Source organism: Kribbella sp. NPDC056951 (assembly GCF_042674205.1).
Classification (GTDB): domain Bacteria; phylum Actinomycetota; class Actinomycetes; order Propionibacteriales; family Kribbellaceae; genus Kribbella; species Kribbella yunnanensis.
Genome location: NZ_JBHUQZ010000003.1, coordinates 1,003,597 through 1,061,267, shown reverse-complemented (window position 1 = coordinate 1,061,267; position 57,671 = coordinate 1,003,597). Strand labels below are relative to the sequence as shown.

Genomic DNA, 57,671 nt, shown 5'->3' with positions numbered 1-57,671 from the left:
CCTTGCCCGGCAAGTAGCCGATCGTCGGGATCGGGCGGTCCGGGCAGAAGACCGGGGCGACATTCGGCGCGGCGATGACCTGACCGCTGACTCGCACCTTGCTGCCGTCGCGGACCAGGAGGTCGTCGTTCGAACCGGTCGGCTCGTTCCGGTTGGCGAAGGACTGGACGGCCTCGGGCGTCGCGGGTGCTGGCGGCCCGCTCTGCGGCGTCGCCGGGGTGCCGTTGGGGAGCAGGCTCAGCGTCACCGCAGCCACCGCCACCACACTGGCCGCAGCCAACACCGGCACCCACCGCTGCGGTCGCCGGCTCGCACCGGTGATCCGCTCCAGATCCGGCTCCGGCGCCGACGGTTCATCGGCCCGCCACTGCGCACCGGCTCGCGTCAGCAGGTCGTCGATCTCGTCGATCGGTTTCATTCCCTGACCTCCAGCAACGTGCGCAAGCGAGCCCGCGCATCGGACAACGTGGACTTCACGGTGCCCTCGGAACACCCCATCACCGCGGCCGTGTCGGCCACCGACAGATCCGCGAAGTAAAAACAGTCGACCGCCAGCCGCTGCCGCGGCGGCAACTCCCCCAACGCCTGCCCGACATCGATCCGGCCCTCCACATCAGGCCGCACCCCCGGCACATCCTGCTCCTCCAGCACCCCCGCCGGCCGAACCCGCCGAGCCGCCTTCCGCGCCTGATCCGCCGTGATCGCCAGCAACCACGCCGAAGCGGTACCACGGCTCCCGTCGTACTGCCCCCGCTTGACCCAAGCCCGCGCCAACGCCTCCTGCACGATGTCGTCCCGGTCCGCCCCCACCCCCAACCGCCCCGCCAACCGAGCCATCGCCCCCACATGCGGCCGCACCCACGCAACAAAGCCAGGCCCATCCCCCGGCGGCCCCATCACCACCACGGCCTCACCCGTCATCGTCGGCATACCTGTTCTACCCCTCGAATCCCACTCAGGTTGGGTCCCAACCCACATTTTTCAACGACCCCACCACCCCCAAGTCACCCCCACCCCACCTTCGTAACCACCCCGAGTTATCCACAGATCCCCAAACCCACCCCACAGCCCCCCAAATCCTCCCTACCGTCGAAGGACGAGCCAATCGACCCCAGGGGGAGCGATGTCAGCCGGTCTGCGGGAGTTGCCGGAGCCAACCGACCTGCACGCCTGGGCAAGTGCGGCCCATGGACAGCTCGACTGGGGCGACCGGATTCCGGCCAAGGCCGAGATCGCGGCACAGTACGGCGAGGGCGCGACGGCCGAGAGCCTGCGCCTGCTCACCGCAGCAGCGCGTGCCGAATCCCGGATCACTGCCGCCGTCCTGACCGCGATCGGCTCGGAAGCAACGCCGTACCACCTCGCGAACCGGATGAAGTCTCCGCAATCCCTCGCCCGGAAGCTGGTCAGGTACCAAGACCTGTACAAGCGAACCGGTGGGCAGCCTGAGGACGTCCTTCGCTACACGGCCGCCGTGGAACACCCCGACGACCTCACCGCCGCCGCCGTCCGAACCATCGATCGCCTGACGGGTCAGCAGGCCGAGATGGAGGCTGCTCATCACTCCTATGTCGACGGGAGTCGCTACAAAGGCCTGCACACCTCCCTCCGCAGCTATGAGCAGCGCTACGAACTCCAGGTGCACTCGGCGGAGTCCATCCGAGTCAAAGAGCAGACCACCTCGCTGTACGAGATCGAGCGGGATCTCGACCAGCCGCGCGATGTGCGTGGTGCCGCCCGACGAGAGTGCATCGAACTGTCGCACGCGATGACTCAGCCCGCTGGAATCGACGAACTCACCGAGTTGGGCGGGATTCCGGTGCGCGCCATTAGCTACGGTAAGCAGGCCGCCAGGGCCAAGGGCTCCCAGTCCGCGGGTCAGTCACCGGCCAAAGACCAAGCGCAGTACCGGCAACCGAACCAGCAGCGACAGGATGGGATCACCCGATGACTCGATTGTTCTACATCAAGAACGGCGACGACGTGCTGTGGGTGGCCGCGTTGGTGGATGAGGACGTGTGGACCTACGTGGGCAACACGGGGAAGTTTCATCGCAACGACGGTGCCCGGCACGACTACTTCTTCTTGAACGAGTTGCAGTACGTCGACATCGGAATCGCCGAGGCACAGCGGGCGATCCGGGATGGGGTCGGACAGCTGGACGAGGTTGAGCTCGCGGATTCGCTGGAGCGATGGCGGGCGGACGAGAGCGCCATGCACCCCGAGGTTGTCTTTGCTTCGATGATCGCCGATCTCAGCTGAGGTCAGGGGTGGGGGTGTAGAGCTGGGTGATGATGGATTCGATGGTGGGTTCGGCGATGGTTAGGTCGGCTAGGGGGTAGGTGGCGGCTAGATGGGCTACCAGGGGGGCGGCGCTGGTGGTGGGGGGAAAAGTGAGGTGCTGGCGGGGGCCGTCGACTTTGGTGACGGTGGCGCCTGGGACGGTGATGGGTGGGAGGGAGGTGGCCAGGTCTACTACCAGGGTTCTGGGGGCGGACTGGCTGGCTCGGAGGGTGGGGAGGGTGCCGTCGAAGATCTGGCGGCCGTGGTCGATGACCATGACTCGGGTGCAGAGGGCTTCGATGTCGTCGAGGTCGTGGGTGGTGAGGATGACGGTGGTACGGCGTTCTGCGTTGACCTGGGCGAGGAATTCGCGGAGCCGGGCCTTGCTGATGACGTCCAGGCCGATGGTGGGTTCGTCCAGGTAGACGATTTCGGGGTCGTGGAGCAGAGCGGCGGCGATGTCGCCGCGCATGCGTTGGCCTAGGGACAGTTGACGGACGGGGACGTCTAGTAGGTCGCCGAGGTCGAGGAGTTCGACGAAGGTGGCGAGGTTTTCGCGGTGGCGGGCGATCGGGACGCCGTACATCTTCTGGAGGACGGCGAAGGAGTCCTTGAGGGGTAGGTCCCACCACAACGTGGTGCGTTGGCCGAAGACGACGCCGATGCGTTTGGCCAGTTTGAGGCGGTGGCGGGACGGGTCGACGCCGGCGACGCGGATGGTGCCGCCGCTGGGGACGAGGATGCCGGTGAGCATCTTGATGGTGGTCGACTTGCCGGCGCCGTTCGGGCCGATGTAGCCGACGACCTCGCCGGGTTCGACGGTGAAGGAGAGGCCGTCGACGGCGCGGACCTCGCGTCTGGTGCGGCGGAATCCTGTCCGTGACGTGACCGTGAAGGCTCGGGACACGTCGGTGAGTTCGATGACTGGCATGTTCAGCTCCCTGTACTGCGATAGCGACGAAGACCTGCGCGCCAGCCGAGGGCCGCGAGAGCGACCATGACCGCGGCGGCGAGCGGGGACAGCAGGCCGATCCAGGAGGGCAACCCCAGTGGGGGTTGCTTGTCCAGCACGAAGAGCACCGGATAGAAGTTCACGAACGCCAGCGGTACGACGAACGTGACCGCCCGGACGACGTCCTTTCCGAAGGCGGACAACGGGTACTGCGTCAACGTGCGACCGCCGTACGTGAAGGAGTTGGAGAGTTCGGCGGAATCGATCGCCACGAACTGGAATGCCGCTCCGAGCACGAAGAACGAGCCGAAGATCAGTGCGCCGGAGATCGTACTGACGACCATCATGGTGCCTTTGGCAACGGTCCAGTCGACGTCGAGCTGGGTCAGCGCGATCACCAGCACGGCCAACGCCTGCAGCACCCGGCCGACCTTGTCGAGGCGGAACTCGTCCGCGGCTGTCTGGATGACGGCCGGTACCGGCCGGACCAGGTAGGCGTCGAGCGAACCGCTCCGGATCCGCCGGCCGACTCGCTCAATCGAACCGGTGACGAGGTCGGCGATCCCCATCGTCAATGAGGACGTTGCGTACAGCAACGCCATCTCGGCCAGCGAGAACCCGCCGAACGCGTTGATATGACTGAACATCAGCAGTACGGCGAGGAAGTCGGTGATCGTGATCAGGATCCCGGTCACCATCAGCAGCGCGAACGACGCCGGGTAGGCGAGCGTGGATCGGATCCACATCCCGGCGAGCATCCAGTACTGGCCGGGGGCCTGCAGGATTCGCTCAACCACCTTGGATCACCACCTTGCGCATCGCCAGTTGGGTCACCAGTTGCCCGATCAGGAGCAGCACCAGGATCCAGCCGATCTGGAAGAGCAGCGCGCCGCCGATACCGCTCGGGTTGCGGCCGAGCCAGATGTCGATCGGCACCTGCAGTGTCGCCGCCCACGGTGTCGCCCGGACCACCTCACCGAACCAGCCCGGGAACACGACCAATGGCAGAACCGCGCCGGAGAAGAACAGCGACACGAGCATCGCGGCGGCCTCGGTTCCGCGGGAGTCGATGATCCAGAACCCCGAGAGCGCGACCAGGTACCGGATGCCGAAGCTGACCAGGATCGCGAACAACAGCCCGATCACCACGGCCAGCCAGGCCTCCGCCCGGGAGGGAAACTTCAGGTCGAACACCAGCGCCCCGACCAGCAACGGGATCCCGCCACGCACGATCAGCTGGAACATCGCCCGGCCGAGATCCATCGAAAGCCACCACAGCAACAGGTGCGTCGGCCGGTACAGGTCGACCGCGATCTCGCCGCTGCGAACCCGCTCGCCGAGTTCAACCGTCGTACTGGCACCGAACAGTCCGATCGGCAACAGCAGCCCCTGCTGTAACCAGACGAACGTCAGCGCATCGTTGACGTCGTACCCGCCGAGCCCCGGCCGCTCGTGCCACAACGTCAGATAGACACCGCACAGGATGAACCCGAACACCGAATTGGTGAACGCACCGGAGACAGTCGCGATCCGGTACGTCGCAAAGCGCCGGAACGACCGCACTGCGATCGCCCAATAGACGCCCACGGCAACCTCCTCTCACACATCGAGGTGGTGTCCGAGGGCCCAGCAGCACGCAGAACTACCCCGAATCCATCAGGACCCGGGGGTTCGGACACCACTGTGGCAGGCATGGGTGACCCACGCCGTTCTGTCAAAGGAAAGGTGCCGACCGTACGACGCCCGCCGCGCAGCCGTCAACCGGGTTTGCGTCGGGAAGGACACGTAGTAGTCCCGCCGGAATCGTTTCCGACCGCCTCCACACGGCGTGTCGGGCCACTACTACGTGTCGTTGCCGACAGTGACCGGCCGGCCGGAGACCCCTCAGACTCCGGCCGGCCGGGGGATCATTCGGACTCGAGGACGCGAGCCAGGAGGGTGGCGAACGGCTCGGGGTGGGTCAGGTAGCCGGCGTGGCCGCCGGGGAAGGTGACGACGGGCCAGCCGAGGTCTTCGGCGATCTGCTGGATCGGGCGGCCCGGGAGGTACTCCATCGAGTCGGCTCCGGCGGCGGGGACCACGCTCGCGGCGGCCGCCTTCAGGGCTTCCAGGTCGGGCTGGTAGCGGGTGAACGGCAGCAGTTTGTGCTGGTAGAAGTTGGCCGCGTTGCCCTGGAAGCGCACGAACATCTCCAGGATCTCGGGCAGCATGTCCTCCGGCGCGGGCGGCTCGTCCTGGTCAGCACCGAGACCACGGCTGAACAGAACCTCGGCCGCGTCGACTCCATCGGTTTGATAGGTGTCGTAGACCTGCTCGAAGAACGCTCGGTGGTCGGCGGCGTCCGGCAGTACTTCGACGGCCGGGGGTTCATGCGCGACCAGGAGCCGAACCCGGTCGGGGTGGCGGCTGATCAGTTCGAGGCCGGTGATCGCGCCCGAACTGCTTCCGAACACGTACGCCGGTTCGCTCCCGCCGACCGCGTCGATGACGGCCAGCGCATCCTCGGCCGACTGGTCGACTCGCTCGTCGGACGGAGCACCGTCGTACGGGCTGCGTGAGCAACCGCGCGGGTCGTACGCGACCACCGTGTAGTCCGCGGCGAGCCGGCCGACGATCCCGTCGAAGATCCCGGCATCGGTCCCGCCACCGGCGATCAGCAGCAGCACCGGCCCCGATCCCGTCACCTCGTAGTGCAACGTCGCACCCGGCACAGCCAGCTTGTTCACCGTCTTGGTACCCATCGCAGGCAACCCCTCTCACTCGTTGCCTCACCCTCCCCCGCCCCGCTGGCACGCCACGCACACCGCGCTGGCATCCCCCGGCCGACAGGACGTATACGCCCACTGAACGCCCCCGGCCGCCCTACCGCAGCGTGACGACGAGACCCAGCACCCGTATACGTCCTGTCCGACGGAAGATCGGGGGCGGGTGAGACCGCACAGACCAGGCGAGGGCGGGGAGGTGTTGCCGCGCGGGCGGATTGTCGCTGGCGCGGGAGGGGGTGTTGCTGGCGCGGGCGGGGAGTTGTTGCCGCGCGGGCGGGTAGGCGTTGCCGACCCGGGCGGGGATGTCGCTGACGCGGGCGGGGAGTTGTTGCCGCGCGGGCGGGTAGGCGTTGCCGACCCGGGCGGGGATGTCGCTGACGCGGGCAGGTAGGCGTCGCCGACCCGGGCGGAGTGTCGCTAGCGCGGGCGGGGGTGTTGCTGGCGCCGGCGGGGTGCTGGCGCGGGCGGGGAGTTGTTGCCGCGCGGGCGGGTAGGCGTTGCCGACCCGGGCGGGGAGGTGTTGCTGCGGGCGGGGTGTTGGGGCGGGTGGGGGGAGAGGTGGTGGTGGGCGTGGGTGGGTTAGTCGAGGGCTTCGGTGGGTGGGAGGTCTTCTAGGCCGGCCCAGGGGTCTCGGGGCGGGGCTACTCGGCGGCCTTGGGGGCAGATGCGGGCGAAGTCGCACCAGCCGCAGAGGGCGGAGGGTTCGGGTGGGAAGGCTTCGTCGGCCTCGGCCGGGGTGAGGCCTTCGGCCCAGCGGGATTCGGCGGCGGCTGCGTCGTCGACGATCGATTCGGCGCGGCGTTGGTGGCGGGCCAGGGAGTCGTCGTCGTGGTCGGCGGCGGCGACCGTGTTCGTGGGGAGGTGATGGAGCTCGACGCGGGTGCAGGGGCGGTGCAGGACGCGGCGGGCGCCGAGCACGTAGAGGGCCATGGCGAGGGATGAGCGTGCATCGGTCGAGGTGAGTGGTCGGCGGCCGGTCTTGTAGTCGACGATCACCAGCTCGGTGCCGTCACCGGAACGCGCCGGTCGCTCGTCGATCCGGTCGATCCGACCGCGCAACGACGCGCGCGGCGTGGTGAAGGCGACTGTGCGTTCCACCCCGCGTGGTTCGTAGTACGGGTCGGATTCCCGCAGGTACCCGAGGACCATCTCGGTCGCCCGCTCCCGCCAGTCCAGCGACTGAACCTCGTCCCGGAAACCCTCGTCCCGCCAACCGGCCCGGATCCGGGCGACGACCTCGTCCGGTGTACGGCGGGAGGCCGGCCAGCGACCGAAGAAGTCCGCGAGCACCTCGTGGACGATGCCGCCGACCGTGTTGTGCGCCCACGCCGGACCCTTCGGTGGCCGCGGCCGCTCCAGGTACGTGTAACGGTACTTGCGTTTGCAGTCCGCGAACGTCATCAGCTTGGTCGGGGTCGCGACGAACAGTCGCGTCGGCATATCCGGAAGCACGTCACCCAGCCTTGATGAAGTCACTCACCGCGTCCGCCACCAGCTGGACGGCGATCGCACTCAGCAGCAGACCGGCGATCCGGGTCACCAGCAGTACGCCGTTCTCCCCCAGGATCCGCATGATGATGCCCGAGAACCGCAGGGTCAGCCACATGATCAGGTGGATCGCGATGATGCCGACCGAGATCGCAACGACATCCGGCAGTCGACCGTCCGCACGCTGCACGAACACCATGGTGGCGACGATCGCACCGGGCCCGGCCAGCAACGGCGTACCCAATGGGACGAAGGCGATGTTCACGTTCTTGGTCTGGACCGGGTCCTCGGCGGTATCGGTCAGCAGCTGCAACGCGATCAGCAGAAGCAGCAGACCGCCCGCACATTGCAGCGCAGGCAGCGTGATGCCGAGATGGGACAGGATCTGCTGACCGAACGCCGCGAACACGACAATCACGCCGAACGCGACCAGCACCGCCTGCCAGGCCGCTCGCTTGCGAACCGCGCGCGACTGCCCAGCGGTCAGCGAGATGAAGACCGGCACCGTGCCCGGCGGGTCCATGATCACGAACAGCGTGACGATGACCGAGCTGAGCAGACCGAGGTTGATGATGTCGTTCACGGCAGGTACGCCTCTGGAGCCTGTACGCCGACTGCCGCCGCCGCATTCGCCTTCGCAACCTCGAGCAGCCGCTCGAACTGTTCAGGCTCGGTCGTGTTCACACCGAGATCGTGGTCGATCTTGCCGGCCCCGTGATGGTCGCTCGAGCCGGTCCGGATGATGCCGAGGTCGTCGGCGATCCGGGTCAGCGCGGCCCGCGATTGCGGTGAGTGGTCCTGGTGGTCGACCTCGATCCCGGCCAGCCCGTGGTTGTCGACGAGCTGCGCGATCATGTCCTCGGTCATCACCTTGTAGCTGGACCGGCCCCACGGATGCGCGATCACCGGTACGCCGCCGGCCGCGCGGACGAGGTCGATCGCGTGCCCGGGCTCGATCGCGTAGTGCGACACGTGACCGGCCCGGCCGTCGGCGAGGAACCGGTCGAAGGCCTCGGTCCGGTTCGCGACGGTGCCGTTGGCAACGAGTGCGTCGGCGACATGCGGCCGCCCGACCGACGGCGTACCGGTCGCTTGGGCGAGCACCTCGTCGACGGTCAGCGCGACGCCGATGCTGTTGAGCCGGGCAACGATCGCCGGGATCCGGTCGGTGCGGCCGTCGCGGACCGTCCGGAGTTCGTCGGCCAGCTGCGCCGACGACGGATCCAGCAGGTACCCGAGCAGGTGCACGCTGATCCCGTTGAGCTTGCAGGAGATCTCGATCCCCGGCACGAACCCGATCCCGAGCCGCTCCGCCGCCCGCCGCCCCTCCACCCAGCCGTCGGCGGTGTCGTGGTCGGTGAGCGCGATCACGTCGAGCCCGGCCTGCCGGGCGTGACTGATCAGGTCGTCCACCGGGTCGGTGCCGTCCGAGCGGTTCGAGTGGGTGTGCAGATCGATGCGCACGAGCGGTCGGGATCCCTTCGTCGTACCTGATATGGACAAGTTCCACTGCAGATGCTATCCGTGATCACCCCCGGAACTCGCCGGTTGTCCTACCCTGGGCCATGGAATCGCAGCGCATCGACTGTGTGGGAGCACTCGTGTACGACGAGCAACACCGCCTGCTCGTGGTCCGCCGCGCCAACGAACCCGGCCGCGGCCTGTGGGCCCCACCCGGCGGACGCGTCGAACCGGGCGAGGACGACCCCACCGCCGTGGCCCGCGAAGTCGCCGAGGAAACCGGTCTCACGGTCGAGGTCGGTCGCCTGATCGGCGAGGTCGAACGCGAAGCCCCACAAGGCAATCTCTACGTCATCCGCGACTACGAGGCCACCCCCGTCGCCGGCACCCTCACCCCCGGCGACGACGCCGACGACGCCCGCTTCGTCACCCGCCCCGAACTCCTCGCCCTCCCCACCACCACCCTGCTGATTTCCACGTTGGACCAGTGGAACGCCCTCCCCAGCTGAAACCTGTGGCACCCGGTACGACGACTGCGTGACACTGCCTTGATGGACCTGGCGCAGGCGATCGAGGACAACACGGCCGAGCTACTGATGGCGATGGGCGCAGCCGGCGGTGGTTCTCAGCGCGACGATGCATCAGCCCGGTGGACGATCGGCGGCTCACCACTCGACTACCACAACGCGGTCGTCGCGGCTGCCGGTGATCTCGAGCAGGTCGTCGCCGAATCAGCAGCCGAGTTGCGAAGGTACGGCGTACCGGGCACCTGGCATGTCGGCCCGTCTCTGCGTTCACCCGAACTCACCAACCACCTCACGGCGGCTGGCTTCGCCCCCGATGGCAGCGAGCCCGGAATGGCCCTCCGCCTAGCCGACCTCCGCACCCCAACCGCCGTACCGGGCCTTGCTCTTGAGCGCGTCACCGACGATGCCGCTCTAGCGACCTGGGCTCACACACTCGCCCAAGGCTTTGGCGAAGGCGAGAAGGAAGCCCGCTGGGTCTCATCCATCTACCGCACCCTCGGCTACGCAGACCCCTGGCGCCACTACATCGCCACCCGCAACGGCACCCCCGTCGGCACCATCACCATCTACCTCACCGCCGCCGTAGCCGGCGTCTACTTCGTCATGACCGTCCCCGAAGCCCGCCGCCAAGGCATCGGCGCCGCCCTGACCCACGAAGCCCTAACCCAAGCCAACACCCAGTACGCCGTACTCACCTCCTCCAACGCCGGCCGATCCGTCTACGCCTCACTAGGCTTCCAAGACCACTGCACCGTCGACCTCTACACGCTCAGCCCACAAGCGGGGGCTTGAGCAAGAACCGGTGGGCGACCACAGGTCATTTCTTGTTCAAGCCCACCGTGGGGTCTCCACACCCCCGACAGCGGTCACGGGGTGGCGGTGGCCATCGGCGCAGCAGCGGTTTCGGGGGTGGCGGGGCGCTCGCGGAGGAGGAGGGTGGCGTCTAGGAGCATGACGGCGGCGGTTAGGGCGTGGACGAGGAGGGCGGTGGCTAGGGAGCCGCCGTGGGTGGTGACGATGATCGCGTCGGCGATGGGGACGATCGCGATGACGGCCAGGATGACGCCGGTGGGGCGGCGCTGGCCCAGGGCGAAGAGGGCGAGGACGACGAGGCCGAGGGCGATGTCGCGGATGCCTTTGACGGGGAAGAAGCCACCGGCGGCGGCGGTGATACCGAAGCCTGCGGCGGCGCCGGCTCCGTCGAACAGGAAGCGGGTGCCGAAGGTGAGCGGGAAGATGCCGATCAGGACGGTCAGGACGGTGGTGAAGCGGCGCATCGGATTCTCCAGTTTCTAGCAGTGCTAATTTTCCTAGCGACGCTAACATCGCGAGCGCTAGATTGTCTAGCAGTGCTAGCGTGAGCACATGCCTAGTCAGGATCGTCGGGAACGGGCCCTTGCGGAGCGGGGTGCGTTGATCGTGCGCGCGGCTCGTGAGCTTGCTGAGGCCGAGGGGTGGGATGCGGTCACCACGCGGCGGCTGGCGGAGGCGGTCGAGTACAGCCAGCCGGTGCTCTACAGCCACTTCAAGAACATGCAGGCGATCGTGACCGCCGTGGCACTCGACGGCATTGCTGAGTTGGCCGTCGTACTGCGGGATGGTCGCGAGGCGGGTGGGTTGCACGGGCTCGCCGAGGCTTATCTCGGGTACGCCGAGGCGCACCCCGCGGTCTACGCGGCGGTGTTCACGCGGCGGACGGATCTGGCGTTCGGGACGGCCGATAGCCCGGAGGTCCTGCGAATCACGTTCGGTGAGCTATACGCCGGAGTCGAGCCCTACGCGACCGGGGACGTGGAAACGCTCACCGAGGTGTTCTGGAGTGCGTTGCACGGTCAGGCGACTCTCAACCACGACCGGCGATTGCGGCCGGCGCAGCGCACCGACCGCGTCGAGCAGCTCGTCAGGCTCGTAACCGGTTAGCTGTTCCAGTGCAGGATGGCGGGGGAACCGCGGTCCCAGCCGAGGGTTGAGACGGTGGCGGTGTCGAGGACGAAGTGGCGGCCTTCAGTGGCGTCGAGTTCGAGCCAACGGGCGGCGAGGGCTCTTAGCGCGTGGGAGTGACCGAAGATCAGGGTGTCGCCGTCGGTGGCGGCAATGCGGGCCACGACGCGGTCCAGGCGGGTTGAGACGTCCTTGGCAGTTTCGCCGTTGGGCACAGGGTGAGCCCAGACTGTCCAGCCGGGGACGGTTTTGCGGATCTCGGCGGTGGTGATGCCTTCGTAGTCGCCGTAGTTCCATTCGGCCAGGTCGTCGTCGATCTCGGCGTCGGGGAATCCGGCCAGTTCGGCGGTACGGCGGGCTCGTTGGCGCGGTGAAGTCAGGACGAGATCGAAGGTCTCGTCGGCCAGCCGGTCCCGGAGTGAGGTGGCGATGCGCTCACCCTCGGGAGTCAGTGGCAGGTCGGTGACAGAGGTGTGGCGGCCGTTCTTACTCCACTCGGTCTCGCCGTGGCGTACCAGGAAGAGCCGGTCCTTACGTTCCGCAGTGGTCACGGATTCATCCTGCCAGACCCGCCCTCAGCCCTTGACCGTTTGAACGATCCACGGCAGGGTAACCAAAGTGTAAGCGCTTCCACTGGAGGTTCCATGGCGACCGGCAGGCCCGCGACGATCTACGATGTCGCGGCTCTCGCGAAGCTGTCGATCGCGACCGTTTCGCGTGTCCTGCAAGGGACTGGGCCGGTTTCGGAGAAGGCGCGGGCTCGTGTCGGGCAGGCGGCGGCTGAGCTGAACTACGTGCCGTTGCGGGCCGCGCGCAGTCTTGCGGTGCAACGACATGAGGCGCATGGACTCGTGCTGCCGGATCTCAGCGGTCCGTTCTACGGCGACCTCCTGATGGGGTACGAGCGATGGGCCGGTGAGCACGGTCAGAGCGTCGTACTCACGGTGACGCACGGGAACGCGGATCCGCGCCGTACGGTGCGTGATCTGGCCGGGCGGGTCGACGGGATCGTTGTCCACGGCAACGCTCTGGACCTGGGCACGATCCAGGAGCTGCGCAAGGCCGGCGTACCGCTGGTGCTGGTCGCGCATCCGCCGGTCACGGGGTGCGACAGCGTTCGCACCGAGAGCCTGTCGAGTGCCGAGAAACTGACCGGGAGATTGCTGGACGCCGGGCGGAAGAACCTCGTGTTCGTTGGTGATCCGGCCAGCTCGTACGACGTTTCCGAGCGGTACGCCGGGTTTGCGAAGGCACACGAGTCGCGGGGCGAGGTGGCGCCGGAGCCGATCCGCGTCGAGCTGACCGAGGTCGCGGGACGCGGTGTCGCCGAAGACATGCTGCAGGGGGATCGACCCGGTGGGCTGGTGTGTGCGAACGACGAGTTGGGGTTGGCGGTGCTGACCACCTTGCGAGGCGGCGGGATCGACGTACCGAAGGACGTTGTGGTGACTGGGTGGGATGACGTGATGGCGGCTCGGTATGTGTCGCCGGGGTTGAGCACGGTACGGCAGCCGATGGCCGAGTTGGGGCAGTTGGCGGCGCAGCGGTTGCACGAGCGGGTGACTGGGGAGCGGACTCGCGCACGGAACGACGTACTCGCCACGGAGCTTGTCCTGCGGGACAGCTGTGGCACCTCGGGGGCAGAAGAGCAGTAATGCGGTAACCGAGTGAGGAGACAACCATGTTCACCCACAGCACCCGCCGCCGACTGGTGATCGGCTGCGCACTAGCGTTGACGCTGGCCGCCTGCGGCCGGTCGACCGATACGCCGGCGACGGGCGGTCAGGCGACCACGACCGTCAGCGACGGGCCCGCGACCGGAGACCTGACCATCTGGGCGATGGGTACCGAAGGCGAGAACCTGCCCAAGCTGATGGAACAGTTCCAGCAGGCCAATCCGGGTGCGAAGGTCACCGTCACCCCGATCCCCTGGGATGCCGCGCACAACAAGTTCACCACCGCGATCACCGCGCAGAGCCTGCCGGACGCCGCGATGGTCGGCAGCACCTGGATGGGTGAGTTCGCCGATCTCGGCGCTCTCGACCCGACCCCGCAAGGCTTCGACAACTCGTCATTCTTCCCGGGTGCGCTCGACACGACCAAGGTCAAGGACGTCCAGTACGGCGTTCCCTGGTACGTCGAGACGCGGCTCGTGTACTACCGCAAGGATCTGGCGAAGAAGGCCGGAATCACCACGCCGCCGACCGATTGGGCCGGACTGAAGGCGATGGCGAAGGCCATGAAGGACAAGGCCGGATCCAAGTGCGGGATCAACCTGCAGCCGGGTGGGACCGGGTCGTGGCAGACGGTGATGCCGTTCGCGTGGTCGGCCGGAGCCGAGATCACCTCCGACGACCAGAAGACGTTCACGTTGGATACGCCGCCGATGCAGGAGGGCTTGCAGTACTTCCAGAGCTTCTTCACCGACAAGGTCGCGTGCACCGACCTGCCGCCGAACCAGACCGAGGCGCAGTTCGTCAACGGTACGGCGCCGATGTTCATCTCCGGACCGTGGATGGCGGGCTCGGTGGCGAAGGCCGGCGGCGAGGCGATGAAGCCGAACATCGGCGTGTTCCAGCTGCCGAAGAACAAGACCGCGACGTCGTTCGTCGGCGGCTCGAACTTCGTCGTCTTCAAGAACTCGAAGAACAAGGACAGCGCCTGGAAGCTGGTCAAGTGGCTGTCCGAGGAGAAGACGCAGGCGGCCTGGTACAAGCTGTCCACCGATCTGCCGGCCGTGAAGAGCGCCTGGCAGGACCCGAGTATCGCGAACGACCCGCTGCTCCCGGTCTTCGGCAAGCAGATGGAAGACGCCAAGGCGCCGCCGTCGATCGTGAACTGGGAGCAGGTCGCCGCCGCCTTCGACACCGAGATCGAAAAAATGGTCAAGGCCAACCAATCCCCCGCCGACACCGCCAAAGCCATCCAGACGAAGGCCAGTCAGATCGGCACCGGCGGTAGCTGATGGCAACGATCACCGAGCCCCGGGCGGTACGACGTACGCCGCCGCCCGAGGGCCGTCGGCGCGGACCGAGCCGGGAGACGCTCGCCGCCTGGATCCTCGTGTTGCCGTTCGTGGTGCTGTTCCTGGCGTTCACTGCGGGACCGGTGCTCGGGTCGCTCGGGATGAGTTTCACCGATATCAAGCAGCGGGATCTGCGGACGCCGTTCTCCGTCGAAAGCGTCGGGTTCGGCAACTACCTGAAGGCGTTGCAGGACGAGACGTTCCGTAAGGCGGCGTTCAACACGGCGTACTTCGTGGTGATCGGGGTGCCGTTGACCCTGGTGGTCGCGCTCGGCGCCGCCGTACTGCTGGATCGTGGGGTGAAGCGGTTCCAGGCGCTGTTCAAGGTCGGCTACTACCTGCCGGTGGTGACGTCGATCGTCGCGATCGCGGTGATCTGGCGGTTCGTACTGGCTCCTGATGCCGGTTTGCTGAACACCGTGCTCGGCTGGTTCGGCATCGACGGGCCGAACTGGCTGGCCTCGAAGACCTGGGCGATGCCGTCGCTGATCGCCATGGCGGTATGGCGCAACTTCGGGTCGGCGATGATCATCTTCCTGGCCGGGTTGCAGGGCATCCCGCAGTCGGTCGAGGAGGCCGGCCAGCTCGACGGTGCGGGCTCGTGGCAACGATTCCGGTACCTGATCGTTCCGTTGCTCAGGCCAACGATCCTGTTCACCAGTGTGACCACGGGGATCGGTTACCTGCAGTTCTTCGAAGAGCCGTTCGTGATGACCCAGGGTGGTCCGCTGAACAGCACGGTATCGGTGTCGATGTACACGTACCAGCAGTTCGGCTTCGGCAACTACGGTCTCGCGACGTCCATGGCTTACCTGTTGTTCGTGGTCATCGCGGTGATCACGTTCATCCAGTTCCGGCTGCTGAGGGAGAAGTGATGCGCCGTACCTGGTGGATCTATCTGATCGGAACCCTCGGCCTGATCGCGGTCGCGGCACCGTTCCTGTGGATGGTGCTCGGGAGCTTCAAGACGCAGGGCGAACTGCTCCGCGTCCCGCCGACCTGGCTGCCCTCGGACGCGACGACGGAGAACTACGAAGCCCTGTTCAGCAAGGCGCACTTCCCGCGGTACTTCCTGAACTCAGGTCTGGTCGCGCTGATCGTGACCGCGGGCAACCTGACCTTCTGCTCGATGATCGGCTACGCACTGGCCAAGCTTCAGTTCCGAGGCCGCAACGCGTTGTTCGTCGTGGTGATGGCGACGCTGATGATCCCGGGCATGGTCACGTTCGTCCCGCTGTTCGTCCTCGTCACCAACGCCGGGCTGGCCAACAGCTACCCCGGCCTGATCCTGCCGTTCCTGGTCTCGCCGTTCGGCGTGTTCCTGATGCGGCAGTTCTTCCTCGGACTCCCCGACGACCTGATCGACGCCGGCCGCGTCGACGGCAGCAGCGAGCTGGGCATCTTCGCCCGGATCATGCTCCCGCTGACCAGGCCCGCGCTCGCCACCCTCGGCATCCTCACCTTCCTCGGCTCCTGGAACAACTTCCTGTGGCCGCTGGTGATCGCCCAGACCGAGGACAAGTACACCCTTCCCGTTGCCCTGGCGCTGTACTCGACCGGCCAGAACGCGCAGAACTTCGGCCTGCTGATGGCCGGCGCGGTCGTGGTCGTCGTCCCGGTGCTGGTGATCTTCCTGGCCTTCCAGCGCCACGTCACCAAGGGCATCGCGATCACCGGACTCAAGTAGGAGGCAAGATGACCGCCAACATCAGTCGCCGAACGCTATTGGCAGCTACTGGCACTGCTGCACTCGTCGGAACTGCTACACCAGCTTTCGCGAATCCAGCCCAACAGCTGAAAGATGGTTGGAGGCCAACCAGACAAGACAAAGCGCTTGTGGGGCGGTGGGCTCGGGATACTTGGCGCAGCTTGGTTGCGATGACCGACGAGCGAACCGGGTTGCCTGCTGACAACATCGGTGAGTCCGTCTCGAACCCCGTGCGGAGCAAGTACACGTCGCCTACCAACATCGGTGGGTATTTGTGGAGCACGGTGGTTGCCCGGCACCTCGGGATCATCTCGCCGCAGGAATCACTCCGCCGGATCACGCAGACGCTGACGACGATGCAGAACGTCGTCCACCACACACCCAGCGGCATGTACTTCAACTGGTACGACGAAGCGACCGGCGAGGTCCTTCGTGTCGACCCGGACGGCACGAAGCCGATTACGCCATTCGTCTCCAGTGTCGACAACGGGTGGTTCGCGTGTGCGCTGATGGTGGTCCGGAACGCCGAACCGCAGGCCCGGGCACTCGCGGATTCCCTGTTGAACAAGATGAATTTCGCCTACTACTACAACCCGGCCGCCCGCCCCGGCGGTCTCATGCGCGGCGGCTTCTTCGAGACCTCACCGCCTGACGAGGCGACCGACAAGGGCAACCACGCCGGCACCGGACCGGACGTGTACTACCGCAAGTTCCACTACGACACGTGCAACACCGAGGCGCGCATCGCCGGGTACGTCGGGTTCGCGCTCGGCCAGGTCCCGCCCACCCAGTACTTCGCGACGTACCGCACCTTCCCCGATTCGTGTGACTGGTCGTGGGTCGAGCAGAAACCGAAGGGTGTGCACCGCACGTACCTCGGGCTCGACGTCTTCGAGGGCACCTACGAGTACCGCGGGATGCGGCTCGTCCCGTCGTGGGGTGGCGACATGTTCGAGTCGCTGATGCCTGACCTGTTCGTCCCCGAAGCGACCTGGGCCCCGCACAGTTGGGGCATCAACCACCCGCTCACCGTCCGCGCCCACATCGAGCACGGTCTGGACGAGGCGAAGTACGGGTACTGGGGCTTCTCCCCCGCCTCGAACCCCAAGGGCGGCTACGCGGTGTACGGCGTCGACGCGATCGGCATGGATCCCGGCGGATACCCGTCGGACCTCGAGGCGACGAACTTCGACGCGGGATTCGAGGGGTGCCGCGAGGGCATCAACCCCAACCCGACGTACGGCGATGGTGTGGTCACGCCGCACGCCGCGTTCCTCGCGATGTCGTACGCACCGCGGCAGGCGATCGAGAACCTGAGCCGGATCGAAACCAACCTGCACGCGTACGGCGGCGGTGGGTTCTACGACTCGGTCGCGGTCAAGTCGGGTCTGATCGCCAAGCGGTACCTCTCGCTCGACCAGGCGATGGTGATGGGTGCCATCGGCAACGTCTTCGGCAACGACCTGATCCGCCGCAGCTTCGCCGATCGTCGCGCCGAACGCGGTATCCGCCCAGTGATCAGCCAAGAGCGTTTCGAGTCGGGCCTCGTATGACAGAGGACGCCAAGGCCGACTGGGATGAGCGGATCGCACTCCGCAGCGACGAGGAGCGCGGGTTCAGCTTCCCCGATCTCGATCCGCCCAAGGAGGTGACCGCGGTCGGCGGCGTCGGCCAGGTGACGATCGACTGGTCGCCCGTCGAAGGCGCAGTCGGGTACTTGATCCTGCGCTCGACCGGCGACCACGGTCCGCTCGAACCGGTCGACCATCACAGCGGCGACATCCTGTCCGTACCAGGCCCGCCGTACGTCGACACGACCTGCACCCCGGGGACGCCGTACCACTACGCGGTCGCCAGTGTTCCCGAGGTGACAGTCGCCGGCCGCCCGAGTCACAGCGTCGGCGCGGTCCCGTTGGTTGCCGACGACACCGTTCCGCGGGTCGATGTCACCGTCGATACAGTTGCCGAAGGCACGGAACTGCACCGGCCGTGGGTCCCGATGATCGGCAGTGAACGACTCAGCCAGCTGCTCTGCACCGACACCACCGGCGGGCACGAGATCGGCATCGAGCTCGAGGACGCGCTGCGCCGGATGCACGACGAGCTCGGGGTCCAGACGGTCCGCGCGCACGCGATCTTCCACGACGACACCCACGTGATCGACGGGTCGTCGTACGACTTCTCCGTGGTGGACACGATCTACGACAAGCTGCTCACGATCGGGCTGCGGCCGGTGGTCGAGCTCGGATTCATGCCGCGCGAACTGGCCAGCGACCCGTCGAAGACCGTCTTCGAGTACGGCGCGATCATCTCGCCACCGGAGTCGTACGAGCGCTGGCACGACCTGGTCCGCGCGCTGGTCGAGCACCTGGTCGACCGATACGGCCTGAGCGAGGTGCTGGCCTGGGACTTCGAGGTGTGGAACGAGGCGAACCTCGAGGTCTTCTGGTCCGGCACCAAGGCCGAGTGGCTCCACCTGTACGACGTGACTGCCGCGGCCGTGAAGGCGGTCGACGAGCGACTGGCCGTCGGCGGACCGTCGTCAGCCGCAGCAGGTTGGGTGGATGACCTGCTGGCCCACGCCCGCGCCAACGGCACCCCGGTCGACCTCGTGTCGACGCATACCTACGGTTCGCCGCCGCTCGACGTACGGGCGTCGTTGGAGCGGCACGGGTACGGCGATGCGCGGATCCTGTGGACCGAGTGGGGTGTGACTCCGCGGCACTTCAACCCGATCAACGACTCGGTGTTCGCCGGTGTGTTCCTGCTGCGCGGGATGCGGTCAGCGGCCGGGCGGGTGGACGCGCTGGCCTACTGGGTCGCGTCTGACCACTTCGAGGAGCTGGGCCGACCACCGCGGTTCCTGCACGGCGGTTTCGGGCTGCAGACCGTCGGTGGAGTGCGCAAACCGCGCTACCACGCGCTGAGTCTGCTCAGCCAGCTCGGACCGGTCGAGCTGCCAGTCACAGTCAGCGGTGACGGAGGCGGCAGTCTGATCGAGGCATGGGCCTCGCGGGACCGCGACCGGATCGCCGTACTGCTCTGGAACCTGACTTTGGACCAGACCAAGGCGGACGGCGCCCCAGAACTGACCAGGACGGTCCACGTGGAGCTGCCCGGCGTGGATCCGTCCTGGCAGGTCACTGCGACCACACTGGGCATCGGCGCGGGTGATCTGGCCGCTGCGACCGCAGAGCTCGGGATCACCGAGTGGCCGACCGAGGGTGAGCTGGCCCAGCTCACCGAGCGCAGCCGGATGATCAGTACGCCGCTGGAGCTGACCGGAACCGCGGTCGAGGTGACGCTGCCGATGCCGTACGCCGTTCTGCTGGAGCTCACCCCAAATAGATCGGATCTCTAGGAACTTAACTGCGTGAATTAATGGCAGACTCTGGCGGGTCGCGGCCAAACGATCGACTATAGATCGGATGACCGCGACTCCCTGAGGAGCTTTCCCATGCCCGATGGTCCACCCGCAGCCTCGATCGAGAGGTTCCGCGACTGGCGGTTCGGCCTGTTCGTCCACTGGGGCCTGTACGCCCTGCCCGCCCGCCACGAGTGGGTGAAGAACCGCGAGCGGCTGACCGACGAGGACTACCAGCCGTACTTCGACCACTTTGCCCCTGACCTCTACGACCCGCGCCAATGGGCCCGTGCGGCGCGCGAGGCCGGCATGCGGTACGCCGTACTGACGACCAAGCACCACGAGGGCTTCTGCCTGTGGGACTCGGCGGTGTCGGACTACACGGTCGCTCACACCGCCTGGGGCGCCGGCAAGGACCTGGTGAAGCAGTTCGTCGAGGCCTGCCGCGAGGAGGGTCTGGGGATCGGGTTCTACCACTCCCTGATCGACTGGCATCACCCTGAGTTCCCGATCGACCTGATGCACCCGCAGCGCGACGACGAAGAGGCGATCGCCAAGGCGGCCGGCCGCGACGTCCAGGTGTACGCCGACTACCTGCACGCGCAGACCCGCGAGCTGCTGACGAACTACGGCGACATCGACATCATGTGGTTCGACTTCTCCTACCCGGGCCGCAAGTACCCCGACGGCCGCGAGGGCCACGGCAAGGGCCGCGACGACTGGCGTTCGGTCGAGCTGATGGCGATGGTGCGCGAACTGCAGCCCGGCATCCTGATCAACGACCGCCTGGACATCCCCGGCGACTTCGTGACGCCAGAGCAGTACCAACCGGACGGTCCGATGGAACGGGACGGCGTACCGGTGCTCTGGGAGGCCTGTCAGACCCTGAACGGCAGCTGGGGCTACGACCGCGACAACCTGGACTGGAAGTCACCAGAGCTCCTGGTGAAGATGCTGGTCGACTCCGTCTCCAAGGACGGCAACCTACTCCTGAACGTCGGCCCCACCGGTCGCGGCGAGTTCGACCCCCGCGCCCTGGCCACACTGGCCTCCATCGGCGAGTGGACCCGCCTACACGAGCGCGCCTTCCGCGGTGCCCGCCCCTCCGAGCACACCGCACCAGCGGACTGCCGCTACACCCAGAACGGCGACCGCCTCTACCTGCACTTCTTCTCCTGGCCGATGGGCCACATCCACCTCCCCGGCTTGGCCGGCAAGGTCAAGTACGCCCAACTGCTCAACGACGCCTCCGAGATCAAGCGCATCGTCAACGACCCGCACCAGCAGGCCCAGAACACCACCATGGGTGGCACGGCCTCCGACGTACTCACCCTCGACCTCCCAACCCAGAAGCCGGACGTCCTCGTCCCAGTGATCGAACTCTTCCTGAGCTGACCGCGGCGAAGGGGCCGGTACGTCGTACCGGCCCCCCACCCGTCCTGCTCAGATCTGGTCGAGCTTCCAGCGTTGGCAAGGCCCGTTCCAGTAGCGCCAGGTGATCAGGCTGGCGTCCGCGACCGAACTGCAGGCCGCGATGTCGAGCGAGAGACCGTTGGCCTCCCTGGTGATCGACCACGAGCCGTTGAAGGCCGGCTCCACCCGCCAGCGCTGGCAGGCGCTCTCACTCTCCGGCATCGTCGCCACGGTCTGAGCCAAGGCATCCGTGCAGCCCGGGACGTCCAGCGCCTCACCGGTGCTCGGCTCGATGATGTGGTAGATGTCGTCGCCCAGCGGCTTCATCAGCCACCGTTGGCACGGGCTGTTCGGGATCCAGTCCCACATCCGCACCCTGGCATCCGCCCGGCAGTTCTCGACGTCGAGCGCCAGATCCTTGTCGGCCGGGTCGTTCGCGCCCTGCAGGCGGTACTTCCCGGTCGGCTGGGACTGGTTGAACCCTGCGCGCAGGATCCACTGCTGACTCGCCTCCGCCGTACAGCCGCGCTGCACGATGGTGACGTCCTGGCCGGAGCTGCCCTGTGCGGGTGACGCGCACTTCGAGCTGTGCGCGAACTTCAGCCGCACCACGGTGTCGTAGCTGCTGCCCTCGAGGTACTCGATCCGCAACTGCTGGTTCGCCGTGCCCATACACGGATACTGCAGGACCGTGGTCTCGTCCGTGTGCTGCATGTTCATCACGTCGAGGCACCGCGGCCGGCCGTCCTGGCCGTTGCCCTGGAAATGGGCGGTCTGGATCTCGTACTGGTCGGTGCCGGCGATCTGCTTGAGCCGGAACCGCTGGTTGAGTCCACCGTGGCACTCGTGCTGGACCAGCCGCTCCGAGTCGGCCTGGCTGGACAGCCACACGTCGAGGCACTGGCTGCTGTTGCGGTTCACCAGTTCGTACGTGCGTTCCTCGATGTCGAAACTCGGTCCGGTACTGGCACCGACCCGTGGCTCCTTCCACCGGCTGGTCGCCGGACCGAACGACGTACCCGTCGAGGCGAGGGTGTAGACCTCGCGGCCACCACCGTCCAGCGAGACGAACAGGCCGGCGTCCTCCTTGCCGTCACCGGTGAAGTCGCCGATCGCCAGCGCCGTCCGGGCCGGGTCGAAGTTCGTCGTGTTCCGCCACCAGTCGCTCAGGGCGTACGCCGTACCGGTCGACCGGAACACCTTCAGCGAGGCATCGGCGCCGCCGTTCTCGTACAGCGCGACGATGTCATCCTTGCCGTCGCCGTCCACGTCGGCCACCTGCGGCTTACTGCGTTCCCAGCAGTAGCCGCCGGCACCCGAGTCGTGCAGTGTCACCGGTGTCGCGGCGAACGCCGTACCGCTGGACTGGAAGTACCTGGTCAGCGTGCGGCACCCATTGAGGTTCTGCATGTCGACGAGGTCGGCCTTCCGGTCACCGTCCACATCGGCCAGCAGTGGTGCACTTCCGGCCCACGGACTGGCCGTCTGCGACCACTCCACCGGTGTCGTCAACGCCGGGCCGAGGAACGTCAGCGTGCGCCAACTCGTGCCGGAGACGTTCAGCTGGGCGACGATGTCGGACTTGCCATCACCGTTGACGTCACCTGCGATGATCCGTGCCGAGCTGAGCGGCCAGCCGTTCGCACCGCTGTGCCAGACCGGCGAGGACTCGAAGTTGTACCGCTCTCCGGCCGAGAGACCGCGGTACATGCCGATCCGCCGACCGGACTCCTCACGGAACAGAACGGTGTCCGTCCGCCCGTCACCGTCGAAGTCGCCCCGGACCGGCCGGGTCCGGTACATCGCGAAACCACCGCTGGCGCCGGAGTCCCACGCCATCTGACCAGTGTGCAGAGTGCCGTCGGGTTTGGTGACCACATTCCAGATCGAGGTCCGTCCGTCGCCCTGGTCCAGCACCGTGGCCAGGTCAGCGCGGCCGTCACCATTGACGTCGTTGCGGACCAGCGCCGGCAGCTCCGTGAGCTCCCCGGCACTGAGCGACCAGACGGACGCGGTGTCGCTGACATTGTTCGCACTGTCGACTGCTCGCACGTAGAGCGTCTTCGACTCCGGCTCGGCACTGCCGGCCTTCTGGAACACGGTCAGCGGGAGCTGGATCGTGCCGTCGGGCCCGGCCTTGATCCGGCTCAGTACGCGTTCCGGCTGGAACCCGTACAGGTACTCGGCCACATCGGTGTCACCCGTCGCGGGCTTGAGGGTGACAGTCCCGACCGTCCGCGCCGGGATGGCCGCCTCCCCGTCCGGGAAGTCGGTCGACGACAGCACCGCCGTACCGGGCTTCTTCGCGTCGACCCGGAAGTAGCAGCGCGGGGTCTCCGGCCCGAAGTCGATGCCGTCCCCACCGACGTTGTCGTTGGCCTTCGCCGAGTAGGAGTAGGTCTGCCCGTCGACGAACTTCGCCCGGTCGATCGCCGGCCAGGCGAACGCGGACCCCGAGGTCGTCGTCGCCGAGTCCACCTCGTGGACGACGGTGTTCTCCGGGAACTTCCTGATCGTCAGCCGGGTGACCACGTTGTCGCCGTCCTTGTCCGACGACTTCGCCGAGAACGAGTAGCCCGACAACGGCCAGCTGACGACCGTCTGCGCAGTGGCGGTACCACACGGCCGGGCCCGGCTGAAGTTCACCCGTTCCGGCGCGTACGGCGCGTTGTTGTAGGTCACCACGATTTTCGCCGACCCGCCGTGGAACCTCTTCCACTGCAGGATCGCGCCTTCGTCCGGCGCTTTCAGACCGAACGTGATCACGCCGTCGCGCCGGTCGGCCGCGCCCTGGAACGCACCGGTGACGCCGTCCCAGCCCATCAACATGTCGGGCTGGTTGCCGTTCGTGCGCGCGTTGCCCCAGGCCGTACCGAAGTACTCACTCCAGTGCCCCGCCGTGTTGTTCCAGGTGACCGCCTGGTTCCGGTCCAGCGCCGGGGTCCGGAAGAGGTCGACCGGCTGCGGTGAACCGGACGAGCTGTGATCGAGCCAGACCTCGAAGCGGCTACTGATGATCCGCGAGCCGGCCACATCACCGGTACCGAACTGGAAGAACGACCGGTAGGTGATGACGTTGTCGTACGAGCGGCCGACCTTGGCGCCCTCGCCCCGGTCGTAGTCCCAGTACGACTGATTCGGGAACTCCTGGCTGACATGGGTCCACAAGTAGTTGTTCACCGACCAGGACGGGTCGATCGTCACCGGGTACCGAGTCGTTGCTGCGGACAACAACTTCTGATCCGGCACGATCACCAGATCGCTCCCCGACCGCTTCGTCGGGATACTCGCATGACGTGACCGCGGCTCGGCGTCGGCGCTCTTCGCCTGGACCGGGTTGTCCCACATCACCGCCTGTCCCGCGGTGAACAACGCCTTCCCCTCCGCGTCGGCGGCGACCGTCGTACCGTCGGCCTTCGTGGAGAGCTTCAGACCGCTCCCCCGGACCGGGAACCGCAGCTCCCGCAACGCCGGGTTCTTGGCCGCCTCCCGCTCCTTCACGACCAGCAGGTGCTGGAAGCCGGTCGCTTCGGCCCGGACCTTGAGATCGACCCCGGGCAGCACCTCCTGGTACGTCGCGGTGTCGCCGGACAGCACGGGTTTCGGCAACCGGCCCGGCCAGCTCATCCGGACCTGCTTGTCATCTTTGCCCAAGGCAACAAGCTCGCCGGTACCGCCCGCCGACAACTCCAGGTCGGTGACGATCGCCCCCGGCCGGACAGCGCCGTCGGGCTCCAGCCGCAGGGTCGTGTCGATGGGCACCCAGCCCGTGCCCTTGCGGGCCCGGACCGGGTATGCGAACTGTTCCATCGTGTGCAGGCCCGAGGGTTCCCGGAACACCTGCTTGGTCTCGGTCCGCAGGTGCTCCAACTCCACCCGCTGAGCCGGCCCCGCCGGGGCGGGCACGGCGGAGACCGCCGTACCCGCACCAGCAGTGGCAACCATCGGCACCACCAGCAGCCCAGCCAGCAGACCGCCGATCAGCTTTCGCTGAGTCATCGCCGTCACCGCCCCGGAGGAGTCGCGTACTTACACGCCTCCTGAGCACCGGGGGTCTTGCAGAGGTCGTTGTACTCCTTGTACGACATGGGCGGCGGCTTGTACGGATCGCGCTTGGCACACGAGTTGCGTGGCCCGTTCGCACAGTTCCAGACCATCGCGGTCCCGACCAGACCGACACCGGCGGCCGCAGCGCCGACCACACACCCCAGTCCAGCGGTGAACAGGCAGATGGCACCGCCGACGATGAACCCGCCGGCCCCGAACGTGGCCGCCTTCGCGATCGGCTCGTCGTCCGGATCCTTGGCACACACGCCGCAGGGTTTGCTGGGATCGGCCTGCTCCGCGTCCTTCGCTTTCTCGGCCTCCTCCTTCTTCCGCTGCTCCTCGTTCAACCGGCGCTGTTCCGCGGCGGCCGCCAGCACCGCTGAAGCCTGCTCGCCGACCTTGCGCGCGACCTCGGCCAGCTTGTCGACCGAGCCTTCCATCGAGTTGACGCTGTTGCTGACCTGCTTCGCCAGATTCAGCGCCGCCTTGAGCTCGGGGATGTGGACGAGTTTCTTGGTGACGATCCGGATCACTTCTTTGGTGTGGAATCTGATCGTCCGGACGATCTCCTTCCACCGGACGACCTGTTTGGCCACCTCCTGGGTGATCTTCTGGGCGAAGGCGTGCATCCCGAACGCGGAGGCGAGCTTGGCGAGGAAGGTGTAGATCACGATCGTCACGAAGACCGTCACGATCTCCTTCTTCAGCTCCTTGATCCGCCGCACGTGCTCGCGAATGATCGTCTTCGTCTGCGTGACCGTCTGCGTCACGTACCGCTTGCCGTCGGCGTCGACGAAACTCGCCGGGCTGTTGTTCGCATACGCATACGGGTTCAGCTGCTGTGGATCCTCGGTGTCGACCACCGGATCCACCGAGACGAAGCGTCCGGTGGTCGGGTCGTACTCACGGGCGCCGAGATGAACCAGTCCGGTCGAGTCGTCGCGGGTGCCGCCGACGAAGTCCCGCTGTCCCGGCCAGGCGGACGCGACCGGTCCCCGGACCTCGCCGTACGGCGTGATCCGCTTGCGCTGGTACGCCTGGGTCTGGGAATCGACGGTCAGCGTCGCCGAGCCGTGGTGGTCCGAACCCAGCCAGGTCAGCTTGGTGCCGACCCGGACGCCGATCGTCTGCTTGCCGAAGGTGTAGTGCCGCGTGCCCAGCTGGGAGCCGTCCGGCATCAGCAGTAGCTCGGTGTCTCCGAGGTACAGCGTGGTGCCGGTCTTGTCCCGGCGCAGCAGCCGGTTCCCGTCGGCGTCGTAGACGTACTCCGTCTTCTCGGTCCCCTTGGTGACCTTGGCCAGCTTGCCCTCGGCGTCCCAGTCGAAGGCCTCACCGGTACCGGCGAGAGTCCGCGAGGTCTGGTTGCCTGCGGCGTCGTAGCCGTACGTGTTGACCTTGCTGCCTTCCGGTCCGGTCGTGGTGACCTTCTGCACAGCGTGCGGTCGCGCCTGTCCGGCAGCCGGGTACTCGTACGTACTCGTCGTCGCACCGGCCGTCGTGGTCCGCTTCTCGGTCTTGCGGTTCCCGATCTGGTCGAACGTCCACTGGTGCCAGTACGGCGCGGGTCCGCCCAGCTGACTCGCGCTGGTCGGCTGCACCGCACAGTTCGCGTCCCCGGGCGTCCAGGCCTGCGTCAGGCGACGGGACTCGTCGTACCCGAAGCACTGCACGTCCTTGGGATCCGCACTGCCGCTGGCCGGAACATCGGAGATCTTCGTGACGTTGCCGGCAGCGTCGTACTCGTAGCTCTGGTCCAGCACCCGCTGCGGCCCGAGGGTCTGCCGCTGGACGAACGCCCGCGTCAGCCGGCGCGTCGCGTCGTCGTACACATAGTTGTGGCGCAGGTACTTGCCACCGGTCGGCTTGACCTCGAGATACGTCAGGTCGCCGTAGGCGTTGAACTGCGAGTCGGTGACGTACGTCCCTGCCTCGCTGGACATCGTCTTCGGCAGGTCGTTGGTGTCGTACGTCGTGGTCAGGGTCTCGGCCGGCAGCCCGCCGACACCCGGAACGGTCCGGGTCGCGAGCTGACCGGCCTGCGTGTAGGTACTCGCGGTCTCGTACGTCTTGGCCAGGCCGCCTTCGGACGCGGGGAGCGTCACCTTCGAGCCGAGTGGCTGACCGGTCGGGCTGTACCCGGTCACCTCTGTCTTGTAGGCGTTGCCACCGGCGTACCGGGTCGACGTACTCGGCGAACCCTGTACCAGGCTGTCGTACGTCCGCTCGATCCGCAGCGGCCCGTCCGGTGCGCCCTCGCGAACCGACGTCTGCCGACCGACCTCGTCGTAGGTGTAGAAAAGCTTGGTACCGCGCGCGTCGGTACTCGACGTCACCTGGTCCAGCTCGTCGAAGGTGAACGTCGTGATGCCGCGGTCCGGCTCGACGGTCTTCACCTGCCGGCCACGCAGGTCGTATTCGTAGCGCCAGACGTTGCCGGCCGCGTCCGTCACGGACTCCAGCTGCCCCGCCTTGGTGTAGGTGTAGGCCGTCTTGTCGAAGTTCGCGCTCTCCCCCGGGGTGTTGTAGGCCCGGAGTTCGAGGAGCTTGCCCTCGGCGTCACTGATCCGGGTCGTCGCCTGCTCCCCGGACGGCGGGTCCACCGTTTGGCGGTCCACCTCGTGCTTGTACGTCGTCGCCCACTTCTGCTCGTTCTTCGACCACATCGCCTCGGTGACCGGCCGCTCGAGACTGTCGTACGTCGTCGCCGTCCGGGCCGGCAGCTCCTCCTCGACCGGGTCGAAGACCTGGTCGCCAGGCGGAGCGTCGTTGTAGTACGGCGCGTTCTCGATCACCTGCAGACCTCGCGAGTCGTACTCGAAGTCGGTGATCACCCGGCCGATACCATCCGCCGCGGGTTTCTGGGTCTGCCGCTTGCGCTGCAGACCGTCGAGGATCTCGTAGCTGGTCTCGACCGTTCCATCGGCCTGCAGACTCCGGGACTGAACGACCCCAGGTGCGTCGATTCCGGCCTGGTAGGTGTTCTCGACGTTCGGCGTCGCCGACTGCGACCGGCCGGGCAGCCAGACCTTGGCGATCCGGCCCATCGGGTCCCGCTCGGAGACAGTGCTGCGGCCACCGACATCCGTCACCTTCGTCGACTGGCCCCAGGCCGGGTCCAGCTCGGTGGCCGAGGCGTGCCCGTTCGCCAGCGTGACGGTCGTCTTGGTGACCGGGCCGTCGGCCGGCAGGTAGCTGTACGTCGTCTTGTGGCCGGTGGCATCGGCTTCGGTCTTGCGCCGCCCGTGGTCGTCGTACGTCGTGGTCCGGACCGTCTCGTACGTCGGCGCACCGGCCGCGTTGAACCCGGTCAGCCGCTGACTCCCGACCGGACTGGGGTTCACCGGCGCGGACCCACCGGCGTACTGCAGCTTCAGGTCCGAGATCACATCGTCCTTGGTCCACGGCTGGTCGCACGCCTTGGCCACCGTCTGTGTGCGCACCGGCAGCTCGGCGATGCCCAGAGCCTGGTTGCTCGCGTACTCGTAGCGCGTACAGGTGTCGTCGGCGGTGGTGCTGAGGTCGTTGGCGTTGGACGCCGCCGTCAGCACACCGGAGGCCGAGAACTCGTTGGCGGCCGAGGTTTGCCGGAATCCGCTGCCCTGCTTGGATTCCCACTGCTTGACGGCCTTCTGTTCGATTTTGAACGCCTGTGTGGTGCCCCAGTCGCGGACCCGCGTCGACGTCGCGGGCGACACCCAGGAGTCGGTGATGGTCCGTTCGGCGATCGCGCCGTTGAGCAGCTTCGTCGTCTCCCGGACCTGACCGGCCAGCGTGTCGCTGTCCGGGGTCCGGGCTCCGGTCGAGTCCTCCAGATCGACGTCCTTGACACCGCCGTCCTTCAGCTTGTCGCCGTCCATGCCTTGGTAGTAACGGTTCTCGGTCACCGTCTGCGGACCGCTCGGGTGGCCTTTGGTGGTAATTACCCGGTCGTAGCCGCGCCACTGGGACCAGGTCTTGCGGCCGATCTCGACCAGACCGTCCTCGTCGTCGTGCCGCCAGGCCGGCTTTCCGGGGTAGCTGATCGCCGTCTGCACCGGCACCATGCCACTGACCCGATCGGACTCGGTCACCGAGGTCACGACGTACTTGTGGAACCAGTCCTCGCGCTCGGCGGTCTCACCGGGCGGCGTCCACTTCAGTGGGTGGCAGCGCCGGTCGTTACGGTCCACCGGCGGGACATTGCCAGGCAGGCTGCAGTCCTTCTCGGAGTACGTGATCGCCAGCTCGCCGCCGGTGCCGTAGTGAATGGCCCGGATCCGGAACCAGTCCAGCAACGGCCGCGCCGTACCGTCCGCGACGCGGTTGTTCATCGCGATCTTGTCGAAGTTGATCTCCGGTGTGCTCACGGCTCCGGTCCCGACCTCACCGGTGTGGGTGACCGCCTCCAGCCACAACCGCGGACCGGTGTTGTCACCAGGGTTCGGGAACGAGTGCCGCAGCGTCCACGTGTCGACGGCGTCGAACGCCGTACCACGCCAGACGTCGGTGCGGACCTTGCTCAGCTTCTTCTTCGTCCAGAAGCTCGGACCGGTCTGAGTGCACTTCGTGGTACTGGTGCACTCCTGGTCGAGCGGGGTGTCGAAGTAGTCGGCCGGAGCACAGTTCGCGCCGGCGTTGCAGCGCTCGGTGGTGTCGAAGTGGACGCGCGCCACCGGCTTCTCGGCGAACACCTGCCCTGCGGTCTGGCCGTACTCGATCCGCTTGATGTTCCCTGCGCGGTCGTAGCTCTTGACCGTCGTCTCGGTACCGTTGTAGGCGTAGTTGTTCTTCTCGGTCTCGTAGAACATCGACATCGTGTTGCCGTGCGGGTCAACGACGTAGTCGAGGTTCCATCGGTAGGCCTGCTGGCAGAACGAGTCCGCGAAAGCCTGCTTGTTGCACTGCTCACCGGCGTGGTTGCCGGCCACCGGGACCGTCCACGCCGAGTTGGTCGTCTCGGTGGTGGCGCCGGGGAGCTTGTTCAAGCCGAAGTAGTACTTCGTGCCGTCCTTCCCGGTGATCAGCCAGTGCTCGCCCTGCTCACCAGCAGCGCCGCCCTCGTCACCATTGGGAGCGCCGGACAGGCGCTCGACCTTGGTGCCGTCGTCAGCTTTCGGCCGCCACTGCTTGGTGGTGTCGTCCAGGACGAGCTCGCCGCCCTTGCCGTTCAGGGTGAAGGTGGCGTTGTCGGTGGCGAAGCAGAGGTCGCCGACCGCACGGGTGCCGTTGTTGCCGGTCTTCTCGGACTTCGACGAACACGAGGCGTACCGGCGTTCGATCGAACCGCCCGGTGCGAGGTCGAAGCCCTCACCTGCCCAGGAGGTCTGGTTGTTGGTGCCCGAGGTGCGGCCGTCGACGGCACCCGAGGAGTAGCCCATGGTGATGGTCGGCGTCGGTCCGCCAGTGCCGGGCGGCGCCCGGAACGGATACTGCCAGCTGAAGTCTCCCGACGAGCCGCCGGCCTGCCAGGACGCAGTCGGCGACAGCGAGGTGTTGCCGAAGTCGCCGGCTGGGCCTCCCGCGGCCGCCTCCATCGCGTACAGGCCGGTGGCCGGTACCTGGGCGCTCAGCTTTCCGTCACCACTGTTGCGGGTGGCAATCGGCGTACCGGAGGAACGGTCGACGAGTCGGAGCCGGGTCGCCCAGTCACCGCCGTACGCGTGCCGGAACGCCTGGTAGTTCAGCTCCAGGTTCACCTTGCCGTTGGACCGCGCCTTGTCGGTGCTCGAGAGCCGGACCAGCATCGACGAACCGCGCTTGCCGAGCAGTTCGACCTTCACCCCCGCGGGCGCCGTACCGTCGGCGACTGCCGGCCCCACCGCGACCGGCAGCAATCCAGCGGCCTTCTTCGGCAGTACGCCGGACAGCTTCGCTCCCCACGTCACCTCGGGCAGCTGCACCTCGGCCGAACCGGTCGCCGGCCAGGAGACGGTCGGTGTCTTCACCACGTCGACATCGAGATCGGGTTTGCGTGGCTGCACCTGGTAGTTCGAGCCGTGCACCGGCTTGACCTTGGTGCCCTTGACCGTCTTTTCTTCTGCCTCCTGCGCCGGAGCCGCCGACGCACCCGGCGGATGCAGACCGGCAACGAGCGTCAACCCGAGCACAACAGCCCAGGTACGCCGAAGCACACCTCGTGACATGGAACCTCCCCAGTAGCGGAGGGTTCACTATCAGTGAGCGTTCGGAAGCACCTCAAGGAATTCAGCCGGGGCGCAAAGGTCAGCACGGACCTTTGCGCCTCGGTCGAAAGCTGCGCCTACCTTTCGATTCAGCTCGAAACTGGTCAGACCGGATTGAGCCGCCAGCGCTGGCAGGGGCCGTTCCAGTAGCGCCAGGTGATCAGATCGGTGTTCTCCTCGGTCTTGCAGCCCGCGACGTCGAGCGAGAGACCGTTCGCCTCCCTGGTGATCGACCAGGTCCCGTCGAAGGCCGGCTCGATCCGCCAGCGCTGACAGGCGCTCTCACTCTCCGGCATCGTCGCGACCGCCTGTGCCAAGGCCTCGGTGCAGCCCGGGACATCAACAGCCTCGCCAGTGCTCGGCTCGATGATCCGGTACACGTCGTCGCCGAGCGGCTTCAGCTGCCAGCCCTGGCACGGGCTGTTCGGCACCACCTCCCACATTCGCAGCCTGGCGTCCGGCAGGCAGTTCTCGACATCCAGCACCCATGCGGTGTTCGACGCCTTGATGTAGTGCTTTCCGGTCGGCTGCGCCGGGTTGAAACCCGCCCGCAGGATCCACTGCTGGCTGGCCTCCGACGTACACGTGCGCTGGACGATCGTCGTGTCCTGCGTCGTGCTGCCTCCGGCCGGCGACGCACACTTCGAGCTGTGCGCGAACTTCAGCCGCACGACCGTGTCGTAGCTGCTCCCTTCGAGATACTCGATCACCATCTGCTGGTTCGACGTCCCCATACACGGCCACTGCAGGATCTTGCGTTCGTCGTCCTGCTTCATGTCCTCGACATCCAGGCAGCGCGGCCTGCCGTCGGTGGTGTTGCCCTGGAAGTGCGCGGTCCGGACCTCGAACTGGTCGGTGCCGGCGATCCGGGCGATCCGGAACCGCTGGTTGAGACCACCGTGACACTCGTGCTGCACCAACTTCTCCGAATCGACCTGACTCGCCAACCACACATCCAGACACTGGCTGCTGTTGCGGTTCACCAACTCGTAGGTGCGTTCCTCGATGTCGAAGCTCGGTCCGGTACTCGCACCCACCCGTGGTTCCTTCCAGCGGCTGACCGCCGTACCGAACGACGTACCGGTCGATGCGAGGGTGTAGACCTCTCGCCCGCCGGCCGGCAACGAGTAGAACAGACCGACGTCCTGCTTGCCGTCACCGGTGAAGTCGCCGACGGACAGGGCGGTCTTGGCCGGGTCGAACGTGGTGGCATCGCGCCACCACTCGCCCAGCGTGTACGCCGTACCTGTCGAGCGGAACACCTTCAACGAGGCATCGGTACCGCTGTTCTCGTACAGCGCGACGATGTCGTCCTTGCCGTCGCCGTCGACATCCGCGACCTGCGGCTTGCTGCGCTCCCAGCAGTACGCACCGGCACCGGAGTCGTGCAAAGTGACCGGCGTCGCGGCGAACGCCGTACCGGTGGACTTGAAGTACCTCGTCACCGTGCGGCAACCGCTGAGGTTCTGCATGTCGACCAGGTCGGCCTTCTTGTCCCCGTCCACGTCGGCAAGCAGCGGAGCGCTACTGGACCAGGGACTCCCCGTCTGCAACCACTCCACCGGCGCACTGAGCGCAGGGCCGAGGAACACCAGCGTGCGCCAGCTCGTCCCCGAGACGTTCAGCTGAGCGACCACATCGGACTTGCCGTCACCGTTGACGTCCCCGGAGACGATCCGCGCCGTACTGAGCGGCCAGCCGTTCGCACCGCTGTACCAGACCGGTGCGGACTCGAAGTTGTACCGCTCACCGGCCGACAGACCGCGGTACATGCCGATCCGTCGCCCCGCTTCCTCACGGAACAGTACGGCGTCGGTTCGCCCGTCACCGTCGAAGTCGCCGCGCACCGGCCGGGTCCGGTACATCGCGAACCCACCGTTGGCACCGGAGTCCCACGCCATCTGACCGGTGTGCAGACTGCCGTCCGGCTTGGTGACGACGTTCCAGATCGCGGTACGGCCATCGCCCTGGTCCAGCACCGTGGACAGATCGGCCCTGCCGTCACCATTGACGTCGTTGCGGACCGGTGGCGGCAGCTGCTCGAGCTCACCGGCGCTGAGCGACCAGACCGTCGAGTTGTCGCTGACATTGTTCGCAGCGTCGACTGCTCGCACGTAGAGCACCTTCTGCTCCGGCTCCACCGTCAGCGACTTCTGGAACACGCTCAACGGGATCTGCACCGACCCGTCCGCGCCGGCCTTGATCCGGCTCACCACCCGCTCCGGCTGGAAGCCGTAGAGGTACTCGACCACATCGGTGTCACCTGCGGCGGGCTTCAGGGTGACGGTGCCGACCGTCCGCGCCGGGATGGCGGCCTCCCCGTCCGGGAAGTCGGTCGACGACAGCACCGCCTTGCCCGGCTTCCTGGCGTCGACCTTGAAGAAGCACTGCTGGCTGGACGGCCCGTAATCGATGTCGTCGTCGGCGACCCGGTCGTCGGACTTCGCCGAGTAGGAGTACGTCTTCCCGTCCTCGAACTTGGTCCGGTCGATCGCGGGCCAGCCGAAGGCCGACCCCGACGTGATCGGCGCCGAATCCACCTCGTGCACCACCACGTTGTCCGAGACCCGCTTGATGGTCAGCCGGGTCACCAGGTTGTCCCCGTCCTTGTCGGTCGCCTTCGCCGAGAACGAGTACCCCGACAGCGGCCAGCTCACCACGGTCGGACTGTCCGCCGTACCGCACGGCCGGGCCCGGCTGAAATTCACCCGCTCCGGCGCGTACGGCGCGTTGTTGTAGGTGACCACGATCCGCGCGGACCCGCCGTGGAACCTCTTCCACAGTGCGATGTCCCACTCGTCCGGAGCCCGCAGCCCGAAGGTGACCGTCTCGTCCCGGTCCGTGGCCGCGCGCTGGAACTCCGCCTTCGTCGCCGCGTTCTCCCAACCCATCAACATGTCCGGCTGGCCGGCGGCGGTCCGGGCGTTGCCGCTGAGCTCGCCCATGAACGCCCGCCAGTGCCCGGCGGTGTTGTTCCAGGTGACCTTCTGATCACGCCGGATGCTGTTCGTCGCGTACAGGTGGACCGGAGTCGGCCCGTTGGAGGAGCTGTGGTCCAGCCAGATCTCGAACTTGCCCTTGACGATCTTCGCCCCGGCCAGGTCACCGGAGCCGAACTGGAAGAACGACCGGTAGGTGATCACATTGTCGTAGGAGCGACCGACCTTCGCCCCTTCGTCGCGGTCGAACTCCCAGTACGAGTCGTCGGCGTGCTCGAGGCTGACATGGGTCCACAGCGAGTTGTTGACCGACCAGGTCGGGTCGATCGTGACCGGATAGCGGGTAGTCGGTGCCGTGAGCAACTTCTGGTCAGGCGTGATGACGAGCTCGTTGCCCGACCGGGTGGTCGGGATGCTCGCGTGCCGGGACCGCGGTCCGGCACCTGGGCTGTCCCACATGACCGCCTGACCGGCCGTGAAGACGGTCTTGCCGGCCGCGGTGGCGACCGTCGTACCGTCCGGTTTGGCGGCCAGCCTCAGACCGGTCCCGCTGATCGGGAACCGCAATTGCCTCAACGCCGGATTGCTCGCCGCCGCCCGGTTCTTCACCACCAGCAGATGCTGGAACCCGGTGGCCTCGGCCCGCACCTGCAGGTCGACGCCGGGGAGCACCTCTGGGTACGTCGCCGTGTCGCCGGCCAGCACCGGCTTCGGGAGCTTCCCCTTCCAGTCCATCCGGACCTGCTTGTCCGCCTTGCCCAGGGCAACGAGTTTCCCGTCGCCACCACCGGACAGCCGCAGGTCGGTGACGATCGTGCCCGGCCGGATCGACCCGTCGGGCCGAAGCGTCAGTTTCGTGTCGATGGGCACCCACCCCGAGCCCTTCCGGGCCCGGACCGGGTACGCGAACTGTTCCATCGTGTGCAGGCCCGAGGGCTCCCGAAACACCTGCGTGGTCTCGTTCCGCAGGTGCTCCAGCTCCACCCGCTGCTGCAGGGCTGCCGCCGGGGCGGGCACGGCGGAAACCGCCGTACCCGCACCAGCAACCGCAACCAGCGGCACCGCCAGCACACCGGCCATCAGGCCGCCGATCGTGCGGTTCGTCATGCCCGCATCACTTCCCCGGCCCGGACCACTTACAGGCTTCCTGCGCACCCGGCGTCTTGCAGATGTCCACGTGCTGCTGCTGCGTCATCGGATTCCGGTTGCTGTGGGTGTCCTCGTACCACTGACCGCCGATGGATTCGCCGGCCTTGCCGCCGCCGTACCCGCCTCCGATCGCCCCGAGCGTGCCGAGCACAGGAACGCAGAACGGCGCCGCAGGTCCGCAGAGCAGGCCGGCGCTGGCGCCGGCGGCCGCCCCGGCAAACCGCCCGGCCGTTCCGCCGACCCCGGTACCGATCACCTTGCCCCAGTGCTCGGCGTTGTCCTTCTCCTTGGCGCGCTTCCGCTCGTCGTCCAGCCTCCGCTGGTCGATCTCCATCAGCCGGTTGCGCCGCTCCGCCTCCTGATCGGACTTGGCCTGCTCGCCGATCCGGCGGGCCACATCCCCGAGTTTGTCGACCGACTTGTCCATCGAGGACACACTCGATTCGGTCTGTTTGGCCAGGTCGAGAGCCTGTTTGAGCTCGGGCTCCCAGACCAGCTTGGTGGTGACGATCCGGATGACTTCCTGGGTGTGGTACCTGAGCGTCCGGGTGACCTCCTTCCACCGGATCACTTGGACCGCGACCTGCGCGGTGATCTTCATGGCGAAGTCGTGCATCCCGAACGCGGCCGCGAACCGGCTGAGGAAGGTGAGGATCACGACCGTCACGTAGATCGTGAACACCTCCTGCTTGAGCTCCTTGATCCGCTTCACGTGCTCGCGGATGACCGTCCTCGTCTCGGTGATCGTCTCGGTGCGGTACCGCTTGCCGTCCGCGTCGAGGAAGCTCACCGGGCTGTTGTTGGCGTACGCGTAGGCGTTCAGCTGTTGCTGGTCCTCGGCATCGACCACCGGGTCCACCGAGATGAACCGCCCGGTACTCGGGTCGTACTCCCGGGCACCGAGGTGGATCAGACCCGTCGCGTCGTCCTTCAGGCCACCGACGAAGTCCTGCCGGCCGGGCCAGTTCGGCGTCGCCGGACCGCGGGCCTCACCGTACGGCGTGATCCGCTTCCGCTGGTACGCCTGGGTCTGCGCGTCGACGGTGAGCGTCGCCGAGCCGTGGTGGTCCGAGCCGAGCCAGGTCAGTTTGGTGCCGACCCGGACGCCGATCGTCTGCTTGCCGAACTTGTAGTACCGGGTGCCGAGCTGGGAACCGTCCTTCATCAGCAGCAGCTCGGTGTTGCCGAGGTACAGCGTGGTGCCGTTGGCGTCCTTGCGCAGCAGCCGATTGCCGTCGGCGTCATAGATGTAGCCGGTCTCCTGACTGCCCTTCTTCACCTTGCCGAGTCGTCCCTCGGCATCCCACTCGAACGTCTCCTGCACGCCGCCGACGGTCCGCGACGTCTGGTTCCCGACCGCGTCGTAGGCGTACGAGTTCGTCTCGACCGCACCATCGGGCTTGGTGGTGGTGACCTGCTGCAGCGCATGCGGCCGCGCCTGACCCGGTGCCGGGTAGTCGTAGGTGCTGGTGGTGGCACCGGCCGTGGTCATGCGCTTCTCGGTCTTGCGGTTACCGATCTTGTCGAACGTCCACTGGTGCCAGTACGGCGCGGGTCCGCCCAGCTGGCTCGCGCTGGTCGGCTGCGCCGCACAGTTGGCATCGCCCGGGGTCCACGCCTGGGTCAGGCGCCGGGCCTCGTCGTACCCGAAACACTGCACGTCGGCCGGATCCGTGCTGCCACTGGCCGGCGCGTCGACGATCTTGGTGACGTTACCGGCGTGGTCGTACTCGTAGCTCTGGTCGAGCACCCGCTGCGGCCCGAGGGTCTGCCGCTGGCTGAAGGTCCGGATCAGCCGCCGGGTCGTGTCGTCATAGACATAGTTGTGCCGCAGGTACTTGCCTCCGGTCGGCCGGACCTCGAGGAACGTCAGGTCGCCGAAAGAGTTGAACTGCGAGTCCGTGACGTAGGTCCCGGCTTCGCTGGACAGCCCGGACGGAAGGTCCTGCTGGTTGTAGGTCGTCGTCAGGGTCTCGGCCGGCAGGCCGCCGACCGCCGGAACCTTGGTGGTGGCCGGCTGCCCGGTCGCGGTCCAGGTGTTCTCGGTCGTGTACGTCGCCGCCAGCGCACCCTCGGCGGCAGGCAGCGTGACCTTGGTGCCCAGCGCGTGCCCGGTGGCGTCGTACCCGGTGATCTCCGTCGTGTAGGGGTTGCCGTCGACATAGCGGGTCGCGGTGCTGGGCGAACCCTTCGCCAGCGTGTCGTAGCCACGCTCGATCACCAGTGGCCCGTTGGCGGATCCGCTCCTCGTCGTGGTCGGTCGCCCGATCTCGTCGTAGGCGTAGAACAACTTGTTGCCCGCGGCGTCGGTCTGCGACTCGAGCTGGTCGAGCTCGTTGTAGACGAAGGTGGTGCTCCCGCGGTCCGGCTCCTCGGACTTGATCTTGCGCCCACGGACGTCGTACTCGTACCGCCAGACGTTCCCGCCCGGATCCGTGACGGTGGCCGGCTGACCAGCCTTCGTGTACGTGTACGTCGTCTTGTCGAAGTTCGTGCTCTCCCCCGGAGTGTTGTAGGCCCGCAGCTCGACCAACCGGCCCTGCGCGTCACTGATCCGGGTGGTGGCCTGTTCTCCGTTCGGTGGGTCGACCGTCTGCCGGTCCACCTCGTTCTTGTAGGTGGTGGACCATCGTTCGGTGTTCTTCGACCACAGCGCCTCGCTCACCGGCCGCTCGAGCGCGTCGTACGTCGTGGCCTTGCGAGCCGGCAAGTCCTCCTCGATCGGGTCGAACACGACGTCGCCGGGCGGTGCGTCGTCGTAGTACGCGGTGTTCTCGACCACCGCCAGCCCGCGGGAGTCGTACTCGATGTCGCTGATCACCCGGCCGACACCGTCGGCGGAGGCGGTCTGGACCTGCCGCTTGCGCTGCAGGCCGTCGAGGATCTCGTACTTGACCTGCTCGCTACCGTTCGGCAGCAGCGTCTTGGTCTGCACAACACCCGGTGCGTCGACATCGGCGGTGTAGATGTGCTCGACGTTCGGCTGGTCCGACGGTGCGCGGTCCGGCAGCCACACCTTGGTGATCCGTCCCAGACCGTCCCGGGCGGAGACCGTCGTCCGGCCGGCGACGTCGGTCACCTTGGTCGCCTGTCCCCAGGCCGGGTCCAGCTCGCTGCTCGACGTGTGCCCGTTGGCGAGGGTGACGGTCGTCTTCGTGACCGGGCCGTCGGCCGGCACGAACCCGTACGTCGTGGTGTGATTCTTCGGGTCGGTGTCGGTCCGGAGCCGGCCGTGGTCGTCGTACGTCGACATGCGGACGGTCTCGTACGTCGGTTCACCGGCGGCGTCGAATCCGCTCAGCCGCTGCGCGGCGGTGGGCTTGGCGTTCACCGGTGCCGTGCCACCGGCATATCCGACCTTCACGTCCGAGATCACGTCGGCCTTGGTCCACGGCTGGTTGCAGGCCTTGGCCACCCGCTGCGTCCGCAGCGGGAGCTCGGTCAGCCCCTTGGCAGCGTTGTTCGCGTACTCGTAACGGGTGCAGGTGTCATCCGTGGTCGTCGCCAGGTCGTTCGCGTTCGATTCGGCGACCAGGACACCTCCCGCAGTGAACTCGTTGCTGGACGAGGTCTCACGGAATCCGCCGCCCGGCTTGGCCTCCCATTGCTTCGCGGCCTTCTGCTCGACCTTGAACGCACTCGTCGTTCCCCAGTCGCGGACCCGGGTCGAGGTGGCGCCTGACACCCAGTTGTCGTTGATGGTGCGTTCGACGATGGCGCCGTTGACCAGCTTGCTGGTCTCGCGGACCTGCCCGGACAGGGCGTTCACGTCCTCCACCTGCGCACCGGTCGAGTCGGTCACCTTGACGTCCTTGACCGAGCCGTCGGCCAGCTTGTCGCCGTCCATGCCCTGGAAGTAGCGGCTCTCGGTGACGGTCTGCGGACCGTCCGGGGCGCCCTTGGTGACGATGACGCGGTCGTAACCGCGCCACTGTGACCAGGTCTTGCGGCCGATCTCGACCAGCCCGTCCTCGTCGTCGTGCCGCCAGGCCGGCTTGCCCGGATAGCTGATGGTGGTCTGCACCGGGACCATCCCGCTGACCCGGTCGGACTCGGAGACAGAGGTGACGACGTACTTGTGGAACCAGTCCTCGCGCTCGTCGACCTCGCCCGGTGGAGTCCACTTCAGCGGGTGACAGCGGCGGTCGTTGCGGTCCACCGGCGGGACGTTGCCGGGCAGACTGCAGTCCTTGTCGGAGTAGGTGATCGTGAGCTCGCCACCGGTGCCGTAGTGGATCCCACGGATCCGGAACCACTGCAGCAACGGCCGCGTGGTTCCGTCGGCGACCCGGTTGTCGAGCGCGATCTTGTCGAAGTTCACCTCGGGGATGGCGACCGCGCCGGGGCCGGCCTCGCCGATGTGGGTGATGGCCTCCAGCCACAACCGCGCGCCGGTGTTGTCACCGGGGTTCGGGAACGAGTGCCGCAGCGTCCACGTGTCGACGGCGTCGAACGCGGCACCACGCCAAACCTCCGTGCGGACCTTGCTCAGCTTCTTCTTCGTCCAGAAACTCGGACCGGTCTGCGTGCACTTCGTGGCACTGGTGCACTCCTGGTCGAGCGGAGTGTCGAAATAGTCGGCCGGAGCACAGATCGCGCCGGCGACACAGCGCTCAGTGGTGTCGAAGTGAACGCGCGCCACCGGCTTCTCCGAGAAGACCTGACCGTCGGTCTGGCCGTACTCGATCCGCTTGATGTTGCCGGCCCGGTCGTAGCTCTTCACCGTCGTCTGCGTGCCGTTGTACGCATAGTTGTTCTTCTCGGTCTCGTAGAACAACGACATCGTGTTGCCGTGCAGGTCGACCACGTAGTCCAGGTTCCACCGGTAGACCTGCTGGCAGAAGGAATCAGCGAAGGCCGCCTTGTTGCACTGCTCACCGGCGTGGTTGCCGGCCACCGGAACCGTGAGCGCCGAGTTGGTCGTCTCGGTGCCGGCGCCGGGCAGCTTGTTCAAGCCGAAGTAGTACTTGGTCCCGTCCTTGGCGGTGATGACCCAGTACTCACCCTGTTCCTGCGGCTTGCCGTCACTGCCCTGGTCACCGTTGGGAGCGCCCCACAGGCGCTCGACCTTGGTGCCGTCGTCACTCTTCGGCCGCCACTGCTTGGTGGTGTCGTCGAGGACGAGCTCACCACCCTTGCCGTTCAGGCTGAAGGTTGCGTTGTCGGTGGCGAAACACAGGTCACCGACCGCACGGTTGCCGTTGTTACCGGTCTTCTCGGGCTTCGACCCGCAGGATGCGTACCGGCGCTCGATCGAGCCGCCCGGCGCGAGGTCGAAACCCTCACCTGCCCAGGAGGTCTGGTTGTTGGTGCCGGAGGTCCGGCCGTCGACACTGCCCGAGGAGTAACCAAGGGCCATCGTCGGGATCGGTCCGCCAGTGCCCGGTGGCGCGCGGAACGGGTACTGCCAGTTGAAGTCACCCGACGAGCCGCCCACCGACCAGGAGGCCGACGGTGACAGGGAAGTGTTGCCGTAGTCACCGCTGTTACCCGCGGCCGCTGCCTCCATGGCGTAGAGGCCGGTCGCCGGTACGTCGGCGCTCAGCGTGCCGGCACCGACGTTCTGCGTCTTGACCGGCGTACCGGAGGGGAGGTGGACCAGCCGCAGCCGGGTCGCCCAGTCACCGCCGTACGCGTGCCGGAACGCCTGGTAGTTCAGCTCCAGCCGGACCTTGCCGCTGGCGGCCTTGCTCTTGTCGGTGCTGGTCAGCTTGACCAGCATCCGGGCGTCCTGCCGGCCGAGGAGGTCGACCCGCACACCGCTCGGAGCCGTGCCGTCCGCACTCGCCGGCCCGACCGCGACGGGCAACGTGCCGGCAGCCTTCTTCGGGAGCACGCCGGACAGCTGGGTCGACCAGCCGGCCGCGGGCAGGGACACCGCGGCCGACCCGGTCGCCGGCCACCGCACAGCCGGTGTCTTCACGAGATCGACATCGAGATCCGGTGTCCGCGGCTTGACCTTGTAGTCGGTCCCACGCACCGGTTTGACCTTTGCCCCCTTGAAGGCGGGTTCCTCATCCTGCTGGGCCGGAGCAGCGGTTGCGCCCGGCGGATGCAGGCCGGCGATGAGCGTTGCTCCGAGCACAACGGCCCAGGCACGCCGCAGCACACCTCGTGACATCGAACCTCCCCTAGAGACGGAGAGCTCAATGTCAGCTCGGCCTCAGGGGCTGACAACGTGTTCGACGGCCGTGGAACGGATTTCGATTGCCGACCCCGGACCTTCGACGTCGGACGAATGGTCTGCTCAGGAAGCCGGCGTCGGGCGGCCGGGTTGTTCGCCGCCGCGGGCTTCGAGGTAGGAGTTCTTCGGGACCATCACCTTGCGGCGGAACAGGCAGACGACGGTGCCGTCCTGTTTGTAGCCCTTGGTCTCGACGTGGACGACGCCGCGGTCGTCCTTGGACTTGGACTCCCACTTGTCCAGGACGACCGTCTCGCCGTAGATGGTGTCGCCGTGGAAGGTGGGGGCGATGTGCCGGAGGGACTCGATCTCGAGGTTCGCGATCGCCTTGCCGCTGACGTCGGGGACCGACATGCCGAGCAGGATCGAGTAGATGTAGTTGCCCACCACAACGTTCTGGCCGAACTGGGTGGTCTCCGCGGCGTAGTTCGAGTCCAGGTGCAGCGGGTGGTGGTTCATGGTCAGCAGGCAGAACAGGTGGTCGTCGTACTCGGTCACTGTCTTGCCGGGCCAGTGCTTGTAGACCGCACCGACCTCGAACTCCTCGTAGCTGCGCCCGAACTGCATGCCGGTTCCTCCTGTGGGTTGGACTACCCCATGCTGGCGGATCGGACCACCGGCGGCCGTGGTCTGGCTCTCACCGGGCGGAGAGACGTGTGTCACTCCGCCCGGGCACTCAGGCCTGCGGGGGCTGCTGCTGGACCGGGGGCTGCTGCGGGACGGTGTGGTCGGGCAGTCGCGGGGTGACCTCACCCTTCAGCGCCAGCTTGGCCAGGTGGTTGCGGGCCTCTTCGGCGAACTTGAAGTCGCACAGGACGTCGTACGTCGTCGCCACCACCGCGGTGCGGGAGGTGAAGTCGCGGCGTCCGGCCGACTGGGCGTAGCTCAGGCCGCCGAAGACCAGGCCGAAGAACGCGCCCAGCACCACACCGGTGAGCAGTGCGGCCAGCCAGTTCGCATTGGTGACGGCGCCCAGCAGGATGCCCACGAACAGACCGAACCAGGCACCGCTGGCCAGACCGGTGCCCAGCGCCCGTCCCCAGGTCAGGCGGCCGGTGATCTTCTCCACCTGGCGCAGGTTGTTGCCGACGATGGTCGTGTGCTCGACCGGGAACTTCTCGTCCGAGAGGTAGTCGACAGCGCGCTGCGCCTCCCGGTAGGTGTCATACGTCCCGATCGTCAGACCGCTCGGCCGCGGGTCCATCAAGGGCATGCCTTGCGTCATCGTCGTTCCTCTCCACGTGCTTCCACCCCCATCATTGCCGACGGCTGGTTACCGCGTCTTGATAGCCTCGCCGGTGATGACCGGACGACGCTGGGACCTGGGCGCGACACGCCGGATGGGACAGCTGTTCGCCCGCCGGCAACTGGGTGACGGGCCGAGCCGTCCGGACCTGGTCGCGAGCGGCAAACTCGACGGCGCACTGGTCGACTGGGCCTTCTATCGTGACGGTCACCGCGACAAGCGGATCAACTCCTATACGGAGGCGCTCGGGCGGGCCAAGCGCGGCCAGGGGTTCGTCTGGATCGGCCTGTTCCAGCCGACCGACCACCAGCTCGCGATCATCGGTGCCGAGTTCGGGCTGCACGCGCTGGCCCTGGAGGACGCCTCGGAGGCGCACCAGCGACCGAAGCTCGAGCGGTACGACGACACTCTGTTCGCAGTGCTCAAGACAGTCAGCTATGTGCCGCATCAGGATCTGACCGCCACGAGTGAGGTGGTGGCGACCGGTGAGGTGATGGTGTTCTGCGGACCGGGCTTCGTGGTCACCGTCCGGCACGGCGAGCACAGTGAGCTGACCGGGCTCCGGCAGGACCTGGAGGCTGAGCCAGAGCGGCTGGCGGTCGGACCGGGCGTCGTACTGCATGCCATCGCGGACCATGTGGTCGACCGCTACTTGGAGGTCGCGGACGCGGTCCAGGCGGATATGGACCTGATCGAGTCCGAGATGTTCACACCGCGCGGCTGGCGCAACATCGACCGGGTCTACCAGCTCAAACGTGAGGTGCTCGAGCTGAAACGGGCAGTGGCCCCGCTGACCGGGCCGATGCGGGCTCTGTCGACACTGCGGCACCCGCTGATCGCCGACGAGACCCGGAACTACTTCCGCGACGTCGACGACCACTTGCTGCGGGTGAAGGAGCAGGTGATCTCGTTCGACGAGCTGCTCAGCTCGATCCTGCAGGCCGGGCTGGCCCAGGTGCAGGTGGCCGAGAACGAGGACATGCGGCGGATCTCGTCGTGGGTGGCGATCCTCGCCGTACCGACGATGATCGCCGGGATCTACGGGATGAACTTCGACTACATGCCGGAGCTGCGCACGAAGTACGGGTACTTCGTCGTGCTCGGCGTGATGCTGGTGGCGTGCGTCGGACTTCACCGATTGTTCAAGCGCAACCACTGGCTTTGATCAAATACGCCTAATACCACGACCGTGGCCCGTCCGGCCAGAGGTGGCAGCCTTCTGCCATGGCCGGGACTCACTGCCGGTTGGATGGATCAAACAGTTGTGCGGCGATCGAAGGGCTTGATTTACTGCGTCGCATCGCGTTCGGTCAGCAGGCCGCCACAATCTGCGACCGACGGCATCGGGGGATGTCGTGACAGTTTTGCCGCTGGGAGGGCGTTGCCGTGCTCAGAATTCACTTCACGCCGCGCGATTTGACGCGCGTGACGGTCGCGACCAGACCGGCTCCGCTGTGGGAGGTGCTGCTCAGTCTGCACATGCTGCAGCATTCCGACGGCCGGCTGATCTTCGAGGACTGGCGCCGGCACGTCCGGACGTCGGTCGCACCGGACCAGATGCGGCTGCTGCTGGAGCTCACCCCGCCGAAGGGGTACTCCCCCGACTTCCTCACCCCGGCCGAGTCCGCGCCGGACTTCGAGGCTGCGCTGGAGATCGCACTGGCCACACCACGCCAGCAGATCCGCGGCCAGCTCGACCTGCTCTCCAAGTACCGTCCCGCCTCGCCGTGGACCCGGGAGCTCGCCCAGGGCGAGCGGGGGTCGCTGCACAAGCTGGGCCGGGCGCTCCGCACGTACCACGCGGCCGCGATCGCGCCGTACTGGAAGTCGATCGGGACGCACATCTCGGCCGACCACGCCCACCGCGGTGAGGCGCTGGCCCGGCACGGTGTGGACCGGCTGCTCTCGTCCCTGCACCCGCGGGTGCGCTGGGTCGCACCGGTGCTGCAGGTGCTCGACATGAACGACCGCGACCTCTACCTCGACGGGCGTGGCATCGAGCTGCAGCCGTCGGCATTCTGCTGGCAGGTCCCGACCAAGCTGCGCGACCCGGAGCTGAAGCCGATCCTGGTGTACCCGATCCAGCACGCGCCGGGCATCCTGCGGCAGGCGTCGATGGACCAGATCACCTCCAGCGACCCGCTGGGCTCACTGCTCGGCTCGACCCGCGCGGCCGCTCTGGAGGCGGCTGTCGCGGGCTGTACGACGACCGAGCTGGCCAAGCGCTGCAAGATCTCCCCGGCCGCCGCCAGCCACCAGGCAACCGTGCTGCGCGAAGCGGGCCTGATCACCACCCGCCGAGCCGGCGCGTCGGTGCGGCACGAGATCACTCAGCTGGGCATCTGGCTGCTGTCCGGCTACGGCTCCGGCAACACCCGGCACCCGCACCCCCAATCAGTGCCCCGCCTGACCGCCTGAGGCACTCCGCAACGCCTGCCCCGCGCCGCGCGCTGGGCCGACTGGCTCCGCCCCGCCCGTCGACCCAGCGCGCCGCCGGCGCAGGCGCTCACCCGTCGTTGGCCGGTGCGGTCTGCAGGCGCTCGAGAATCCGGGCCCGGTCGTAGTGCTGGGACGGACCCTGCCGGTCCGCAGCGGCCAGCGCCTGCTGCCAGGCCGCCCGAGCCTCGTCGTACCGGCCAGCGGCCTCGTAGGCCTCGCCCAGATTGATCAAGGTCGGCACCTCGGCGGCGCCCAACTCGAGCTCCCGGCACAACCGAGCCGACTCCGCCAGCCAGCCAATCGCCTGTTCTGGGTCACCGGCACGGTGATAGGCGACTCCCGCCGTGTCGAGCGCGTAGGCGAGCCCTCGCTGGTATCCGGCCCGCCGCTGCCGCTCGACAGCCCCTAGCGCGTTGTCGATCGCCTCCTGATACTGCCCGAGGGTGACGAGCGTGTGCGCGAGGTTGTTCTGGGCGGCGCCGTAGGCACGGTCGTCGTCACTGAACTCCAGCGCCTGCCGGAGATGACGCAGCGCGGTGTCCAGATCGTCCATCCGCCGGTATGTCAGCCCGAGGTTCGTATGCAACATGCTCAGTCCGGATCGGTGCCCGACCGACTCCATCAGCTCGAGAGACCGCAGGAACTGGGCCAGAGCATCGTCGATCCGACCCAGCAGGCTGTAGCTGACAGCCAACTGGTTCCCGACCACAGCCTCCAGTAGCGGCTCGTCCACTGCCTGCGCGGAGCGCACCGCGATCTCGTGTGCGGTGAGCAAGGCCAGCGACGGCGCACGTTTCTGCTCGAGGTAGTCCCACAGCTCGCTCGCCAGAACGGCGGCCAGCCAGTGATGACCACGCTCGGCCCCCTGGACCACTCCTGCAAGCAGAGTCGCCCACTCCCTGCGGAACCACGCCAGCGCCTCGGCATCTGAGCCGAAGGTGAGTGGCCGCACGCCATCGAGCGGTTTGCGCAGCAGGTGAAACCGCAGCCGACCGCCTCGGGCCAGCTTGGCGGCTTGTGCGGTTTGAGCTAGCCAGTCGAGCAGGCGGGCCAGGGCCTGCTGGCTTTCCGACGGCTCTTCGAGACCGGCGGCGTACAGCCGCACCAAGTCATGCAGCTGGTACGACGAGGTGGACGCCTGCTCCAGGAGATTCGCCTCGACCAGTACGTCGAGCAGGTGGTCGACCTCGACCTCGTCGAGTCCGGCCAGCGCAGCTACCGCGGGTGGTTCAAAAACGGCTCCTGGATAGACACCAAGCATCCGGAACAGCCGGGCGGCATCGGACGGCAGCGCCTGGTACGACCAGGACAGCACGGCCCGGACACTGCTCAGCTCGTCATCACCGATCTCCAGTGCGCTCAAGCGATCGCCGGCATCGGCCAGTTGCTTGGTGATGTCAGCGCTCCGGCTGCGACTCGCCCGCTCCGCACCGACAACCAGGGCAAGCGGCAACCGCCCGCACAGCTCCGCGAACCCGGCCAGCTGGGCGACGTCGTACGGACGACCGGAGACCACGCGCGCCAGTAGCTCGGTGGACTCCTCTGGGCTCATCTGGCCAAGGCTGAGGCGGCGGGCGCCTTCTCGCGCGACCAGACCGCGGAGCTGGTTTCGGCTTGTCACGATGACGAATCCACCGGCGCCCGGCAGCAGCGGACGGACCTGTGCCACGTTGCGCGCGTTGTCGAGAACGAGCAGCAGCTGCTTCTCGGCGAGCAGCGTGCGCAGCAGCGCCGACCTCGCCTCGAGTGCGCCGGGGATCTGATCGTTTGGCACGCCAAGACCGAGCAGCAGCGACTGCAAGGCGTCGTGCGGCTCGACCAGACCGCCTGCGCTGTAGCCGCGCAGATTGAGGTACAGCTGGCCGTCTGGGAAGTGTGTGCGGGCGTGATGCGCCCAGTGGACCGCCAGCGCGGTCTTCCCCGCGCCTCCGGTCCCGTCGATCGCAACGATCACTGCGGACTGCTCGGACCCGCCTGCGGCGAGCACGTCGTCCAGGAACGCCAGTGCGCTGCGCCGACCGGTGAAGGTTGGCAGATCGGCCGGGAGCTGCCGCGGTATGACGTTGCGCGGTGCCTCGGTCTCTTCCGGCGCACCGGTCAGCAGCTCGGCGTACAGCGCGCGCAGCTCGGCACCTGGGTCCACACCGAGTTCGTCCGCGATGCTCAGCCGGACTGACTCGTAGAGCTCGAGTGCCTCGGCAGTGCGGCCCGCTCTCGCCAGCAGCCGAAGCAGTCGCAGCCACAGGGACTCGCGGAGCGGATTGGCCGCCGCCAGCTCACGCAGCAGGGCCAGAACCTCGCCATAGTCCCGGTCCTCGACACGTAGATCGGCTCGGCGCTCCACAGCCGCCAGATACTGCTCAACGAGTCGCGGCGCCTCGAAGTCGTCCAGCCAGCCGGACCGGGCGCCGTCGAACGGTCTGCCACCCCACAGCGCCAGCGCTGCCAGGACAGCGTCGTACTCGACTGTCGGATCGTCGGTCTGGACCGCGGAGCGCACGAGGCAGGTGAACCGGTGCACGTCGACCTGCTCGGCAGTCAGCCGCAAGCTGTAGCCGGCCGGACCGGTCGCGACCAGGTCCGCGCCGATCGCCCGGCGCAACCGCGTCATCAGCGTGTGCAGGCTCGGCCCGATATTGGCCGGTGGCTCGTCACCCCAGATCCGCTCCGCCAGCACCGGCGTACTGACCGCTTCACCCCGGGCCAGCGCCAGCACGGCCAGCAGCGCCCGGACGCGGTCACCGCCCAGCTCCACCAGACGACCGTCGATCCGCACCGACACGGCACCGAGCAGCCGGACCTCGACCGCCCCACCCCCACCACGCTCAGTCATCGGCCTCCCACTCCCAGGTGCACAAACGGTACCGCCGGGAGGGGACAGTGCGCTCGTTGACAGGGTTGTGACAGGGGCTGATCTGCACTATGAGGCGGTGTAGAAAGGGGGAGGCGGTCGCCTTGTTGCGCATTCACTTCACCGGCCAGGACATGGTGCGGACGACGCTCGCCGATGAGCCGGATCCCATGTGGGAGGTCCTGCTCAGCCTGCACCAGCTGCAGGGGCGGGACGGGATGGCCCACTACGGCACCTGGCGCGAGCGTGCGCGCCGGGTCCTGCCGCGGTCTGCCGCCGGTCTCCTCCAGTTGGCGCCTCCGCACGGCTACTCCCCCGACTTCCTGACTCCGGCCGAGCCGACCACCAGCTTCGAGAGTGGCGTCGAGCGCGTCATGTCCACCTCACCGACCCGCCTGCGGGAAGAGCTCGAACTGCTCGCAGTACGCCGACCACGGACCACGTGGACCCGAGACCTGGCGTCCGGCCGGGCCAACGCCATCCACGGACTCGGCCAGGCGCTGCGGAACTACCACCAGCAGGCGATCGCGCCGTACTGGGCCTCTATCCGGGCTCTTGTCAGGGCGGACCACCAGCAGCAGGTCGGTCACCTGTCTGGGGCCGGGGTTGAGCAGCTACTGGGTCGCCTGCACCCGTCTGTGCGCTGGAACTCACCAGTGCTGGAGATCTCTGGCTTCGCGGACCGGGACGTCTATTTGGACGGCCGGGGCCTCCGACTGCAGCCCGCGGTCTTCTGCTGGATGACTCCGACCAAACTGCACGACCCAGAACTGCAGCCAGTACTGGTCTATCCGGTGCAGCACATTCCTGGGACACTGCGGCGGATTACGACCGAGAGCCGCTCCCAACCACTGGCAGCCCTACTCGGTACGACGAGAGCGGCCGCACTGGAGGCCATTGCCGGCGGCTGCACCACGACTGTGCTGGCCGAGCGCTGCCAGATCTCCCTGGCCGGTGCGAGCCGCCAGGCCGGCATCCTGCGCGACGCCGGCCTGATCACCACCCGTCGAGCCGGTCAGGCCGTTCAGCACGACCTGACTCTGCTGGGGAAAGCTGTGCTGACCGGTGGCTTCCTGCAGGACCCGGAGCGACTCAACTAGAGCTTGTAGTCCTCGAGCAGCCGGCGGCCGATGATCATCCGCTGGATGTCAGCCGTGCCTTCACCGATCAGCAGCATCGGCGCCTCCCGGTAGAGCCGCTCGATCTCGTACTCCTTGGAGAAGCCATAGCCACCGTGGATGCGGAACGAGTCCTCCACCACCTGTGAGCAGTACTCGCTGGCCAGGTACTTCGCGACACCGGCCTCGAAGTCGTTGCGGGACCCGCTGTCCTTCTTGCGGGCCGCCTTCACCATCAGCTCGTGCGCAGCCTCGACCTTGACCGCCATGTCGGCCAGCCGGAACAGCACCGCCTGGTGATCGGCGATCTTCTTGCCGAACGTCTCCCGCTGCTGCGCGTAGGCGATGCCGAGTTCGAACGCCCGCCGCGCCACGCCACAACCGCGGGCGGCGACGTTCACGCGGCCGACCTCGACGCCGTCCATCATCTGGTAGAAGCCCTTGCCAGGAACGCCACCCAGGATCTGGTCCGCGCCGATCGAGTACCCGTCGAAGATCAGCTCGGTCGTGTCGACGCCCTTGTAGCCCATCTTCTCGATCTTGCCCGGCACCGTGAGGCCCTTGTCGACCTCACCGAACCCCGGCTCCTTCTCGATCAGGAACGTGGTCATGTTCTTGTAGACCGAGTCCTGGCCTTCATCGGTCTTGGTGAGCACCGCGACCAGGTTCGACGAGCCGCCGTTCGTCAGCCACATCTTCTGGCCGTTGATCGTGTACAGATCACCGTCGCGGACAGCCTTGGTCTTGATCGCGGCAACATCGGAGCCACAGCCCGGCTCGGACATCGAGAACGCGCCCCGTACGTCGCCGGTCGCCATCCGCGGCAAGTACTTCTGCTTCTGCTCGTCGGTCCCGTGCTGGAGCAGCATGTACGCGACGATGAAGTGCGTATTGATGATGCCGGAGACGCTCATCCAGCCGCGTGCGATCTCCTCGACACAGAGCGCGTAGGTGAGCAGCGACTCGCCCAGACCGCCGTACTCCTCGGGGATCATCAGGCCGAACAGTCCGAGCTCCTTGAGCCCCTCGACGATCTTCGTCGGGTACTCGTCCTTGTGTTCCAGTTCGGTGGCGACCGGGAGGATCTCCGACTCGACGAACGCGCGGACCGTCTTCAGGATCTCCTCCTGAATGTCGGTCAGCCCTTCCGTCTGCTGCAGTCTGCTCATTACGCCGGCTCCTCGCGTCAGTCCTTACCCGTGAGTATTGCGGCTTTCAGCATCCCGGCACAGCGCCGACACCCGCTGTGACACCGGCCACCCGTTGAGCGTCGCCTACCTCACTCGTCGCCGTCTCCGTCACCTTGAGGCATCGTGCGGTCGAGCTGAGCGAAGCCGATGTAGATCTCGGCGGTCGGCTGCCAGCGGTGCTCCCGCTGCGCGTTGACCAGGCGCTCCTTGGCGTCGTCGTAGTTGTTCCGGGCCGCGTCGACGTCACCGCGCGACAGCTGCTCGGCGGCCTGCTCCAGGTCACGCGCCGCCAGACCCGGCGCCTTGCTCTTCGGCTGGTTCTGACCGGGCCACTGCTGCTGGTTCTGACCGCTCGCGCGGACCTTGGTCGCCAGCTGCCGCAGCTGCGCGACCACGTGCGGGTACTGGTCCGGCTTCTTCGTCGGCTTCTTGGTCGGTGTCTTCGACGGCTTCTTCGTGGGCGTCGGGGTCGGTGTGGGCGTCGCAGAGGGCTTCGGCTTGGCCGACGCAGTCACCTTGTTCGCAGGTGCCGACGGCGTCCCACCGGCCTGAGCGGACGGGTCGCCCTTCACACCCTCCTGCAGCAACGCCACACCCACCGCAGCAGCCGCTACGACGGCCACCGCAGCAATCACCTGAGCGAAGGGAAACGAGCGCTTGCGACGAGCGGCTGGCTCGCTCTCATCGGGGGCGGGCTTCGACTCCTCCCAATTCCCCCCGACCACAGCTGCGGCGGCCGGCAACGGCAGCACCTGGGTGCTGTTGCTGACTGGTGGGAGCGCGATTGCTTGCGTCTGCTGGTTCGCAGTGGAGCTCAGGAGGGCGGTGACCTCAGTGGCTGAGGCTGGGCGGTCTGCGGGGTTCTTGGCGAGCAGTCGCATCACCAGGGCCGCCAGCTCCGGGGTGACGTCGTTGCGCATGATCGGCGCCGGCGGCGACTCCAGGTGCTGCCGCATGACCGTTTCCACGGTCGCTCCGGTGAAGGGCGGCGTACCGGCGAGCAGTTCGTAGAGGACGCAGCCGAGTGAGTACCAGTCGCTGGCCGGTGTGGCCGCTCCGCCGCGCACCTGCTCCGGGGACACGTACGACGCGGTGCCGAGCAGGACTCCGAGCCCGGTGGTCTCGTTACCCGCCCGCTTGGCGATACCGAAGTCGGTCATCTTCAGGGTGCCGTCCGGCGCCAGCAGCAGGTTCCCCGGCTTCACGTCGCGGTGCACGATGCCGGCCGCGTGGGCGGCGTCCAGTGCGCGTGCACCCTGGACAGCGATGTCCGCAACCAGCTTGGCGCTCGGAAGCCCCGCCGTACGCATCAGCTGGGCCAGGTCCGGTCCGGAGACCAGCTCCATCACCAGGAAGACGCGGTCGTCGGCCGCACCGACGTCGTACGTCGCGACGACGTTCGGATGCATCAGGCGGGCTGCCGCCTGCGCCTCGGCCTGGAACCGTGCCACCGCGTCCATGGGGTCGCCGTCGAGACTCCGGAGCAGTTTGACCGCCACCTGCCGGTCCAGAACGAGGTCCTCGCCCTGCCAGACCTCACCTGCGCCACCTCGACCCAACAGGGTGAGTAACCGGTAGCGCCCTGCCAGTACCTCGCCGTTCACAAACACACCTTCCGCAGCGGACCGCCTTACCTTAGGCGGCCACGGCGATCAGATCGAGTCCACGCCTGAATCCTTGCCGGAGTATTACCGTGTGCTCATGAAGCGAACGTTTGCCGCTGTGATCGCGGCCACCCTGCTAGCCACGACGTTCACCACCACCGCTTCGGCAGCATCACTTACCCGCCCGAAGCCAACTGTTCAGTGCGAATTCACCCCCACCCCGGAGAACCCGGCCGCCAAGCCGGTCCGGATCCCACGCGCCACCGCCAAGGCGCACGGCACCGTCGACGTGCTTTTCTTCACCAACTACGGCTCGTTCGTGGTCCGGATGGACCGGGCGAACGCACCGTGCGGAGTGCACAACTTCGCGCACCTGGTGCGGAGCCGGTTCTACGACTTCACCCAGTGCTTCCGGCTGACCAACTCGGCCCGCCTCGGTGTCCTGCAGTGCGGTGACATCTACCGCCAGGAGGAGGGCGGTCCGGGGTACAAGTTCGCCGACGAGGTCACCGGCAAGGAGACCTACCCGCGTGGAACCGTTGCCTACGGCAACCAGGGACCGGGGACGAACGGCAGCGAATTCTTCGTCGTGCACTCGTTCGCCAAGATCTCGCCGAACTACACCGTGCTCGGCCAGGTGATCGCCGGCATGCCGACGTTCGACCGGATGGTCAAGGCCGGTATCGCCGACCCCGACCAGGACGGCCCGCCGGTCCGCCCGATCCGGATCCACAAGGTCCTCACCCTGGGCTGATCGCTCAGGGGAGGGTAATTCGGGTACTTCCGGGGCTAGCTTGAGGGTGTGACCAGCAAACGTGGCCGCCCGCGACACCCCGACGTACTGACTCCTGCCGAGTGGCGGGTGGTGGACGCGGTCCGGCACGGGATGTCGAACCGGGAGATCGCCACCCGCCGCGGCATCAGCGTCGACGCGGTCAAGTTCCACGTGGCCAACGCGCTGCAGAAGCTCGGCCTCGCCCGCCGGGCCGAGCTGCGTAGCTGGCGCGGTGTACCGGTTGGCAGCGCACTGCGCGCCTCGCGACAAGGAGTCTTCGACATGGCACTTCAGCTAGGCGTCATCGGGCAGATCTCGCGCCCGGCGAGCGACATCCCGACCGCCGTGCACTGGTACGGCGAAGTCCTCGGCCTCCCGCATCTCTACACGTTCGGCGATCTCGCCTTCTTCGACTGCGGCGGCACCCGCCTCTTCCTGAGCGCGAGCGAGGAGACGGCCGCCGAGCCGTCGGTGCTCTACTTCCGGGTCGACGACATCCAATCGGCGTACGACGAACTGCTGGCGCGCGGCGTGGAGTTCGAGAGCGCCCCGCACCTGATCCACAAACACGACAACGGGGTCGAGGAATGGATGGCGTTCTTCCCCGACCCCGATGGTCACCTGCTGGCGCTGATGGCGCAGGTCTAGTCCTCGGGCTTCCAGACCTGCGTGCGGGTCATGCCGGCCGCGCGGCCCTTGGCGGAGATGACCAGCGCCATCTTGCGGGAGGCCTCGTCGATCATCTCGTCGCCGAGCATCACCGCACCGCGAGCGCCACCGGCTGCCGAGGTGTAGTGGTCGTATGCGTCGAGGATGTTCTCGGAGTGGTCGTAGTCCTCCTGGCGCGGCGAGTAGACCTCGTTCGCGGCGGCGATCTGGTCCGGGTGCAGCACCCACTTGCCGTCGAACCCGAGCGCGGCCGAGCGGCCGGCCACCCGGCGGAATCCGTCGACGTCCTTGATCTGCAGGTACGGACCGTCGATGGCCTGCTTGCCGTAGGCGCGGGCCGCCATCAGGATCTGCATCAGGATGTAGTGGTAGGCATCGCCGACGTCGTACCCGGGCGGCTGCTCACCGACCACGAGTGACTTCATGTTGATCGAGGCCATGAAGTCGGCCGGGCCGAAGATGATCGTCTCGACCCGCGGCGACGCGGCCGCGATCGCGTTCACGTTGGTCAGGCCGAGGGCGTTCTCGATCTGCGCCTCGATACCGATCTTGCCCGGCTCGTAGCCGTGCACCTTCTCGATCTGGGTGAGCAGCAGGTCCAGGGCGACCACCTGCTCGGCGGTCTGCACCTTCGGCAGCATGATGCAGTCCAGGTTCGCGCCAGCACCGCCGACGACCTCGATCACGTCCGCGTAGGTCCACTCGGTGGTCCAGTCGTTCACCCGGACCACGCGGACCTTGTTGCCCCAGCCGCCCTCGTTGAGCGCCGCCACGATGTTCTTGCGGGCGTCCACCTTGGCGATCGGCGCGACCGAGTCCTCCAGGTCGAGGAACACCTGGTCGGCATCCAGCCCCTTCGCCTTGGCCAGGAACCGCGGGTTCGACCCCGGGGTGGCCAGACAAGACCTTCTGCTCCGCAGGACCTGTTCAGACATGTGCCGACCTCCTTGGTTACTCACCGGTCACCGGCAGCGTACGGCGAAATCGCGTCCGCGTCCGGTGACCGGGCTCACGTCAGCGCGTGATGTGGCCGGACTCTCACCGGCCGTGCTCCTTGGTGACCTGGGTACGCAGACCGACCGCGCGGTACCCGAGGTGCCGGTTGACGGCGAGCATCGGCTCGTTCTCCAGGTTCATGATCGTGTAGGCCGCCGTCACGCCGGCCTGGCGCGCAGCGGCGAGCGAGGCGGACTTCAGGACTCTGGCGAGGCCCCTGCGACGGTGAGTGGCCACCGTCCCGGTCATGTCGCTCCACAGCCTGTTCTCCTCGCGGAGGGCGATGGTGAAGGCTACGACCTCGCCGTCGGCAACGAACGCCAGACTGAGGTCGTGGTCGAACGAGGGCTCCGACCAGACGTCCTGCTCGAACCAGTCGAAGTCCGGATCGACCGCTGTCCCGCCAGGGATGTCGGTGGTGGTGGCCCGGTACGCCGGGAAGACGTCCGCCGGCGTCAGTTGCGTGAACGGGACCAGGGCCAGGTCGGCCGGGACTGGCGCGGCCGGCGGCAGGTCGTCGAGATCGAGACCGGCGTAGGTCAGCTCACCCGCCACGGTGAATCCAGCCCTAGCGGCGAACTCGGTACCTGCTTCGTTGGCGAAGCTCTGCACGAACCAGGAGGGCAGCGTCGCGAGCCACGCCTCACAGCGGCGCAGTAGCTCCGACCCGATGCCCTGGCGGCGGTAGTCCGGGTGAACCATCACGTGCAACGCGTACGCGTCATCCCCGGTCAGCCAGCCGGCCGGCCGTACCGAGGCCCATCCGATCAGCTGCCCGTCCCGTTCCGCCGCGTAGGCGGTGCCCGTCTCGCCGGTCGCCGCGGTGAGCCCCCGGAGGTGCCCCGCACGCGAGCTGACCGACTCCGGCCGTACGGCGGCGTTCAGAGCCACCAGTTGGTCCAGATCGTCGAGACTGCCACTCCTGATGTCCACAGGCGGAACCTAACCGCCCATCGGGCCAGCTGTGACAGTCTTAGGCCGTGGACGCAGCCGCTGAGATCGCCGGGGTGATGAAGAAGGCTGGGCTCGTCTGGCTGACCTGGGACGGCAGGCGGCCCGCACCGGCCTGGTTCGCCACGGTGGACGGCCAGTACGTCGTACTGGCGGATGCCGACGGTAGTGCGGAGCAGCCGTTACCGGGGCTGGCCACGGCGGGGACCGCGGAGGTCGTCGTACCGGCTAAGCCCGCCACGACCCGGCTGGCCAGCTGGAAGGCGACCGTACGGCGGCTGCAGCCGGGGACCGAGGAGTGGACGGCGGCCGCGTTGGTTCTGCGGACCGAGCGGCTCAATGCGGCCGGACTGGACACTCAGCTCGAGCGGTGGCGGTCTGAGGCGGACCTGCTGGTGTTGGAGCCCACGGGCGAGATCACCGGCTTCGACGGAGCCTCGCCGTACGAGACACCAGCTGGGACACCGGCCACCACGCGCGGTCCCAAGCCGATCACGCTGCACCGGCGCGTCCGTCGGCGTCGCAAGTTGAGCTGAGGGCTTGCGGGTTAGCCTTCGAACATGAGTGGGCCTACGCGTGTTTATGTCGCACGGCTGGCTGGTCTGCCTGTTTATGACCCGAATGGCGACCAGGTCGGCAAGGTGCGGGATGTGGTCGCGATGCTGCGGCAGGGGACGCAGCCGCCGCGGGTGCTCGGGCTGGTGGTGGAGGTGTTCGCCCGGCGGCGCATCTTCGTGCCGATGACGCGGGTGACCTCGGTCGACGTCGGACACGTGATCACGACCGGTCTGGTGAACATGCGGCGCTTCGAACAGCGCGCGACCGAGATCCTGGTGCTGGGCGAGATGCTGGACCGCACAGTCACCGTTCGGGAGACCGAGACGACCGGTGTGGTCTTCGACATGGCCATGGAGCAGTGGCGGACCAAGGACTGGGTGCTGTCGAAGGTGGCGGTCCGCGAAGGCAGCAAGCGGTTCCGGCGCCGAGGGCAGTCGCATGTACTCGACTGGTCCGAGGTGAGCGGGTTCGCTCACGTCGAGCAGGGTCAGGGGGCTACGCACATCCTGGCTGCGTTCGACTCGATGCGTGCCGCCGACCTGGCCGCCGTACTGCATGACCTGTCGCCCAAGCGGCGTAAGGAGATCGCTGCGGCGCTCAACGACGAGCGACTGGCCGACGTACTCGAGGAGCTGCCGGACGACGACCAGGTGGAGATCCTGGCCGGTCTGGACACCGAGCGCGCTGCTGACGTGCTGGAGGAGATGTCACCGGACGATGCAGCCGACCTGATCGCCGAGCTGCCGACAGAGACTGCGGAGCGGCTGCTGACGCTGATGGAGCCGGACGAGGCCGAGGACGTGCGGCGGCTGCTCACGTACGAGGAGCGCACTGCTGGTGGTCTGATGACGTCAGAGCCAGTCATCCTGCCCGTGGACGCGACTGTGGCCGACGCACTCGCTCACGTCCGCAACGCCGAGCTCAGTCCGGCTCTGGCCGCGATGATCTACGTCTGCCGGCCACCACTGGAGACTCCGACCGGACGGTTCATCGGAGTCGGCCACATCCAGCGTCTGCTCCGCGAACCGCCGTCAGAGCTCGTGTCCGCCGCTCTGGACACCGACCTGGACGGACTGCGGCCGGATGACAGCCTGACCGCGGTCAGCAAGTACCTGGCGACGTACAACCTCGTGGCGGCGCCGGTGCTCGACGACGAGGGCCGACTGCTCGGCGCGGTCACCGTGGACGACGTACTGGACCATCTGCTGCCCGACGACTGGCGCGAATCCGATCAAACGCAGGAGGTGGACCACGATGCCTCGTGACGACCGCAGTACGACTCGCACCACCACTGCTCGGCTGGACATACCGAAGGACTGGCGGCGGACGTTCGTCCCCGTGTACGACGCCGATGCGTTCGGGCGGCTGTCGGAGCGGATCGCGCGGTTCCTCGGCACGGGACAGTTCCTGGTCTACATGACCGCGACGATCGTGTTCTGGGTGGTCTGGAACATCTTCGCTCCGGAGGGTCTGCGGTTCGACACCTACCCGTTCATCTTCCTGACCCTCGCGCTCAGCCTGCAGGCGTCGTACGCCGCTCCGCTGATCCTGCTCGCCCAGAACCGGCAGGAGGCCCGCGACCGCGTCCAGTACGAGCGCGATCGCGACATCGACACCCGGACCCGCGCCGACATGGAGTTCCTGGCCCGCGAGATGGCGTCGCTGCGGATGGCCGTCGGCGAGGTCGCCACCCGCGACTTCCTGCGCTCCGAACTGAAGTCCCTGCTCGCGGAGCTGGACCGCGAAGCGCCTTTGGGGCCGCGCTAATCTCGGTGGCAGGTGAGAAAGGGTGCCGCCGATGAAGACCAGATTCGCTCCCGACAAGAAGCTGAACCGCCGGATGCTCGTGACGAGCTTCCTGCTGGGG

The 57,671-nt window shown here is 67.3% G+C and carries 43 protein-coding genes (2 of these 43 only partly in view); 21 read left to right on the top strand and 22 right to left on the bottom strand.

The window, feature by feature from the left end; genetic code table 11:
• Positions 1-418 carry the 5' end (the start) of a hypothetical protein gene (locus tag ACFTSF_RS18085; RefSeq protein ID WP_380154812.1) on the bottom strand. Its footprint begins 650 nt before the window's first position, so only the first 418 of its 1,068 coding nucleotides appear in the window; the start codon lies at positions 416-418; its stop codon lies off the left edge, out of view.
• Positions 415-930, bottom strand: coding sequence for an RNA polymerase sigma factor (locus ACFTSF_RS18080; protein ID WP_380154811.1), 516 nt, complete (start codon positions 928-930; stop codon positions 415-417). The genes ACFTSF_RS18085 and ACFTSF_RS18080 overlap by 4 nt, the downstream gene beginning before the upstream one ends.
• A 193-nt stretch (positions 931-1,123) precedes the next feature.
• On the opposite strand from ACFTSF_RS18080, the gene ACFTSF_RS18075 reads away from it, so the two are divergent.
• On the top strand, positions 1,124-1,951 hold the full coding sequence (locus ACFTSF_RS18075; RefSeq protein WP_380154810.1) for a hypothetical protein: 828 nt from the start codon (positions 1,124-1,126) through the stop codon (positions 1,949-1,951).
• Complete coding sequence (locus ACFTSF_RS18070; protein WP_380154809.1) at positions 1,948-2,262, top strand: hypothetical protein; 315 nt, start codon at positions 1,948-1,950, stop codon at positions 2,260-2,262. The genes ACFTSF_RS18075 and ACFTSF_RS18070 overlap by 4 nt, the downstream gene beginning before the upstream one ends.
• On the opposite strand, the gene ACFTSF_RS18065 is transcribed toward ACFTSF_RS18070, so the two are convergent.
• The 7 genes from ACFTSF_RS18065 to ACFTSF_RS18035 all read right to left on the bottom strand — a co-directional run bounded on the left by ACFTSF_RS18065 (position 2,255) and on the right by ACFTSF_RS18035 (position 8,952).
• Positions 2,255-3,214 (bottom strand): ATP-binding cassette domain-containing protein, encoded by a 960-nt coding sequence (locus tag ACFTSF_RS18065; protein ID WP_380154808.1) that lies wholly within the window; start codon positions 3,212-3,214, stop codon positions 2,255-2,257. The two genes, ACFTSF_RS18070 and ACFTSF_RS18065, sit on opposite strands and share 8 nt — an antisense overlap.
• Positions 3,215-3,216: 2 nt before the next feature.
• On the bottom strand, positions 3,217-4,032 hold the full coding sequence (locus ACFTSF_RS18060) for an ABC transporter permease (RefSeq protein WP_380154807.1): 816 nt from the start codon (positions 4,030-4,032) through the stop codon (positions 3,217-3,219).
• Entirely contained in the window at positions 4,025-4,822 is a 798-nt protein-coding gene (locus ACFTSF_RS18055) for an ABC transporter permease (RefSeq protein WP_380154806.1), read from the bottom strand. Before ACFTSF_RS18055 ends, ACFTSF_RS18060 begins: the two co-directional genes overlap by 8 nt.
• Positions 4,823-5,142: 320 nt before the next feature.
• Positions 5,143-5,976, bottom strand: a complete 834-nt coding sequence (locus ACFTSF_RS18050) for an alpha/beta fold hydrolase (RefSeq protein ID WP_380154805.1) — start codon at positions 5,974-5,976, stop codon at positions 5,143-5,145.
• Between the two features lie 603 nt (positions 5,977-6,579).
• On the bottom strand, positions 6,580-7,440 hold the full coding sequence (locus ACFTSF_RS18045; protein ID WP_380154804.1) for a RecB family exonuclease: 861 nt from the start codon (positions 7,438-7,440) through the stop codon (positions 6,580-6,582).
• A gap of 13 nt (positions 7,441-7,453) precedes the next feature.
• Positions 7,454-8,071, bottom strand: a complete 618-nt coding sequence (locus ACFTSF_RS18040) for a MarC family protein (protein ID WP_344152094.1) — start codon at positions 8,069-8,071, stop codon at positions 7,454-7,456.
• A complete protein-coding gene (locus tag ACFTSF_RS18035) occupies positions 8,068-8,952 on the bottom strand; it encodes a PHP domain-containing protein (protein WP_380154803.1) in 885 nt (294 codons plus the stop codon). The genes ACFTSF_RS18040 and ACFTSF_RS18035 overlap by 4 nt, the downstream gene beginning before the upstream one ends.
• Before the next feature lie 101 nt (positions 8,953-9,053).
• Here ACFTSF_RS18035 and ACFTSF_RS18030 point away from each other — a divergent pair, with 101 nt between their 5' ends.
• Positions 9,054-9,458 carry an NUDIX domain-containing protein gene (locus tag ACFTSF_RS18030; RefSeq protein WP_380154802.1) on the top strand — a complete coding sequence of 135 codons (405 nt, stop codon included), beginning with the start codon at positions 9,054-9,056 and terminating at the stop codon, positions 9,456-9,458.
• 42 nt (positions 9,459-9,500) lie between these two features.
• Positions 9,501-10,268, top strand: a complete 768-nt coding sequence (locus ACFTSF_RS18025) for a GNAT family N-acetyltransferase (protein WP_380154801.1) — start codon at positions 9,501-9,503, stop codon at positions 10,266-10,268.
• Between the two features lie 74 nt (positions 10,269-10,342).
• On the opposite strand, the gene ACFTSF_RS18020 is transcribed toward ACFTSF_RS18025, so the two are convergent.
• The gene (locus ACFTSF_RS18020) at positions 10,343-10,753 is read right to left on the bottom strand and encodes a DUF4267 domain-containing protein (protein ID WP_380154800.1); all 411 of its coding nucleotides are present in this window, start codon (positions 10,751-10,753) and stop codon (positions 10,343-10,345) included.
• Positions 10,754-10,841: 88 nt separating this feature from the next.
• Here ACFTSF_RS18020 and ACFTSF_RS18015 point away from each other — a divergent pair, with 88 nt between their 5' ends.
• Positions 10,842-11,396, top strand: a complete 555-nt coding sequence (locus ACFTSF_RS18015; protein ID WP_380154799.1) for a TetR/AcrR family transcriptional regulator — start codon at positions 10,842-10,844, stop codon at positions 11,394-11,396.
• Here ACFTSF_RS18015 and ACFTSF_RS18010 read toward each other — a convergent pair.
• Positions 11,393-11,968 carry a histidine phosphatase family protein gene (locus tag ACFTSF_RS18010; RefSeq protein WP_380154798.1) on the bottom strand — a complete coding sequence of 192 codons (576 nt, stop codon included), beginning with the start codon at positions 11,966-11,968 and terminating at the stop codon, positions 11,393-11,395. The genes ACFTSF_RS18015 and ACFTSF_RS18010 overlap by 4 nt on opposite strands.
• 93 nt (positions 11,969-12,061) lie before the next feature.
• Here ACFTSF_RS18010 and ACFTSF_RS18005 point away from each other — a divergent pair, with 93 nt between their 5' ends.
• The 7 genes from ACFTSF_RS18005 (at position 12,062) to ACFTSF_RS17975 (ending at position 20,909) form a co-directional block, all read left to right on the top strand.
• Positions 12,062-13,072 carry a LacI family DNA-binding transcriptional regulator gene (locus ACFTSF_RS18005; RefSeq protein WP_380154797.1) on the top strand — a complete coding sequence of 337 codons (1,011 nt, stop codon included), beginning with the start codon at positions 12,062-12,064 and terminating at the stop codon, positions 13,070-13,072.
• Between the two features lie 26 nt (positions 13,073-13,098).
• Complete coding sequence (locus ACFTSF_RS18000; protein ID WP_344152071.1) at positions 13,099-14,382, top strand: sugar ABC transporter substrate-binding protein; 1,284 nt, start codon at positions 13,099-13,101, stop codon at positions 14,380-14,382.
• The gene (locus ACFTSF_RS17995) at positions 14,382-15,317 is read left to right on the top strand and encodes a carbohydrate ABC transporter permease (RefSeq protein WP_380154796.1); all 936 of its coding nucleotides are present in this window, start codon (positions 14,382-14,384) and stop codon (positions 15,315-15,317) included. Before ACFTSF_RS18000 ends, ACFTSF_RS17995 begins: the two co-directional genes overlap by 1 nt.
• Entirely contained in the window at positions 15,317-16,129 is an 813-nt protein-coding gene (locus ACFTSF_RS17990) for a carbohydrate ABC transporter permease (RefSeq protein ID WP_380154795.1), read from the top strand. Before ACFTSF_RS17995 ends, ACFTSF_RS17990 begins: the two co-directional genes overlap by 1 nt.
• Positions 16,130-16,137: 8 nt before the next feature.
• A complete protein-coding gene (locus ACFTSF_RS17985) occupies positions 16,138-17,703 on the top strand; it encodes a glucoamylase family protein (RefSeq protein WP_380154794.1) in 1,566 nt (521 codons plus the stop codon).
• Positions 17,700-19,511 carry a xylan 1,4-beta-xylosidase gene (locus ACFTSF_RS17980; RefSeq protein WP_380154793.1) on the top strand — a complete coding sequence of 604 codons (1,812 nt, stop codon included), beginning with the start codon at positions 17,700-17,702 and terminating at the stop codon, positions 19,509-19,511. Before ACFTSF_RS17985 ends, ACFTSF_RS17980 begins: the two co-directional genes overlap by 4 nt.
• Positions 19,512-19,607: 96 nt before the next feature.
• Positions 19,608-20,909 (top strand): alpha-L-fucosidase, encoded by a 1,302-nt coding sequence (locus tag ACFTSF_RS17975; protein WP_380154792.1) that lies wholly within the window; start codon positions 19,608-19,610, stop codon positions 20,907-20,909.
• 48 nt (positions 20,910-20,957) lie between these two features.
• Here ACFTSF_RS17975 and ACFTSF_RS17970 read toward each other — a convergent pair whose 3' ends face one another.
• The 6 genes from ACFTSF_RS17970 to ACFTSF_RS17945 form a co-directional block, all read right to left on the bottom strand.
• Positions 20,958-24,926 carry an RICIN domain-containing protein gene (locus tag ACFTSF_RS17970; protein ID WP_380154791.1) on the bottom strand — a complete coding sequence of 1,323 codons (3,969 nt, stop codon included), beginning with the start codon at positions 24,924-24,926 and terminating at the stop codon, positions 20,958-20,960.
• A gap of 5 nt (positions 24,927-24,931) precedes the next feature.
• Positions 24,932-31,096, bottom strand: coding sequence for an RHS repeat domain-containing protein (locus ACFTSF_RS17965; protein WP_380154790.1), 6,165 nt, complete (start codon positions 31,094-31,096; stop codon positions 24,932-24,934).
• Positions 31,097-31,239: 143 nt separating this feature from the next.
• A complete protein-coding gene (locus tag ACFTSF_RS17960; protein WP_380154789.1) occupies positions 31,240-35,181 on the bottom strand; it encodes an RICIN domain-containing protein in 3,942 nt (1,313 codons plus the stop codon).
• Between the two features lie 7 nt (positions 35,182-35,188).
• Entirely contained in the window at positions 35,189-41,344 is a 6,156-nt protein-coding gene (locus ACFTSF_RS17955) for an RHS repeat domain-containing protein (RefSeq protein ID WP_380154788.1), read from the bottom strand.
• A 126-nt stretch (positions 41,345-41,470) separates the two neighbouring features.
• Positions 41,471-41,974 carry a MaoC family dehydratase gene (locus tag ACFTSF_RS17950; protein WP_380154787.1) on the bottom strand — a complete coding sequence of 168 codons (504 nt, stop codon included), beginning with the start codon at positions 41,972-41,974 and terminating at the stop codon, positions 41,471-41,473.
• 109 nt (positions 41,975-42,083) lie between these two features.
• Entirely contained in the window at positions 42,084-42,632 is a 549-nt protein-coding gene (locus ACFTSF_RS17945; protein ID WP_344152041.1) for a general stress protein, read from the bottom strand.
• Between the two features lie 76 nt (positions 42,633-42,708).
• On the opposite strand from ACFTSF_RS17945, the gene ACFTSF_RS17940 reads away from it, so the two are divergent.
• Together ACFTSF_RS17940 and ACFTSF_RS17935 are read left to right on the top strand one after the other, a co-directional pair.
• A complete protein-coding gene (locus tag ACFTSF_RS17940; RefSeq protein ID WP_344152038.1) occupies positions 42,709-43,818 on the top strand; it encodes a magnesium and cobalt transport protein CorA in 1,110 nt (369 codons plus the stop codon).
• A gap of 221 nt (positions 43,819-44,039) precedes the next feature.
• Complete coding sequence (locus ACFTSF_RS17935; protein ID WP_344152035.1) at positions 44,040-45,071, top strand: helix-turn-helix domain-containing protein; 1,032 nt, start codon at positions 44,040-44,042, stop codon at positions 45,069-45,071.
• Positions 45,072-45,159: 88 nt separating this feature from the next.
• Here the strand turns inward: ACFTSF_RS17935 and ACFTSF_RS17930 are convergent, their stop codons facing one another.
• A complete protein-coding gene (locus ACFTSF_RS17930) occupies positions 45,160-47,925 on the bottom strand; it encodes a tetratricopeptide repeat protein (protein ID WP_380154786.1) in 2,766 nt (921 codons plus the stop codon).
• 89 nt (positions 47,926-48,014) lie between these two features.
• Here ACFTSF_RS17930 and ACFTSF_RS17925 point away from each other — a divergent pair, with 89 nt between their 5' ends.
• Positions 48,015-49,043, top strand: a complete 1,029-nt coding sequence (locus ACFTSF_RS17925; RefSeq protein ID WP_344152030.1) for a winged helix-turn-helix domain-containing protein — start codon at positions 48,015-48,017, stop codon at positions 49,041-49,043.
• Here ACFTSF_RS17925 and ACFTSF_RS17920 read toward each other — a convergent pair.
• Positions 49,040-50,230 carry an acyl-CoA dehydrogenase family protein gene (locus ACFTSF_RS17920; RefSeq protein ID WP_380154785.1) on the bottom strand — a complete coding sequence of 397 codons (1,191 nt, stop codon included), beginning with the start codon at positions 50,228-50,230 and terminating at the stop codon, positions 49,040-49,042. The two genes, ACFTSF_RS17925 and ACFTSF_RS17920, sit on opposite strands and share 4 nt — an antisense overlap.
• Before the next feature lie 110 nt (positions 50,231-50,340).
• A complete protein-coding gene (locus ACFTSF_RS17915; protein ID WP_380154784.1) occupies positions 50,341-51,855 on the bottom strand; it encodes a serine/threonine-protein kinase in 1,515 nt (504 codons plus the stop codon).
• A 97-nt stretch (positions 51,856-51,952) separates the two neighbouring features.
• Between ACFTSF_RS17915 and ACFTSF_RS17910 the strand changes: the two genes are divergently transcribed.
• Positions 51,953-52,609, top strand: a complete 657-nt coding sequence (locus tag ACFTSF_RS17910) for a peptidylprolyl isomerase (RefSeq protein ID WP_380154783.1) — start codon at positions 51,953-51,955, stop codon at positions 52,607-52,609.
• Positions 52,610-52,657: 48 nt separating this feature from the next.
• On the top strand, positions 52,658-53,278 hold the full coding sequence (locus ACFTSF_RS17905) for a VOC family protein (protein WP_380154782.1): 621 nt from the start codon (positions 52,658-52,660) through the stop codon (positions 53,276-53,278).
• On the opposite strand, the gene ACFTSF_RS17900 is transcribed toward ACFTSF_RS17905, so the two are convergent.
• Both ACFTSF_RS17900 and ACFTSF_RS17895 read right to left on the bottom strand, forming a co-directional pair.
• Positions 53,275-54,234, bottom strand: a complete 960-nt coding sequence (locus ACFTSF_RS17900) for an HpcH/HpaI aldolase/citrate lyase family protein (RefSeq protein WP_380154781.1) — start codon at positions 54,232-54,234, stop codon at positions 53,275-53,277. The genes ACFTSF_RS17905 and ACFTSF_RS17900 overlap by 4 nt on opposite strands.
• A gap of 103 nt (positions 54,235-54,337) precedes the next feature.
• Positions 54,338-55,228 (bottom strand): GNAT family N-acetyltransferase, encoded by an 891-nt coding sequence (locus tag ACFTSF_RS17895; RefSeq protein WP_380154780.1) that lies wholly within the window; start codon positions 55,226-55,228, stop codon positions 54,338-54,340.
• Positions 55,229-55,275: 47 nt separating this feature from the next.
• On the opposite strand from ACFTSF_RS17895, the gene ACFTSF_RS17890 reads away from it, so the two are divergent.
• The 4 genes in view from ACFTSF_RS17890 to htpX are tightly spaced (at most 31 nt apart) and all read left to right on the top strand, a layout consistent with a single transcriptional unit that may run on beyond the window.
• Positions 55,276-55,782, top strand: a complete 507-nt coding sequence (locus tag ACFTSF_RS17890) for a hypothetical protein (RefSeq protein ID WP_380154779.1) — start codon at positions 55,276-55,278, stop codon at positions 55,780-55,782.
• 24 nt (positions 55,783-55,806) lie between these two features.
• Positions 55,807-57,069: a magnesium transporter MgtE N-terminal domain-containing protein gene (locus ACFTSF_RS17885; protein ID WP_380154778.1), complete on the top strand. Its 1,263-nt coding sequence runs from the start codon at positions 55,807-55,809 to the stop codon at positions 57,067-57,069.
• Positions 57,059-57,571, top strand: a complete 513-nt coding sequence (locus ACFTSF_RS17880; RefSeq protein WP_380154777.1) for a DUF1003 domain-containing protein — start codon at positions 57,059-57,061, stop codon at positions 57,569-57,571. Before ACFTSF_RS17885 ends, ACFTSF_RS17880 begins: the two co-directional genes overlap by 11 nt.
• Positions 57,572-57,602: 31 nt before the next feature.
• Positions 57,603-57,671: the 5' portion of a zinc metalloprotease HtpX gene (htpX, locus tag ACFTSF_RS17875; RefSeq protein ID WP_344152003.1), read on the top strand. Its footprint extends 831 nt past the window's final position; the window shows 69 of its 900 coding nt (coding positions 1-69); the start codon lies at positions 57,603-57,605; its stop codon lies beyond the right edge, outside the window.

Bases quoted from the DNA above. Each gene is read 5' to 3' on its own strand.
- ACFTSF_RS18080 (WP_380154811.1), bottom strand. From the start codon at position 930: ATGCCGACGATGACGGGTGAGGCCGTGGTGGTGATGGGGCCGCCGGGG.
- ACFTSF_RS18075 (WP_380154810.1), top strand. From the start codon at position 1,124: ATGTCAGCCGGTCTGCGGGAGTTGCCGGAGCCAACCGACCTGCACGCC.
- ACFTSF_RS18070 (WP_380154809.1), top strand. From the start codon at position 1,948: ATGACTCGATTGTTCTACATCAAGAACGGCGACGACGTGCTGTGGGTG.
- ACFTSF_RS18065 (WP_380154808.1), bottom strand. From the start codon at position 3,214: ATGCCAGTCATCGAACTCACCGACGTGTCCCGAGCCTTCACGGTCACG.
- ACFTSF_RS18050 (WP_380154805.1), bottom strand. From the start codon at position 5,976: ATGGGTACCAAGACGGTGAACAAGCTGGCTGTGCCGGGTGCGACGTTG.
- ACFTSF_RS18045 (WP_380154804.1), bottom strand. From the start codon at position 7,440: ATGCCGACGCGACTGTTCGTCGCGACCCCGACCAAGCTGATGACGTTC.
- ACFTSF_RS18030 (WP_380154802.1), top strand. From the start codon at position 9,054: ATGGAATCGCAGCGCATCGACTGTGTGGGAGCACTCGTGTACGACGAG.
- ACFTSF_RS18025 (WP_380154801.1), top strand. From the start codon at position 9,501: ATGGACCTGGCGCAGGCGATCGAGGACAACACGGCCGAGCTACTGATG.
- ACFTSF_RS18020 (WP_380154800.1), bottom strand. From the start codon at position 10,753: ATGCGCCGCTTCACCACCGTCCTGACCGTCCTGATCGGCATCTTCCCG.
- ACFTSF_RS18015 (WP_380154799.1), top strand. From the start codon at position 10,842: ATGCCTAGTCAGGATCGTCGGGAACGGGCCCTTGCGGAGCGGGGTGCG.
- ACFTSF_RS18005 (WP_380154797.1), top strand. From the start codon at position 12,062: ATGGCGACCGGCAGGCCCGCGACGATCTACGATGTCGCGGCTCTCGCG.
- ACFTSF_RS18000 (WP_344152071.1), top strand. From the start codon at position 13,099: ATGTTCACCCACAGCACCCGCCGCCGACTGGTGATCGGCTGCGCACTA.
- ACFTSF_RS17995 (WP_380154796.1), top strand. From the start codon at position 14,382: ATGGCAACGATCACCGAGCCCCGGGCGGTACGACGTACGCCGCCGCCC.
- ACFTSF_RS17990 (WP_380154795.1), top strand. From the start codon at position 15,317: ATGCGCCGTACCTGGTGGATCTATCTGATCGGAACCCTCGGCCTGATC.
- ACFTSF_RS17985 (WP_380154794.1), top strand. From the start codon at position 16,138: ATGACCGCCAACATCAGTCGCCGAACGCTATTGGCAGCTACTGGCACT.
- ACFTSF_RS17980 (WP_380154793.1), top strand. From the start codon at position 17,700: ATGACAGAGGACGCCAAGGCCGACTGGGATGAGCGGATCGCACTCCGC.
- ACFTSF_RS17975 (WP_380154792.1), top strand. From the start codon at position 19,608: ATGCCCGATGGTCCACCCGCAGCCTCGATCGAGAGGTTCCGCGACTGG.
- ACFTSF_RS17970 (WP_380154791.1), bottom strand. From the start codon at position 24,926: ATGACTCAGCGAAAGCTGATCGGCGGTCTGCTGGCTGGGCTGCTGGTG.
- ACFTSF_RS17965 (WP_380154790.1), bottom strand. From the start codon at position 31,096: ATGTCACGAGGTGTGCTTCGGCGTACCTGGGCTGTTGTGCTCGGGTTG.
- ACFTSF_RS17960 (WP_380154789.1), bottom strand. From the start codon at position 35,181: ATGACGAACCGCACGATCGGCGGCCTGATGGCCGGTGTGCTGGCGGTG.
- ACFTSF_RS17955 (WP_380154788.1), bottom strand. From the start codon at position 41,344: ATGTCACGAGGTGTGCTGCGGCGTGCCTGGGCCGTTGTGCTCGGAGCA.
- ACFTSF_RS17950 (WP_380154787.1), bottom strand. From the start codon at position 41,974: ATGCAGTTCGGGCGCAGCTACGAGGAGTTCGAGGTCGGTGCGGTCTAC.
- ACFTSF_RS17945 (WP_344152041.1), bottom strand. From the start codon at position 42,632: ATGACGCAAGGCATGCCCTTGATGGACCCGCGGCCGAGCGGTCTGACG.
- ACFTSF_RS17940 (WP_344152038.1), top strand. From the start codon at position 42,709: ATGACCGGACGACGCTGGGACCTGGGCGCGACACGCCGGATGGGACAG.
- ACFTSF_RS17930 (WP_380154786.1), bottom strand. From the start codon at position 47,925: ATGACTGAGCGTGGTGGGGGTGGGGCGGTCGAGGTCCGGCTGCTCGGT.
- ACFTSF_RS17925 (WP_344152030.1), top strand. From the start codon at position 48,015: ATGAGGCGGTGTAGAAAGGGGGAGGCGGTCGCCTTGTTGCGCATTCAC.
- ACFTSF_RS17920 (WP_380154785.1), bottom strand. From the start codon at position 50,230: ATGAGCAGACTGCAGCAGACGGAAGGGCTGACCGACATTCAGGAGGAG.
- ACFTSF_RS17910 (WP_380154783.1), top strand. From the start codon at position 51,953: ATGAAGCGAACGTTTGCCGCTGTGATCGCGGCCACCCTGCTAGCCACG.
- ACFTSF_RS17900 (WP_380154781.1), bottom strand. From the start codon at position 54,234: ATGTCTGAACAGGTCCTGCGGAGCAGAAGGTCTTGTCTGGCCACCCCG.
- ACFTSF_RS17885 (WP_380154778.1), top strand. From the start codon at position 55,807: ATGAGTGGGCCTACGCGTGTTTATGTCGCACGGCTGGCTGGTCTGCCT.
- ACFTSF_RS17880 (WP_380154777.1), top strand. From the start codon at position 57,059: ATGCCTCGTGACGACCGCAGTACGACTCGCACCACCACTGCTCGGCTG.